Genomic DNA, 53,497 nt, shown 5'->3' on the forward strand with positions numbered 1-53,497 from the left:
CTGTACCGCCGATGTACAGCTCTCCGGTCATGCCCGCTGCGCAAGGCTGTAGGGCACCGCTCAGAATATGGATGCCGACGTTGGCGATAGGTGTGCCAATGGCGACGGTGTGGGCCTCGGCGGTTTCATTCAACTCATGGCAGGAGCTATCGATGGTGGCTTCGGTCGGGCCGTACAGGTTGTACAGGGCTCCCGGCCAGAGCTGTCGCAGCTGCCGGGCGAGTTTCTCTGGAAACGCCTCGCCTCCAAGCAGCACCGCTCTGAGCGAGGCCAGCTGAGACGCCCTTGCTCCGTGCATCAACGCCTGGAGAAGGGAAGGGGCCAGTTGAAGTATGGATATGCGCTGCCGGGCCACTTCATCCCAGAGTCGGTGCAGTTTCTGGCTCAGTTCCGGTGCGGCCAGCACCAGTTGGGCACCGTTGATAAGGGGGAGCCAGAACTCCCAGACACTGGCGTCGAAACTGAAGGCTGTCTTCTGTAGCACACGATCGTCCGGACCAAGGCAGAGCCTGTCCTGCATCCAGAACATATGGTTGCTCAGGGCCCGGTGACGGACGAGTACGCCTTTGGGGAGCCCTGTCGAGCCTGATGTGTAGATCAGGTAAGCCGGATTGTCGCCGTGCAGCGAGCGTTGTGGGTTGGTACTTTCGTAGGCCTGCAGCCAGGAGTCGTCCTGACCCAGTATCAGAGTATGTATGGAGCCCGAAGACGACAGACGCTCGCTTAGGTGAGACTGGCTCAGCAGCAAGGAAACGCCGCTGTCCTGCAGCATGTAGGCGAGACGCTCTTCGGGGTAGGCGGGATCCAGCGGCACATAGGCGCCGCCCGCCTTGAGAACTGCCAGCATCCCCACCACCAACTCGACGGAGCGTTCCATGGCGATGCCCACAAGGGATTCGGGGCCCACTCCGAGCTCGATCAGCCTGTGAGCCAGGCGATTGGCATGGTCATTGAGCTGGGAGTAGCTCAAGGTGAGTTCGCCGCAATGCAGGGCGGCGGCATCCGGGGTTCGTCCGGCCTGTTCCTCGACCAGTCGGTGCACATGGCATTCAAGCGGATAGTCGACCCGGGTGGCATTCCAGTCCCGGGTGATGCAGCTCAGCTCCGGTTCGCTCAGAAGTGGCAGCTCACCCAGTGGGCGAGATGGGTCTTCCGCCATTGCGTCGAGCAGATTCAGCCAATGGCCCGCAAGGTGTTCGATGGTTCCAGCGGTAAACAGCTCGCTGTTGTACTCGATAGAGGCATGAATGGTCTGCCGAGAGTATGCGACGTCCAAGGAGAGTTCGAATTTGGCTTCTCTCGACTGAGCCGACATCAGTTCCAGATGCAGGTCATCCAGATGCAGCGGGGTTTGCTCCGTGCTCTCGACGCGCCAGTTGAACAGTGTCTGGAACAGCTGATGGTTCAGGCCGCCCTGTTGTGGCAACAGCTGTTCGGCCAGAAGTTCGTAGGGATATTGCGAGTGCTCCAAGGCCGCGATGGATTGCAGGCGAAGTCTGTGCAGGAAGTCTTTGGTCGGCTCGGCCGGTTCCAGGTGGGCGCGGTAGACCTGGCTGCTGGCGAACAGCCCGACCAGCTCCTGGGTCTGCTCCTGATTGCGGGTGGCGTTGGGGACACCGATGGTGAAGTCGTTCTGGGTGCCATAGCGCCCAAGCAGTACCTGCCAGGCGCCCAGAAATACCACGAAGGGGAGAAGGCCGGTTCTCTGACAGAGTCCTTCCAGCTTATCGTGCAGATGGGCGGGCAGTGCGAAAGTGTGGGCTGCCGCCGTATTGGCCTGCTCGTCTGCACGCGGAAAGTCCGTTGGCAGCAGCAGAGGCGGAGGGAGCTGCCCCAGGTAATGTTTCCAATAGGTCTCGGCGTCTGCGTACTGGGGTGTCGCTGGATATTCGTGCCGCTGCCAGTGAGCGTAGTCGCCATATTGGATCGTGGGGGCTTCGAGTTCCGTAGCGCCTCCTTGACGTATTTGCCGATAGGCGCGGGCCAAATCCTGGAGCAGGATGGGGTTCGACCAGGCGTCGGAGACAATGTGATGCATATTCAGGATGAGCACATGTTCCTGCGCGGACAGCCTGAAGAGCCTGGCGCGTACAGCTGGAGACTCGCTCAGGTCGAATGGAGTGTTCGCTTCATGCTGCAGGTACTGCTCGATCAGCGCCTGCGATGCGCTTCGCTCCTGCAGTGATAAATCCTCCAGGGGCAGGGACAACTTGCTGCCGGCGTCCACCGACTGATAGGGAACGCCTTCCTTTTCCAGAAAACGGCTCTTGAGTATTTCATGCCTGTCTATGACGGCTTGCAGCGACTTCTCGAAGGATTCGTGATCCATTAGACCCGTAAGAACCATTCCCCTGGGAAGGTTGTAGGCCGAGCTCTCCGGGGCAAGCTGTTGCAGCAACCAAAGTCTTTGCTGGGCGAAGGAGAGCGGTGCATCCTTTTCATGTCGCGGCCTGACGGGGTGTTCCGTATCCGTATCGTCTGCTAGTAGCAAACTCAGCAGATCGTCCTCGAGTACTGGGTGCAGTTGATCCATGTAGGTATCGCCATCGGCAGATGAAGAGGTTCGTATGAGATACGAAGGCTGGAGGGCTGGATTTAGGCTTTCCTGCCTTCATCCATACCTGCCGGTACGCCGTGTCGAAAGAGTGATCGTCATGCTGATGACGATGGGGGCTTGCCCAGGTTGTTTCAGGTCTACGGCAGCTTCACTTGTAGAAATGACTTACCGTCCCGGGTATCCCTCGGACGGATAGTGGCCAGCGAAGGTGACCACTTCCGTCGATGATGAATACGATGTTCCCTTGTCCGAATTGGCTTCAGGCAAGAGCAGTGGCCCTGGATGTGTCGGGCTGAGCAGAATTGCGAACGTGATAGAGAGCCCTGCCGATCTCTTCAGCCCGCATGGGGAGTACCGAAAGCAAGGTGTCGCTCAGTCCATGGGAGGCTTCGCAGAAGCCTTGCAGGAAGATCGGAGCATGTAGTTCGTCCGAGGCCAGTACCCGATAGTTGCGGTCTACCTGATAGTCCTTCAAATACCCTTCCAGCGGGCCCAGAAGCTCCCGGTGCGAGCGGCGTTCGTAGCCGGTGGCGAGGATGACCGCGTCGTAGCGATGGGTGCGGGGTTGCCCGGTGGCCAGGTCTCGCAGGGTGAGCTCGATGCCATCAGCAGTGGCAAGGGCGTTCGTGATCTCTTGCCGGCAGTGGACCGCGTGGCGGAACTGGCGGGCGACTTTCTGGCGGTACAACACCCCATAGATACGGTCGATCAGCTCCGGGTCGACGACCGAGTAGTTGGTGTTGTGATATTCCCGGATCAGCTTCTCTCGGTCTGCGGGCGACTGCTGGAACACGAGGTCCGTATATTCCGGGGCGAATATTTCGTTGACGAAAGATGAGTCGTCCGCAGGTTTGAGAGCCGATCCGCGAAGGATCATTTCCACCTTCACCGAGGGGAAGCTGTCATTGAGATCGATGAAGGCTTCCGCAGCACTTTGTCCGGAGCCGATGACGGCTATACGCATCGGTAGGCCCTGACTGCAGGGCAACCCGCCTAGGCCGCTTAGATATCGGGAGTGGTGGAATACCCTGGGATCATCCCGGAGCGGGCCGAAGATCTCTGGAATTTTTGGCGATCCCCCGGTGCTAACCACGACCGATCGGGCTTTGCGGGTATGTTCCACGCCTTGCTGATTACGAGAGATCAGCCTGAGGTGATGAATGGCGCCATTGTCGAATTCAGGCTCGATGCGCAGAACTTCCTCGCCATAGGTGGTCTGGTCGGAGAATTGTTCGGCGACCCACCGCAGATAGTCGTTGAACTCCATCCGGCAGGGATAGAAGGTGCCCAGGTTGATGAAGTCGATCAGGCGACCATGCTGTTTCAGGTAGTTGACGAAGCTGTAGGGGCTGGTGGGATTGCGAAGGGACACCAGATCCTTGAGGAAGGAAATCTGCAGCTCGCTTTGACTGGCCAGAGTGTCGCCGTGCCATTGATAGTTCGACTGCTTGTCGAGAAAGAGCGTATCCAGGGGCTGGCCGCTGGTATGCGCTAGCTCTTCCAGGGCAATGGCCAGAGCGAGATTGGAAGGGCCGAAGCCTACGCCGATGACGTCGTGGATTCTGGATGGGGAGGCTGCGTTGCTCATGCTGTTGGCTCCTGGTGCCGCGAAGGCTCGAAAGTGATTCCCGCTTCTGCCAAGGGCTGGTAGAGGCGTTCGGAAAAGAAACGCTCGCGCCAGAGCATCACCAGCAGCGCACGTTTGTGGGGAAAGTCGAAGTGCTTGATCTTGGCGAAACCGCTGCGATCGAAGTTGGCGATCTGCCGCTGGTTGTCATGGCGTGGTTCGCAGACGATGCGCCGGGTACGAGGGTCGTCGATGAACATGTAATGGCAGATTGACGAGAACCAGGCGGTGTAGAAGGCCTTGCCACGAAAGGCTTCTTCGCCGACGAGCAGATGCAGCCCCCGATCGTAGTCATCCACGTCGTAGAACGGAGCGATGCGATCCTCCTTGGCCCAGTAGATTTCGAAGTAGCCGAAAGGAATGCCATCGAAGCGCCCAATGATCGGCAGGGTATGGGGATCGATCAGTTGCCTCTCGATATACGCCTGGTGCTGTTCAAGATCGCCTTGTTCCTCCCAGAAGTGGGCGACTCGCGGTGAATTCATCCAGCGATTGAACGCGAGCAGATCCTTGTCCGGGTCGATAATCTCGAGGGTCAATGTCTGGCCCAGCCATGGAATGAAACGCCGGTAGAGTTCTCCGCGGGGCTTCGGGGGCCTCAGTGGGTGGCGAATCCCATGGGTCATGACCTGTTTCAAGGGGTAGGCCCCATGGGATCTCTTGGTCAGCCAGAGCGGGGCGTATTGCCAGAGCTGCTCGGCCTCGCAAAGCAGCGCTCCATCATCGCTTCTTACGAACACACCCTCATCCAAGAGGTACTCGAGTCCATTCAGGTTCTCTTGTGCTATCAGCAGCCTTCTTGCCGATGGCATCTGGGTAAACAGGGCGTCACAGGCGGCAAGGACGGCTTCGCCCGCATGTCCTCGATTGACCGAGAGCAGCTCGCAATGGATCGTCGTCTGGCTCTCGTCGAGACAGATGGCCATTTCCAACCACGGCTGTTCGCCTCGTGCGATGGTGAGTGCGCCGTTCCTCAGGCGAGCCCGCAATTCGCTGTTCAGGTCACGACCCTCGAAGACCGGCATCTCTGTGTTCGGAGTGGACCCAGGCGGACATGTCATGTCTGTACCCTGCTATGGATGCGTCTGTTCGATAGAGGAGAGACGAAGGGCTGGCGGTGGGATTTATCAAGGGCAAGCGAACTATTACTGAGCCGATTCGCCTCAGAGATCCCGTGCCACCCTGAAGCCCAAGAAGTCGCCGCGTGAAGCTTTCAGACGGTCGTTTCTGTTGCCTGAGCGGGAGAAGACCGGCGCTTCGCCCCAGTCGTTGCCGCGCATATGGGCTGTGTCGCAATTCTCGTCGTCTATCCATGCGCTGCCATCGACTGGCGCGCCGACGTAGTCGGGGTGCCAGCAGTCGGCGACCCACTCGTAGACGTTGCCATGCATGTCGTAGACGCCGAACGCATTGGGTGGGTAGCTGCCGACCGGGGAGCTGTAGCTGTAGCCATCCTTGGGACCGTAGGTGTTGGCATGCTTGCTGATCTGGTAGTCACCTTCCTCGTCGAAGGGGAACGGGAAAGGTCCCGTGGAGCCGGCGCGGGCACCGTACTCGCGTTCGGCCTCGCTGATCATGCGATAGGGCTTGCCGGTCTTCTTCGTGAGCCACTCGGCGTAGGCCTGGACTTCGAACCAGTCGACGCATACCGCTGGCTGTCGGGGGAGCTGCGGGTAGCTCGGCTTGCTCGCTTCGCACCAGCGGCCAGGGCGCTCGTCTCCGCTCTTGATGATCACGCCGGTCTGCTTGATATAGGCGTTCAGCTCTTCCGCAGTGACATGGAAGCGGCTGATCGCAAAGGGCCTGGCAAAGGTCACTTCGTGCTGCGGGCCCTCGTCGGGTTGTTTGCCCAGTTCGTCGTCCGGGGTACCCATGATGAAGCTGCCAGCGGGTAGCACGACCATTTCCGGGCATTCAGGGCAGTCTTTGAATACGGTGCCGGAGGGGGGGATGTCTGCCGCCTGGGCTGCGCCAACTATCGAGAGAGTCAGGACAGCACTGCTGCGAATGAGGAATTGGATTCTTTGCATCGTTTTTCCGCCGAGTGAAGTTAGGGGGGGCAGGGCTAGTCGGTTAGATCCCGGGCTACCCTTAAACCGATCCAATCACCTCGAGCGCTGGCTTCGCGGGCATTGCGATTGCCCGATCTGGAGAAGATGGATGGTGATAGCCAGTCGTTTCCCCGGATGTGATGGTAATTGCACTCTCCCTCCATCCAGGCGCTGCCGTCGGCTGGGGCCCCGACGTAGTCGGGATGCCAGCAGTCGGCAACCCATTCGTAGACATTGCCATGCATGTCGTAGACGCCAAATGCATTTGGGGGGAAGGCATCGACAGGGGAGGTGTGTTCGTAACCGTCCGCTGCTCCAAGCGTGTTGGCGTGGGCCGTGAGGTCGAAGGTGCCTTTGTCATCGAATGGAAAAGGGCCTTCGCTGCCTGCCCGGGCGGCATACTCGCGCTCGGCTTCGCTGATCATTCGATATGGCTTGCCGGTTTTTTGAGCCAGCCAAGCGATGTATTCGCCTACATCGTTGTAGTCCACGCATACGGCGGGTTGGCGTGGGCCTTGCGGATAGCGGGGCTTGCCATTGATGCACTCCCGGCCGGGACGAGTGTCTCCATTCTTGAGAATGACGCCGGTTTCCCGGGCATAAGCCTCCCACTCCTCTGCAGTGACGTAGAAGCGACTGATGGCGAATGGCCTGGCGAAGGTTACAGGATGCAGGGGCTCTTCATCCGTGTGCTTACCCGCTTCCATACGGGGCGAGCCCATGGTGAAGGTCCCGGCGGGTAGCACGACCATTTCCGGGCAGTGTTCGCAGTCCTTGAAGACCGAGCCTGCGGTATGGGGCTCGGGCGCGGCATGGAGTTGAATGGAGAGCAGACAGAGCAGTAGTACTGGCATATGGCGCATGGTGGTCTCCTCTTTGGAGCTAGCGGGTTGCGGCCTCTTGCGGGGATCGCTGGACTTCTTCCCATACCCTCAGGAAATTACCGCCCCACAGCTTGGCGATGTCCTCGTCCGAGTACCCGCGCTGGATGAGTTCGGCGGTGACGTTGCGAGCGTCGCCGACGTTCTCCCAGCCGGCCACGCCGCCGCCGTCGTTGAAGTCGGAGCTGATGCCGACGTGGTCGATGCCGATCTTCTTCACCGCATAGTCGATGGCGTCGCCGAACTCCTTCAGGCTCGCTCGCGGATCGGTTTCGAGGATGCCGTAGAGCTGGCTGGCGTATTCGCCGAATCTCTTCTCCGGCCAGATCGAGAACGCCGGATCGGCCGGCATGCTGGCCTGGGCCAGGTTGGCCACGTCCGGCAGGCCGAAGCCGGCGCGCATGGTGTTGACCTTCGCGAGTGTCTCCTTGGAGAAGGGGCGAAGCATCGAGGAGAAACCGACGATATGGACGACCCCGCCGGTCTTCTGGATCAGGCGCAGTTCCCGGTCGGTAAGGTTGCGGGGCAGGTCCACCAGGCCGCGCACGCTCGAGTGCGAGGCGATGATCGGCGCCTGGGAGAGTTCGGCGACCTGTTCCAGGGCTCTGCTGGACATCTGCGAGACGTCGATGACCACGCCCAGATCGTTAAGTCGCTTCACGGCCTGGCGGCCAAGATCGGAGAGGCCGCCATGCTCGTCGGGCGAGTCACCGAAGAAGGGCATGGGGCGAGAGGAGTCCGCCCAGGCATTGTTGCCCACGTAGCTGAAGCCGAAGATACGCATGCCGCGCGCGGCCCAGTCGTCCAGGCGCGAGACATCGTCATCCAGCGGGTAGGCATTGAGCATGCTGATGACGATGGCGAACTTGCCTTCGTGGGCTAGCCGCCGGAAGTCGGCCGGCGTATAGGCGATGCCGGCCCGTTCGGGGAAGTCGCGGGCGATGCCGGTGATGATCCGGTAGCGCGCTTCCTGCTCGTTGCGTGCGGCTTCGACGAAACCTGGCGTCGGCCGGTGCGGGCCATTGGCGCCGACCCAGAATTCCGGCCAGGCGAATATGGCCAGCGCCGCACCGCTCAGGCGACCGCGTTCGGCCTTGACCAGGTCGAACTGCGTGGAGCCGTCCTGGTCTGCCTCGCGGCCTTCGCTGCCGAAGCTGGGCGAGATATCGAGGTGGGCGTCGAACGACAGGATTCGCTCCTGCAGGTCGTTGGCCCTGCGCATGACGTCGAGTGGATAGAGCGGGAGGCTAGGTGAGAAAAGCCACCAGACCAACAGGGCGACCGCCGCCACGGCGATCAATGACGGAACGATCAGGAATAGCCATTTCCAGGTGGCGCGACGAGTGCTCATGGGGCTCCCAGCGTTGATGGTTTCGCCGGCCGGTGAGGGCCGATTTCGTTGGGAGAACGAGCCGGCGGGGAGGGAATTTAGCGCCGAGGCCATTCAGTCATAAATCCGCTGTCCCGAGGTTCGTTTTCGCTGGATGTGGCTGGATAGCGAGCGAAGCATGAAGTTTTCTCGAAGGGGGTTCGTGGCGGGGCTGGCGGTGGCGGTGGCCTTGCCAGCGGGCATCTACTACGCCCATCGCGAATGGGAAGATGCAGAGGCTGCCGAGCTTTCGTCAGACGAGCCGGGCACGCCCGTGCCGGTGCTGCAGGATGCCCTGCTGGCCAGCCGGCTGGTCGGCGTATGGGATGTTCGTTTCATCGCGGGGCGCGACGGCTTTCCCGAGATTCCGCCTGGTGAGCTACAACTGCTGCTGGACGTCGGCCCTGGCGGTCGGGCGCTGCGTGGTTATCTGGGGAAGCCGCCCTATGGCGCTGAGGGGCTTCAGGTGTTTGGCCAGCTGGCCGGCGACAAGGCACCGGAATTGCGCTTGACGATGGTGGATGGTCAGGGGTGCTCGCTGGAGTGTACGGCGATCTTCGATGAAATCTGGGGTGAGTGGAGCACCGGCGGAGGCGCTGCGACGTTGAGTGGACATATGCGCCGCTCGGGTGTCCAGGCTGGGCTGTCGACCTCGCAAAGTGATTTCGTCGCGGTCCGCCGGCCGTTCGTTTCGTCTCGCGAGAGGCTGCCCTACGCACCGGAGCTGGAGGCCTGGCTGGTCTCGCCCGGTCATCGTCTGTTCCACCAGCTCTGGCATGCCAGCCGCGATCGCTGGCACCGGTTGGACGAGACACGTCGCCAAGGGCTGCGCGCGCTCGGCTGGCAGGCCGGTCCGCTGGGTGAGGAGCGTGATGCGCGGGGCAAGCATCGGCACCGTAACGGCTCCGGGGAAGATTTCCTGTTCATGCATCGAAAGATGCTGATGCGTGCGAGGTCCCTGCAGGACCTCCCTTCCTGGCCTAGCCTGCCTCCGCCCAGGCCCTATATCGGTCATGGAATTCAGGCGTTCGTGGATTATCTGGCCAACCTCGATGGTTTTTCCGTTCCGCCCGCTTGGGAGGCAGAAGGCGACGACGAATTCAATCAGTGGCTCTACTACATCAAGAGCAGCGAAGGTTACTACGGTGATTTCCAGGCCTGGGAGGCCCAGTACCGAGACCCGGAATACCTCAGCACCCTGTGCCTGAGCGAACTGGGGGCTCGCATCGAGCTGGGCATCCACGACTGGCTGCATATGCGCTGGGCCTCGATACCGCGCGATCCCAACAGCGGCTTTCCGGCGCTCTATGGTCGAGATTCGGCCGACTTCGCCGAGCGTTGGTTCCGCCCCGGCAACGACTACCTGGGTGATCCGTTCTCTTCCCATGTCGATCCGGTGTTCTGGTCGTTCCATGGCTGGATCGACGACCGTATCGAGGACTGGTTCCTGGCTCACGAACAGGCGCATCCCGGCCAGGTGGTGCGCAAGGTGGTCGATGGCGTGCATTGGTTCGCCCCCGGTCTCTGGGTGCGTGTTGCCGAACCCTGGCTGGGACCGATAAACGCCGGCTGTGGTGCATGGGGCCGCGGCAACCGGAACGACGACGGCGAGCTGGACATCGAGACCATGAAGCTTGCGCTGCGCATCGTGTTCACCGATGAGGAAGAGGCGGAGCGCCTGGAGGGGCGGGTGCCGCGCCGGCCCTGGTATGGACGCCACCTGGCACGCGGCGCCTCGCGCGCCTGACGTCAGATAATTCAGGTTCGCCACCATTCGTTCCTGAGAAAAGCATGCTGCTCTGCAGGAGAGCCGATCATGGATCTATCCGCTGTATTGTCCACTCTGTTCGCTGGTGCGCAGGCGGTGGGGGCCCGTGGGGTCTTCCAGTTCGTCTTTTCGGCGGACAATGCCGTCTGGTCGGAGGTCGGCGACCAGGTGACCATCCGCCCTGGTCGCCATCCCGCTGCCGATGTCACCATCGAGCTTGGCGAGCAGGACTTCGCTGGGATTCTGCAGGGGCAGCAGGACGTCGAGGAACTATTCGCCAGCGGTCGCCTCAGGATCGGTGGGCAGATGGGGCTCGCCACGTTGCTGCCGCAGATCATCAACGCGGCTCGCCGGGGTGGTTCCGCACCGCCTGAGCAGACGCGCGACATGAACCAGCGTTATGCCGCTCCGGAGCGCACCGCCGACAGGGTCTCGGCGGCCCAGGCTCCGCTGCTGGCGGTAGAGCGGCGACCGCGTGATGGTCTGCTGGTGGAGGAGTTCCGCCGCCGTTATCTGCCACAGGGGCTGCCAGTCATCATCAGCAATGCACTGGCCGACTGGCCGCTGTTCAACATGAGTCGCGAGGAATCGCTGACGTATTTCGCCGAGCTGCAAGGCATCACCCGGCACGGCGACTATGTGGAGAAGACCTTCTCCACCGAACGCGATTTCCGCTCGACCTCGATGGCAGACTTCATCGCGGCGCTCGACGGGGAGCAGGAGGAGGGTGTTCCGCCGCCCTACATGGGCAACAACGTCCTCCCGACCCAATTGCTTGAGCTGATCCGCTTTCCCGATTACTTCGAGCACTCGCTGTACATCAAACCGCGCATCTGGATCGGCCCCAAGGGTACGCTCACGCCATTGCACCGGGATGATACGGACAACCTCTTCGCCCAGGTCTGGGGGCGCAAGTCCTTCATTCTGGCAGCCCCCCACCATCGCGAGGCACTGGGTACCTGGTCGACGTCGCCCGAAGGTGGGTTGGAGGGCTGCGAGGTGAACCCGGACGCTCCCGACTACGAGCGCTTCCCGGGTGCCAGAGAGGTGGTCTTCCTGCGCATCGAGTTGGAGGCGGGCGACCTGCTGTTCCTGCCGGATGGCTGGTTCCACCAGGTCGAGTCGGTGTCCACTTCGCTATCCGTCAATTTCTGGGTCAACTCGGGACGTGGCTGGTGAAGCGGATCGGGGCGTCACACGCCCCGATCTTTTGATCGAGGCAGGTCAGGCCGGGCAGGTCGTGGATTCGTTCACGACATGCCCGGCATGCATGTGCACCAGTTGGTCGGCAATATCGAAATAGCGGTCGTCGTGGGAGATGACGATGATCGTCTTACCCTGGCGTTTCAGTTCGGGCAGCAGCTCGGTGTAGAACACCCGCCGGAAGGCCGGGTCCTGGTCGGCGGCCCACTCGTCGAACACCAGCACAGGGCGGTCATCGAGCCAGGCGTTGACCAGGGCCAGGCGCTTGCGCTGGCCTGTGGACAGGTCGGTGGTGGTGAAGGCGCCGTCGCGGATGCCGACCTTGTGGGCGATGTCCAGGCGCTCCAGATACTTGAGCGCCTCCTGCGGCAGCTCGGAGCGCCCTTGAAGCAGTTCGTCGAACAGGTAGTAATCGGTAAACACGGTGGTGAACAGTTGCCGGTAGTCGTCACGATGCTCGGCGTGAACCGCCTGCCCGTTTAGGCGTATCTCGCCGTGTTGGGGGGCGTAGAGACCCAGTAGCAGCTTGATCAGGGTGGTCTTGCCGCAGCCGTTCTCGCCGACGATGAAGACTATCTCGCCACGACGGATGCTCAGGTCGATCGGCCCCAGGTGGAAGGGCTGGCTGCCGGCGGTCTGGGGATAGTCATAGCGCACCTGGCGCAGCTCGATGCGCTCCAGCTCGAGGACGGTTGGCGCGGTTTTGTCACCCAGCAGATCGGGTTCGGCCGTGGAAAAGCGCTGGGCCAGTTCGTTGATGCGGCGGAAAGCGACCTTGGCGCGGCTGAGGTTGGGAATGTTGTCGACCAGCTGCTCCAGCGGGCTCTTCATGTACAGCATGACCAGCACGAAGCCACCCAATACCGTTCTTTCGCCTGTGGGCCAGATGGCGAGGAAGGCGATGGCCATGCCGATCACCGCGAAGAACAGCATCGAGCCGAAGGTCTCCGCACTGATGAAGATGCCGGCGGCGCGGATGTTGGCCCGGCAGATCCGCTCGGTGGTGCCGTGGATCTGTCGGTCCAGCAGGTCCTGGCGGCGGCTTCTCTGGATGCGCAGCTCCTTGGCGCCGGCGGAGATGGCCTGGTAGTGCTTCTGCAATTCGTCCTCGCCGTCGCGGGCCGCCTGGATGCTATGGGTGCCCTTGCGGTGCGCCAGGTATTGCGCGCCGCTGCCGAGGATCACGGTGAGCACCGTGATCAGCAGGATTGGCCAGGACAGCAGGGCCAGGTAGGTCAGGCAGCCGAGGGTCACGGTCAGGGCGATCAGCATGGGCGCCACGCTCAGGGCGAAGATGCTGAGGGCGCCGATGTCGTTCAGCAGCACCGGAATCAGGCGGTGCGCCCGATAGCGCTCCAGTTGCTCGATGGGGGCGCAGAGGATGCGCGATGCCAAGTCCCGACGCAGGTTGGCCACCACCCGCTGGCCCACGTAGTTGGTCAGCAGCTTGGACAGGGTGGAGCAGGCCACGGTGGCGACGCAGAGCAGGGCGAACAGCGACGCCAGGCCCAGGTCGGGGCCGGCCTCTGTGTTCATGGCGCGGTTGATGGTGGCCAGCAGGGCGGTAATGCTCAGCCCTCCGGCGATGCCAAGAAGGGCCGAGAGCAGCACCTGCGGCCAGAAGGGTTTGAGGATACTCAGGGTTTCGCGGGTGAGGCTGTCTGCGGTGGGCGTCATGGAGGCCTTCTCGGATGCCGACGGGGGAATGCCGAGGGCTCGGCTTGAGTCGTTGAGACGAGAAGGCGGGGGGGATATTTAGTCAGCGGCTGTGGATGACGGTCTCACCGTCGGCGTTCTGGCTCAGGTAGACCGGCAGCACCTTGGGCAGGGTCTGTACCAGCTGGGCGACGTTGCGGGTGTCGTAGATGCCGCCGATGCGTACCCGTGCGGTCTTCTGGTCGGCCAGGCGAACCGGTTTATCCAGATAGCGGTTGATCACCGGCAGGGCCTCGGCGAGCGTCAGGTCGTCTAGCACCAGCTTGCCGGCGCGCCAGGAGAGCGCGTTGGTATTCGCGCTCGACACATGTGGCAGCTCGTCGCCGTCGTCGAAGCGGGCTTGCAGGCCCGGCGACAGGTAGGCCACCTGGCTGGGTTCGCTCAGATCGCTCTGTACCTTGACCGAGCCTTCGGTCAGCGTGACCACCACTTGGTCACCATAGGTCCAGACATTGAAGCGGGTGCCGGTGACGGTGATGCTGCCGTTGCCGGCATACACCACGAAGGGATGCTCGGCGTCGTGCCGGACCTCGAAATAGGCCTCGCCTTCGCGGAGTGCCACGCTGCGGCCGTCGCGGAAATTGCCGAACCAGAGCGTGGTGCCCAGGTTGAGCTCGGCGCGCGAACCGTCGGGCAGGGTGGCGATACGCATGTTCTCGCCGGCGTGATAGCGCTGGATGTTGTTCGGCAGCAGCCCCTGATGCCAACCCAGCCACCCTCCCAGCCCCAGGACCAGCGCAGCCGCGGTCGCTACGAAGCGCTTGCTCCGGCGTCTGCGCGGGCTCGCCGGGGGAGCCTGCTCGAGGGTAGTGCGGGATCGAGGCTGCGTGGCTTGGCTGGGCAGATGCTCACTGACCAGCCAGATCTCCATCATGCCCTGGTACTCGCGGGCATGGGCCGGATCGCTGCTCAGCCAGCGGTCGAATGCCGCCCGTTCCTCATCCGTGCAGTCATCCGCGTGCAGACGCATGCACCAGCGGGCCGCTTCCTCGGCGAGGCTGTCGTCTACCGCATGGGATGAAGTGTGGAGAGTCATCGGGCTACCGGTTCGGCTGGGGAGCAATCAAGCAATACAATGGGATTTCTATTAAATATGAGAATTATTATGATTTGGCACTGTGCCAGTATAGAATGCGACCGATAGTGGCTCAAGGCAGCTGGTCGGGCAAGCATGGCGGCCTTTTGTCACGCATTCCTGGGGCGCAAGGGCGCTGCGTTTCTGCCTGGGGAGGAGCATGGAGAAGTATTACCGGCAACTGGTTCATTACCTGACCGTACGACTGCGTGATCAGCATCTGGCTGCGGATGTCGCCCACGACGCCTACGTGCGCGTGCTCGAAGGCGGGCGCGGCAGCGCGGCCGAATATCCGCAGGCCTACCTGTATCGTACGGCGCTGAACATCGTCGTGGACGTTCATCGCCGCAGCGTCGTGCGGCAGAGCGAATCGCTGGACGATATCGAACCACAGGCGCAGGCCGCAAACCAATTCCTCTCCCCGCAGGACTCGCTGTACCTGCGGCAGCGCGCCGAGCTGGTCGAGCGTGCATTGGGCGAGTTACCCTCCAACTGTCGCGAAGCCTTCCTGCTGCGCAAGCTGGACGGGATGGCCCACCATGAGATCGCCTCGCGGATGGGCATCTCCAAGGACATGGTGGAGAAGCATATCGTCAATGCGATGAAGCATTGCCGCATCCGGGTCAAGGAAATGGAGTATTCCAAGGCCGACCCCGATGACGCCGCTCGCCGGGTTTCCCGCTTGCGCTACCGCTAAATTTCCTCGTCTTCGCTGCGTCTCTCCCTGATCGCGCGCCGAGCCCCGGCGCGTATTTCATGACGGGAGATGGGTGTGCGCAGGATTCTTATCGCACTACCGGCAGGGTGCTTCATGGCCACGGCAATGGCCGATGCGCCGATGACCTACAAAGCCGAAATCCGCTGGACCTCCTTCGGCATTCCGCACATCCGTGCGGCCGACGAACACGGCCTGGGCTATGGGATCGGCTACGCCTACGCGCGGGACAACCTGTGCCTGCTGGCCGACGAGGTCCTCACCGTGCGGGGCGAACGAGCACGCTTCCTCGGTCCGGAGGGGCGCTCCTCCGCCGGGATGGAGAATGTCCAGTCGGATTTCTTCTTCCGCTGGTTGAATACCGACGAGGCCATCGCCGCGTTCCGCGACAGCCAGACGCCTGCGATCCGCCAGCTGTTGTCGGGCTACGTGCAGGGATTCAATCGCTACCTGGCCGATGACCGCCAGCCTGCCACCTGCCGCGGTGCCGCCTGGCTGCGCCCGCTGGAGGAGGATGACATGGTGCGGCTGGTGCGGCGCCTGCTGGTCGAGGGTGGCATCGGCCAGTTCGCCGATGCCATGCTGGCCGCCACGCCGCCTCGGGAAGCGGTTGCCGTGTCCAGGCCTCGTGCCATGCCCGATCTGGCGGCGCGCTTGTCGGACTTCCGCCTGGAGCGCGGCAGCAACGCTATCGCCGTAGGCGGGCAGCGCACCGAGAACGGCAAGGGACGCCTGCTGGCCAATCCACACTTTCCGTGGAGCGGAGGGCTGCGCTTCTACCAGATGCACCTGACCCTGCCGGGCAAGCTGGACGTCATGGGCGCCGCGCTACCCGGCCTGCCGGTGGTGAATATCGGCTTCAACCAGCACCTGGCCTGGACCCATACCGTGGATACCTCCAGTCACTTCACCCTGCACAGGTTGGCGCTGGACCCGAACGATTCCACGCGCTACCTGCTGGACGGGAAGAGCCTGCCGCTGCGCCGGACCTCGTTGAGCATCGATGTGCTCGGAGCGGACGGGCGCCTGTCGAAACAGACCCGGGACATCTATGAGTCCACCTTTGGCCCGGTGCTGAACTGGCCCGGCCTGCTCGACTGGAACCGGCAGCACGCCTACGCTCTGCAGGACGTCAACCTGGGCAACACCCGCGTCCTGCAGCAGTGGCTGGAGATGAACCAGGCCAGCGATCTGCAGACCTTCCGCGCGGCGATCCAGGGCATCCAGGGGATTCCGTGGGTCAACACCCTGGCGGTGGATGATCGTGGCAGCGCGTTGTACATGAACGGCTCGCTGGTGCCGAAGCTTTCCCCTGAGCAACTGGGGACGTGCGTCGATCAGGCCCTGCTGGCCCACGGACTGCCCGGCCTGGACGGCAGCCGCAGCGATTGCAACTGGCAGACGGACCCGGGAGCGGCGCAGGCCGGCGTCGTGGCGGGCCGTGACCTGCCGCTGCTGCAGCGCGACGATTTCGTGCAGAACTCTAACGACAGCGCCTGGCTGAGCAACCCCGCCGCACCGCTGACGGGCTTTTCTCCTCTGGTCAGCCGCGAAGGCCGGCCGCTCAGCGCGCGTACCCGCTATGCCCTGAAGTCTCTCGAAAGCCGTCGGAAAAAGCCGTTGAGCGAGGCGTTTCTCGAACAGCTGGTGACCGACAACCGGGTCTACCTGGCTGATCTGGTTCTCGATGATCTCCTGGCATTCTGCGCGTCCCGCACAGCGGAACGCGGGCTGGTGGAAAGCTGCAAGGCGCTGGCCGGGTGGGACAGGCGTGCAACGCTGGAGAGCGGGCTGGGGATGCTGTACTTCCAGCTCTTCATGAGGGCGCTCGCCGAGCCCGATGCGGTCTGGCGTCATCCCTTCGATCCGCAGGACCCGCTGCACACGCCGCGCGGTCTGGCCTGGCAGGACCCGCAAGTGGCTGCGCAGCTCGAACAGGCGCTGAGCGAGGCGGCGCGTCAGATCGCTGAAACGCATCTGCCGGCCGGCACCAGTTGGGGCCAGATCCAGCTGGCCAAGCGGGGCACTGTACGAATCCCGATTCCCGGCGGTGACGGACACCTGGGCATCTACAACGCGATCCAGAGCCAGCCCGGAGAGGGCGGGCATCTGGAGGTGGTGGGCGGCAGCAGCTACATCCAGTTGGTTAGTTTCGACGAGCAGGGGCCGGTGGCGAAGGGGCTGCTGGCCTTCTCGCAGTCCAGCGATCCGAAATCGCCGCATTTCGCGGACCAGACCGAGCTCTTTTCGCGCCAGGCATGGCAACCGATCCCGTTCACGCGCGAGCAGATAGATGCCGATCCCAACCTCCTGATCCTCAGGCTCAGCCCGCTGGAGGTGATGGTGAAAAACTAGGTGGGCGCAGGGGGAAGGGGAGCAGCGGCTTGCCCCATTCGGGGCAGGAAAAAAGTCGACACTGGACTTGCTTGGCTCTGCAAACAAGGCCATAATGCGTCCGCTGCTCACGTAGTGAGTGCGGAAATCTTTGTTAAATCAAAGAGTTAGAGGCTAAGAATCGCCTCGTTCCCCACTCCGATTTATTGACGCAGGCGCTGCCAAAAGCGGCGTTTTCGTTTGAGGCCGGGTGGCAGAGTGGTCATGCAGCGGATTGCAAATCCGTGTACGCCGGTTCGATTCCGACCTCGGCCTCCACTATGGAAAGCCCCGCAGATTCAGGTCTGCGGGGCTTTTTTCATTGATTCGCATGCTTCTACAATCGCAAGCCCAGCCTTCGACTCCTCAGTATGAGCATCTGCCGCGTCCACTCCCTCCCTTACCGGACCGATCCTGCCGCGTACTTTTCCAGGGTGCGCCGCGAGCCGGGCGCCGTGCTGCTGGACGCTGGCCGGCCGCAGGCGGAGCGGGGGCGTTTCGATCTGCTCAGCGCCTGGCCGCTGGCGACCTATGTGCCGCAGGCCGATGAAGCGGCGTGGCCGTTCTTTCAGCGCCTGCGCGAAGGCCTGGCCCGCCTGGGGCGGGCCGAGGCGCCGGATGGTTTCGAACTGCCTTTCACAGGTGGGCTGATCGGTTATCTGGCCTATGACTTTGGTCGGCGCCTAGAGCGGCTACCGGAGAATGCCGTCGATGATCTGGACCTGCCCGATGCCCGCTTCGGGCTCTATGGCTGGGCGCTGGTCAGCGATCATCTGCGCCAGACCAGTCAGCTGGTGTTTCACCCGCACCTGGCACAGGAAGAGTGTGAGCGCCTGGTGGCGCTGTTCGAGGCGGATGCAGGGCCGGCGCTCGAGCCTTTCTCGTTGCGCCAGCCATTCCGTGCCGATCTCGACGAGGACGGGTACCGCGATGCCATCGAGCGTATCCAGGCCTATATAGAGGCGGGGGATTGCTATCAGGTGAACTTCGCCCAGCGCTTCCAGGCGCCTTGCAAAGGTGATGCATGGAGCGCCTACCGCGCGCTTCGCACTGCCTGTCCGACGCCGTTCGCCGGCTTCCAGGCGCTGGAGGGCGGCGATGCCATTCTCAGCCTGTCGCCGGAACGGTTCCTGCAGGTCAACCAGGGGGGGGTGGAGACACGGCCGATCAAGGGCACCCGGCCTCGGGGTGCCACGCCCGCGGAGGATGCGGCCAATGCGGCCGAGTTGCTGGCCAGCGCCAAGGATCGCGCCGAGAACCTGATGATCGTCGACCTCTTGCGCAACGACCTGGGGCGCAGTTGCGGCACGGGATCGGTGCGGGTGCCTGAGCTGTTCGCGCTGGAGAGCTATCCCAATGTGCACCATCTGGTCAGTGCCGTGACCGGCGAGCTGAGCGCGGACAAGGATGCCCTGGACCTGGTCGCCGGCAGCTTCCCGGGCGGCTCCATCACTGGCGCGCCGAAGATCCGTGCGATGCAGATCATCGACGAGCTGGAGCCGACCCGTCGCGCGCTCTACTGCGGTTCATTGCTCTATCTGGATGTGCGCGGCGAGCTGGACAGTTCCATCGCCATCCGCAGTCTGCTGGTCAAGGACGGCGTCGTCAGCTGCTGGGGCGGTGGCGGCATCGTGGCCGATTCGGACTGGCGCTCGGAATACCAGGAGTCCATCACCAAGGTGAAGGTCCTGCTGCAGACCCTGGAAGCGCTTTGATGTTGAACCGACCGCCCAGCCGGCGCCATTGCGGCGACCGGCGTGAGCGGTGGTGAGGCGAGTCAGGCGCGGCGGCGGAACAGCGGCAGCGGCTGATCGGTGGAGGCCTGGTAGACCTCGGAGAAGTCCTCGAAGGCCTTGAGCGCGTCATGGGGGTCCTTGTCCGCGCGCAGGGCGAAGGCGTCGAAGCCGACCCGCTTGTAGGAGAACAGCTGGTCGCGCAGCACGTCGCCGATGGCCCGCACTTCGCCCTTGTAGCCGTAGCGGTTGCGCAGCAGGTAGGCGCTGGAGCAGTGGCGGCCGTCGGTGAAGGCGGGGAAGTTGAGGGCGATCACCTGGAAGTTGTCCAGCTGGTCGGCGATTTCCTCGATTTCCTCGCCGGCGTCCAGCCACACGCCCAGGCCGCCGTCGCGGGCCTTGAGGGCATGGGCGTGTTCGCGCCAGAGGGCCAGCGGCACGATCAGGTCGTCGCAGTTGCTGACGCTGTCGAGCGTGGCGTCCTGGGGCAGCAGGTGCCAGGTTTCGTCCAGCACCTGGCCGTTTTTAATGATTCGCTGCATAGACGCGCTCCTTGAACGGGTCGATCCCGATACGGCGGAAGGTATCGAGGAAGGTTTCTTCTTCGGTGCGTTGCTCGACGTAGACCTTGATCAGCTTGTCGATCACGTCGGCCATCTGCTCCTGGGCAAAGGACGGGCCAAGGATCTGCGCCAGGCTGGATTCGCGGCCGGCGCTGCCGCCGAGGGAGACCTGGTAGAACTCCTGGCCCTTCTTGTCCACGCCGAGGATGCCGATGTGGCCGACATGGTGGTGACCGCAGGCGTTCATGCAGCCGGAGATGTTCAGGTCTAGGTCGCCGATATCGAACAGATAGTCCAGATCGTCGAAGCGGCGCTGGATGGCTTCGGCCACCGGGATCGACTTGGCGTTGGCCAGGGAGCAGAAGTCGCCGCCCGGGCAGCAGATGATGTCGGTCAGCAGGCCCACGTTCGGCGTGGCGAAGCCCAGTTCGCGCAGCTCGCCCCACAGGGTGAACAGCTGCTGCTGCTCGACGTCGGCGAGGATGATGTTTTGGTTGTGGCTGTTGCGCACCTCGCCGAAGCTGTAGCGGTCGGCCAGGTCGGCGATGGCTTCCAACTGCTTGTCGGTGACGTCCCCGGGAGCGACGCCGGTGGGTTTCAGCGACAGGGTCACAGCGACGTAGCCCGGCTTCTTGTGGGCGAAGGCATTGCGCTGGCGCCAGCGGGCGAAGCCCGGGTGCTGGGCGTCGAGGGCGGCCAGTTCGGCATCCTGGTCGGCCAGCTCGCGGTAGGCCGGGTCGACGAAGTGGGCGGCGACGCGGGCGACTTCGGCCTCGGTGAGGGTGGTCGGACCATCCTTGAGGTGGGCGAACTCGGCTTCGACCTTCTCGGCGAAGACTTCCGGGGTCAGCGCCTTGACTAGGATCTTGATGCGCGCCTTGTACTTGTTGTCGCGACGGCCATAGCGGTTGTACACGCGCAGGATGGCGTCGAGGTAGCCGAGCAGGTGCTGCCACGGCAGGAATTCGTTGATGAAGCTGCCAACGATCGGGGTCCGGCCCAGGCCGCCGCCGACGGCGACGCGGAAGCCCAGCTCACCGGCCTCGTTCTGTACCGCCTCCAGGCCGATGTCATGCACTTCGACCGCGGCGCGGTCGCTCACGGCGCCGTTGACGGCGATCTTGAACTTGCGCGGCAGGTGGGTGAATTCGGGGTGGAAGGTAGACCACTGGCGGATGATCTCGCACCAGGGGCGCGGGTCGACGATCTCGTCCTTGGCCACGCCGGCGAACTGGTCGGTGGTGGTGTTGCGGATGCAGTTGCCGCTGGTCTGGATCGCGTGCATCTGCACGGTGGCCAGTTCCGCCAGGATCTCCGGCACGTCTTCCAGCTCCGGCCAGTTGAACTGCACGTTCTGGCGGGTGCTGATGTGGGCGTAGCCCTTGTCGTAGTCGCGAGCGATCTGCGCCAGCTTGCGCACCTGGGTGGAATTCAGCAGGCCGTACGGCACGGCGATGCGCAGCATCGGCGCGTAGCGCTGGATATAGAGGCCGTTCTGCAGGCGCAGCGGGCGGAACTCCTCGCCGGAAAGCTCACCGGCCAGGTAGCGGTGGGTCTGGTCGCGGAACTGCTTGACGCGGTCCTCGACGATCCGCTGATCGTAGTCGTCGTATACGTACATAGGTGTCCTGTGGAGGTCAGGCTACTGCTTCATCAGGCAGCGATGGTTTTTTCTCGCGCGCACGGTAAACGCGCTCTTTATTCAGGCTGGGGAAGATACCAGTTCGTAAATATGGGAAAAAGTGAAGTTTCCATATAAGTACATAGCTAAATTAGATAAGCGAATCGGCTTGAGGCGACGGCGAGCCTGGTCTTAACTGTGGTGACACCCAATAACCACAAGAAAGGTGTAGCCATGACCAAGCATTCAGTCTCTGATGACAAGGACAGCGTCGTCGACGCCTGGGCGATACTCGCGCTGATCGTGCTGGTGGTGAGTACCGCCGTGTTCTGGGTCAGCCACCAGTAAACCCTTTCGACAAGCCGGAGCCTGCGTCGAGAGCCCGGCGTTGCTTCCGGCTGCCTGTCCGCGCGGATCGACGAGACCCCTGATCGACAGTGGCGCTGTATACTCCGCCGCCTACTGCCGAATCCGGATTCACGAATTGTCGTTCCGTATTTTCCTGTGCCTCTGTTTCAGCGCCTTCTGCGCCCCGGTGCAGGCCACCTCCGTGGTCTTCTTCAACCCCGGCTATTCCAGCGAAAGCTTCTGGGTCGACTACAGCCGCTACATGCAGGATGCGGCCGGCGACCTGGGCATGGAGCTGGAGGTGCTCTACGGCGAGCGCGACAACGAGACGGTTCTGCGCAACGCCCGTGCCCTGCTCGAACGCCAGCGCAAGCCCGATTACCTGCTGTTTTCCAACGAGCAGTATCTCGGCCCGGAGATCCTCCGCCTGCTGGCTGACAGCGGCATCCGCCTGTTCACCCTGCACAGCACGCTCACCGTGGAGCAGCAGCGGCTGGCCGGCGGTAGCCGGGAGAAGTACGCCAACTGGATCGGCAGCCTGGTCGCCAACGACGAGGAGGCCGGCTACCTGATGGCACGTGATCTGCTCAAGGGCGCGAGCGAGGGAAGCGAGCTGGTGGCTTTCTCCGGGGTGAAGAACACGCCTTCCGCCACCCTGCGGGAAGAAGGATTGCACCGCGCCCTGGCGGAGCGGCCCCAGGTGCGCCTGCGCCAGCTGCTCTACGGCGAGTGGAGCCGGCAGCGCGCCTACGAGCAGGCCGGGGCCCTGTTGCCCCGCTATCCGAATGTGGCCCTAGTCTGGTCGGCCAATGACGAGATGGCCTTCGGCGCCATGCAGGCGGCGGAAGAGCAGGGCAGGCGCCTCGCCTACACGGCGCTGAACAATTCCGAACGCGCGCTGCGGGCGCGCATGGACGGCAGGATCGGCACGCTCGCCACCGGCCATTTCATTCTCGGTGGCTGCGCGCTGGTGATGCTGCACGACCACGCCGCCGGGATGGACTTCGCCGAGCGCGGTGGCAAGGACCAGATGGCCCGCCTGCTGCGCCTGGTCGATGCGGGACAGGCGAAGAAACTCCTGAAGCGGATCGGCAGCGCCGACCTGGGCCTGGACTTCCGCCGTTTCAGCGCCACCCGCAATCGGGCCATGAAGGCCTATTCCTGCTCGATCGACAGCCTGTTGCGCTGAGCCTCAGACCCCGGCCAGGTGCAGCACCAGCCTGACCAGCGCAAACAGCAGCAGCACGAACACCGAAGTGAACAGCACGCCGAGCAGGATGAAGTGGATCGGCTTGCCGCGCTCGAAGTCGCGCGCCCGGTTCTTGCCGCTCTGTACGCCAATGGCGGCGGCCAGCACGCTCTGCAGCATCTCGCGGAAGGTCAGCGGCTTGTTGTTGTCGTCGTTCTGTTGGTCCATCGGACACCTCCTGGGCTCAGCTTAGCCCAGGCGGTGGGATTTACAGCTCCGCGTCCAGTGCCTCTACCCGTTTGCGCTCCAGCGCGTCGAAACGGCTCGCCTGCAGCTCGGCGACGGCCGCCTGCAGGTCGGTGTCGCTGAGCCCCGTGGCGCGCAGGCGGTTGCGCTCGGCGGCGTAGTCGACCAGGCGCTGCCGCCAGGCGGCCTGCTGGCGGTCCAGTTCGGCCAGGGCGTCTGCGGCCTCGCTGCCCAGTTCCTGTTCGCGCAGCTGGCGGATTTCCTCGGCGCTGGCGCCTCGCGCCTGCATGGCCTGGGTCGCGGCATAGAGGTCGCCATGGCGGGTGCTGGCCGTCCGGGTCTCGCGAACCTCATTAGGCAATTGCTGTTCCAGTTCGGCGATGGCCTGCAGGCGCTGCTCCTCGCTGAGGTCCTTCTGCTGGCCTAGCGCCAGACGCTGCACCGCGTATTCGTCCTCGGCGTTTTCGCGAGCGAAGAACACGGCGTATTCCTCGGCGCTGAAATACTGCTGGCGCGTGGCGTTGAGCGCGTCCAGGCGCTGGCGCAGGGCGTCGGCATCCAGGGCGATGCCGGCCTCGGGCAGGTTCTGCAGGGCGATGCGGTAATCCACGTAGCGGCTCAGCAGGTCGCGCGCCTGGTTCAGGGCGTTGCCTTTCAGCTGGGCGGCCAGGTCCCGGTGGATGCGGGTCAGTACCTTGTCCAGGCCTTCTTCCTCGCGGCCGGCCAGGTAGAAGTCGAACAGGTGCAGCAGGTCGGACTGCAGTACCAGGTTGCCCTGCGCATCCATGCCGAGGATCACGCCATGGCTGGCGCCTTGTAGGGAGGGTGGCAGCGGGCCCGGATCGGCCAGGGCGGCAGTCTGAGTCTTGCGCAACTGGTGGTTGAGGGCGCTGGCCTGGCGGCTGCGCTCGTCGTTCGCGGGTACGGCGGCCGGCGAAGGGGATTCGGCTTGGAGGGGGGTAGCGGGCTGCGGGCGATACAGCAGCAAGGTGCTGCCGACCACTGTCGCGCCGACGGCCAGGGCGGCCAGGATGATTCTGCTGGACATCGAGCACTCCTCGCGGCGGGCATGGCGCAGTGCCTGGCCATGCCCGCGCGGCTTACAGACCGAGGTTCTTCAGGCGGTTGGCCTGGTTCTGGTAGAGGGTCTTCGGATTGGTTTCGAACAGCGACACCAGGCCCAGCACCTGGTTGTTGATGTCCAGGTGGTTCATCGTGTAGTTGTCCTTGAGCACCTTGCCGAAGTGGCTGGAGCAGCGGCCGGTGACGCCGTCGTTGGCTTCGCTGAAGGCCAGCGAGGTGACGGCGAACAGCGGGTCGGAGAGGTCGAACACGTTGGTCAGGGGGGCGGTGCCGCTCAGCGAGTACAGGCGGATGCTGTTGCCGTTGAGGGTGACCGTCTCCGGGCCTTCGCCGCAGGCGCTGGTCGGTACGCCAACCGGGTAGCGCTGGTTGTTGGCGGTGGCGCCGGGCTTGTTGAACTCGGCGAGCATGGCGCGCACGTCCGACGGGCTCTTGCGGTTGTTGGACAGCAGGTTGACCAGGTTGCCCACGGCGTTGGTGAAGACGTCGAAGGCGACGCCCTTCAGGCTGCCGGGCGGTGCGACGCCGGTGACCAGGTCGGCCAGCGGCGAGCCCTTGTGCGGCGAGTTCAGGGTGGTCACCGAGGCCACCAGGTCGGGGCGGGTGTTCATCACATAGCGTGCGGTGATGCCGCCCTGGCTATGGCCGATCAGGTTGAACTTCTTGACGCTGCCGCCCGAGCTGGCGCGGATCTGCTCGAGCTGGGCGATCAGCGATTCGCCGCGCTTGGCCGAGCTGTCGAAGGCGTTGATCTTCGGCACGTGGACCTTGGCACCCTGGCTCTGCAGGGCGCTGGGGATCTGGTGCCAATAGTCGACGCTGGCGATGGTGTCGAAGGCGAAGATGCCTGGGACGAGGACGATGGGGTTCTTGGTCTGCGACTGGGTGTTGGCCTGCGCAGGGAGGGTGGCGCACAGGCCGAGAGTGGCCAGCGCCGGGATCAGCAGCTTCTTCATGGGGGTACCTGTGTGTTCGTTTTTGTTTTTGTGGCTCCGCACACAGCAGCGGAGGTGGCGGCCATGAAAACACTCGCGCACAGGGTCGGCTTGTAAGAACTGATGAAATCGCCCGGGCGGCACGCGAATTATTGCGACGCCGTTGGCAGATGGACTTTCATCGTCGGCGCGCCTGTGGTAACCCTGCCGCCCACAAAAACAAGAACAGGGCGAGAGACGTCCATGCCTCCGAGCGATGCCCCGGTCCTGCTCTACCTGTGGGACAAGCGCACCTTCTACCTCAGTGCCTTCGACGAGCCGCTGCGCCTGTCGCAGGCCGCCGCCATGCTGCTGGTCGCCCTCGACGGCGAGCTGGCGATCCATTGCCGCGACGACGAGCTGGCCTGCCGTAGCGCCCTGCTGCCCGCCGGCCTGGACCTGGTTGTGGACAGCCGTGGCTCGCGGGTGGCGATCATCTACCTGGATGTGTTCGGCGAGGACCACGCCTTGCTGCTGCCACGCATGGAGAACCGCCACGGGCCGGTGCACTTCGCCCTGGGCGACGAGGCGGCCTGCATCGCCGACTTCGACGACCTGCACCGGCGTATCGCGTCGCCCCCGGAGGCCTACGACTGGCTGGAGCGGCTGATCAATCCACAGCAGCGGCCGCCGCCTGGCTTCGCCTGCGACCCGCGCATCGTCCGGGCCGTGCAGTTGATCAAGGCCGACGTGGCGTGCAACCAGTCCATCGAGTTCCTCGCCGAGCAGGTGGGGCTGTCGGTGCCGCGCCTGACCCAGCTGTTCCGGCAGAAGATCGGCATTCCCATCCGCCGCTACCGCCAGTGGCACCGGCTGTTCGTCACCAGCGTCGGTGTGGCCCGCGGCATGAACCTGACCGACGCGGCGATGGCCGCCGGCTTCACCGACTCGGCGCATTTCAGCCACACCTTCCGCAGCATCATCGGCATGAGCCCTTCGGCGGCGCTGGCCCAGCCGCGCGGTATCCGCCTGTTCGCCGGCTGAGGAATCGGGCAAGCTGCGCGGGTCCCTAGCCCGCCGAACCGCCATGCACGACAGCGACTTTCCCGACGACGCCGCGCAGACCGAGCGCACCCGCGAGACCATCCTGCGCTACCACCTGAGCTGGAAGCACCGCGACCTGGAGGCGGTGCTGGCGCTGTACCACCCGGACATCGAGTACAACGACTTCTTCCAGCAGCGCACCATGCGCCTGGGCGACCTGCGCGAGTACGTCGGCAACAACCTGCCGCGGCGCCCTGGCGAGCTGCTGGAGCACCTCGACCGCATCCGCATCGACGGCCACACCGCCTTCATCCAGTACCGCACCCGCGTGCTGGGCGGCGAGGGGCTGGTGTCGTTCCGCACCGGCGAGGCGATCACCGTGCGCGACGGGCTGATCTGGCGGATCAACGAGTACGCCACCCTGGTGCGCGAGGCCCGCTGCGGCGGCGAAGGCGCCCTGGCGCGTCCGGCGACCAGCCGCCTGGGCCTGTCCGCGCGTCAGCTTGGCCTGCTGGCCCAGGACCTGCAGGACTACTTCCAGCGCCACAAGCCGTTCCTCGACCCCGAGCTGGACCTGCAGCAGGTCGCCGCCGCCACCGGCTACAGCCGCAACCAGATTTCCCACCTGCTCAACCAGGTGCTGGGCCAGAGCTTCTACCGCTACGTCAACCAGGCCCGTCTGCAGCACCTGCTCGACGGCCTGGAGGTGGGCAGCGACCCGGGGCGGGTGGACGACCTGGCCTTCGCCGCCGGCTTCAACTCGTTGTCGGCCTTCTACAAATGCTTCCGCGAGCGCCTGGGCATGACGCCCCGGGCCTACCTCCGGCAAATTTCCTCGCGGGCACGCACGCAAGACAAGTCCTGAGCCGGCTGACTAGTCTCTGTCGATCAACCGACGATGGAGACCCCGATGAGCCCGTGGCGCGATATCAGCCTGTGGATGGACCAGCTCGACGAGCCCCAGGCGGCGCGGCCGAGCCTGCAGGCCGACCTGCGCGCCGACGTGGTGATCGTCGGCGCCGGCTACACCGGCCTGTGGACGGCCTACTACCTCAAGCGCCAGGCGCCGCAGTTGCGCATCGTCGTGCTCGAGGCTGAGATCGCCGGCTTCGGCGCCTCCGGGCGCAACGGCGGCTGGCTGATGGGCAACATCCTCGGCGAGGCCCGCCTGCTGGCCGGCCTGTCCACTGAGGCGCGGCGGGCGGCCTTCGACCTGCTGCACGGCATTCCCGACGAGGTGGCGGACGTCACCGCGCGCGAAGGCATCGCCTGCGACCTGCGCAAGGGTGGCGTGCTCTACTGCGCCGCGCGTTATCCCGAGCAACTGAGCGGCTTGCAGGAGCACCTGCGGCATCTGCGCGACCTGGGGCTGGGCGAGGACGACTACCGCTGGCTGGCGCCCGCGGAGCTGGCTGAGCAACTGCGTGTCGCCAGGCCCTACGGGGCGCTGTACAGCCCGCACTGCGCCACGCTCCAGCCGGCCAGGCTGGCCCGCGGGCTGGCCCGCTGCGTGGAGGCCATGGGCGTCGAGCTGTACGAGCAGAGCCGGGTGACCGACTGGCAGCGCGGCCTGGTGCGCACCGCCAGCGGCAGCGTGCAGGCCGACTGGGTGGTGCCGGCCGTGGAGGGCTACGCCGCCAGTCTGCCGCCACTGGGCCGGCACCAGTTGCCGGTGCAGAGCCTGATCGTCGCCACCGAGCCGCTGTCGGCCTCCGTCTGGGCCGAGATCGGCCTGGAGCGCGGCCAGGCCTTCAGTGAGGCCAGCCGTCAGGTCACTTACGGCCAGCGCAGCGCCGACGACCGCCTGGTGTTCGGCGCTCGCGGCGGCTATCGCTTCGGCGGCCGCCTGCGCAGCGATTTCAATCTGACCGAGGACGAGCGCGAGCTGCGCCGCTACCTGCTGGGCGAGCTGTTCCCACAGTTGCGCGACGTGCGCCTGACCCACGCCTGGGGCGGCAACCTGGGCATGGCCAGGCGCTTCCAGCCGCACATGTTGCGCGATCCGCGCAACGGCATCGCCCTGTCCGGCGGCTACGGCGGCGAGGGCGTGGGCGCCAGCAACCTGGGCGGCCGCACCCTGGCCGCGCTGATCCTCGGCCAGGACAACGAGCTGACCCGCCAGCCCTGGGTCCACGCCGATTCCGGCCTGGAGCGCCTGCCCGGCTGGGAGCCGGAGCCGTGCCGCTGGCTGGGCTACAACGCCATCATCCGCAGCTTCGTCCACGAGGACCGGGTGCTGGCCGATCCCCACAGCGCCCCCTGGCGCCGCCGCCTGGCCCAGGGCGTGGCGGGCTTGATGGAGGGCTTCATGAAATGACCACGGAGAAACCGATGAACATCGACCACTTCAAGAACACCGCCGAAATGGCCCTGGAAGACGTCAACCCGGTGGCCGTGCCGCTGGGCGAGCCCCATGCCGTGACCCGCAGCCACGGCGTCGAGCGCGCCGACGGCGTCGAGGCCGGCGTGTGGGAGTGCAGCCCCGGCCGCTGGCGCCGGCAGATCGTGCAGCAGGAGTTCTGCCACTTCATCGCCGGCCGCTGCACCTTCACCCCGGACGGCGGCGAGCCGATCGAGATCCGCGCCGGCGACGCGCTGATGATGCCGGCCAACACCACCGGCGTGTGGGACATCCAGGAAACCGTCAGGAAGACCTTCGTGCTGATCTATTGATCGGCGCAGCCCCGAGTCACTGCCTAACAAGAACAATCGACGAGGTAACCCCCATGCTGAAGAAACTCCTCCCGCTGATGCTCGTGGCGTCGGCCAGCCAAGCCGCCGAGAGCGTGCGCATCTACAACTGGACCGACTACATCGCCCCGGACACCCTGAAGAACTTCCAGAAGGCGAGCGGCGTGGCCGCCCACTACGACGTCTACGACAGCAACGAGACCCTCGACGCCAAGCTGATGGCGGGGCGCTCCGGCTACGACGTGGTGTTCCCGTCCAACCACTTCATGGCCCGGCAGATCCAGGGCGGCGCGCTGAAGAAGCTCGACCGCAGCAAGCTGCCCGGCTGGAGCAACCTCAACCCGGTACTGCTCAAGGCGCTGGAGACCAACGACCCGGGCAACCAGCACGGCTTCCCGTACCTGTGGGGCACCACCGGCATCGGCTACAACGTGGACAAGGTCAGGGCCGTGCTCGGCGACGGCGTGGCGGTGGACTCCTGGGATCTGATCCTCAAGCCCGAACAGCTGGCCAAGCTGGCCCAGTGCGGCGTGGCGATCCTCGACAACGGCCCGGAGATGCTGCCCATCGCTCTGCACCAACTGGGCCTGCCGCACCACAGCCAGAACCCCGACGACTACAAGAAGGCTGAGGCGCTGCTGATGGAGATGCGCAAGAACGTGCGCTACTTCCATTCCTCCAAGTACGTCGGTGACCTGGCCAACGGCGACATCTGCGTGGCCGTGGGCTTCTCCGGCGACATCATGCAGGCCGCCAGCCGCGCCGCCGAGGCGGGCAACGGGGTGAAGATCGAGTACGTGATTCCCAAGGAAGGCGCGCCCATGTGGTTCGACATGGCGTCCATGCCGGTCGACGCGCCCAACGAGGAGGCCGGCTACGCCTTCCTCAACTACCTGCTGCAGCCGGAGGTGGCCGCGTCCATCAGCAACCACGTGCACTACGCCAACGGCAACCAGAAGGCCGATGCCCTGGTCGACCCGGCGCTGCGGGCCGACAACAAGGTCTATCCGCCGGAAGAGGTGATGACCAAGCTGTACGCGCTGGAGGCCATGCCGCTGAAGATCGACCGGGTGCGCACGCGCATCTGGACCAAGGTCAAGAGCGGCACCTGACGGTGTTCCCACCCGGTGATCGTCACCGGGTGGGTGGCATCACTGGCTGTAGGTCTTGAGGAAGTTGCCGATGCGCCCGATGGCCTGTTCCAGGTCGTCGACGCGGGGCAGGGTGACCACCCGGAAGTGGTCCGGCCACGGCCAGTTGAAGGCGGTGCCCTGGACGATCAGCAGCTTCTCGGACAGCAGCAGGTCGAGGACGAACTTCTCGTCGTTGTGGATCGGGCAGACCTTAGGGTCGATCTTCGGGAAGGCGTACAGCGCGCCCATCGGCTTGACGCAGCTGACCCCGGGAATGTCGTTGAGCAGTTCCCAGGCGCGGTTGCGTTGCTCGAACAGCCGGCCCTGGGGCAGCACCAGGTCGTTGATGCTCTGGTAGCCGCCCAGCGCCGTCTGGATCGCATGCTGGCTGGGCACGTTGGCGCACAGGCGCATGTTGGCGAGGATGTCGAGGCCCTCGATGTAGCTCTGCGCGCGGTGCTTCGGGCCGGAGATGATCAGCCAGCCGGAGCGGAAGCCGGCCACCCGGTAGGACTTGGACAGGCCGTTGAAGGTCAGGCACAGCACATCTGGCGCCAGCGACGCGGTGGAGATGTGCTGGGCCTCGTCGTAGAGGATCTTGTCGTAGATCTCGTCGGAGAACAGCACCAGGTTGTGCTGGCGCGCCAGTTCGACGATGCCTTCCAGCACTTCCTTGGAATACACCGCGCCGGTCGGGTTGTTCGGGTTGATCAGGACGATGGCCTTGGTGTTGCTGGTGATCTTGGCCTTCATGTCGGCCAGGTCGGGGAACCAGCCGGCCTGCTCGTCGCACAGGTAATGCACCGGCTTGCCGCCGGAGAGAGCCACGGCGGCGGTCCACAGCGGGTAGTCCGGCGCCGGGATCAGCACTTCGTCGCCGTTGTTGAGCAGGGCCTGCATGGCCATCACGATCAGCTCGGACACGCCGTTGCCGAGGTAGATGTCCTCGATGCCGACGCCCTCGATCTGCTTCTGCTGGCAGTACTGCATGACCGCCTTGCGAGCGCTGAACAGGCCCTTGGAGTCGCTGTAGCCCTGGGCGGTCGGCAGGTTGCGGATGACGTCCTGGAGGATTTCCTCGGGGGCCTCGAAACCGAACGGCGCCGGGTTGCCGATGTTCAGCTTGAGGATGCGGTGGCCTTCCTCTTCCAGGCGTTTGGCGTGCTTGAGCACCGGCCCGCGGATGTCGTAGCAGACGTTGGCGAGCTTGTTCGATTTGCTGACCTGCATGATGCTGTATCCCGAAATGAAGAAGATGTCGCTGGCGACGCGGGAAGGATCGATCCGTGCCCGCCGTAACGCGGCGGACGGACTGGCGTCCAAGGAGGGACGCATGATACGTGCGGCCCGATGCCCGGAAAAGGTACAGGCCGGGCTTTTTTCTGCCCCTGAGGTGTACTCCATGGAAAAGATCGAGAAACCCCTGGAAGCCTGGCGCGACGAGCTTTCCGACGCCCAGTTCCACGTCTGCCGGCTGGGTGGCACCGAGCGTGCCTTCACCGGCGAATACCACGACAGCAAGGTGCCCGGCATCTATCATTGCGCCTGTTGCGGCGAGGCGCTGTTCGACTCCGATGCCAAGTACGACTCCGGCAGCGGCTGGCCCAGTTACTTCCAGCCGGTCGGTGACAAGGTGATCGCCGAGAAGGAGGATTTCAGCCACGGCATGCATCGCATCGAGGTCAGGTGCGCCAAGTGCGATGCCCACCTGGGCCACGTCTTCCCCGACGGCCCCCGGCCGACCGGCCTGCGCTACTGCATCAACTCGGTGGCGCTCAAGCTGGAACCGAGGGACAGCTAGCGCCCTGGTACATCCCGCCGACGGCGGGATTCGAGCAATTGAATTGTGATCAATTCAATTGCTCGCTATATTCCACGCTTTTCCACCGCAGCGGAGCCGCAGGCCATGAGCGACAAGCTTTTCGATATCCCGGTCACCACCATCAAGGGCGAGCAGAAGACCCTCAAGGACTTCGGCGGCAAGGCCGTGCTGGTGGTCAACACCGCCAGCAAGTGCGGCTTCACCCCGCAGTACAAGGGCCTGGAGAGCGTCTGGCAGCAATACCGGGACAAGGGGCTGGTGGTGCTGGGCTTCCCCTGCAACCAGTTCGGCAAGCAGGAGCCGGGCGACGAGGGCGCCATCTCCGAGTTCTGCGAGCTGAACTTCGGCGTCAGCTTCCCCCTGTTCAAGAAGGTCGACGTCAACGGCAGCGACGCCCATCCGCTGTACGTCCAGCTGAAGAAACGCGCCCCGGGCCTGCTCGGCAGCCAGGGCATCAAGTGGAACTTCACCAAGTTCCTGATCAGCGGTGACGGTACCCAGGTCAAGCGCTTCGCCCCGACCACCAAGCCGGAAGAGCTGACCGCCGAGATCGAAGTCCTGCTGAAATGAATGCCCCGCAGGACATCGAAGCGCAGCTGCTGCTGGACAACCAGCTGTGCTTCAAGCTGTACGCCGCGTCTCGGGCAGTGATCCGCGCCTACAAGCCGATGCTCGACGAGCTGGGCCTGACCTACCCGCAGTACCTGGCGATGCTGGTGCTGTGGGAGTGGCAGGCGCGGCCGCCGGAGCAGGCCACGGTCAAGGCCCTGGGCGAGCGCCTGATGCTCGACTCCGGCACCCTGACGCCGCTGCTCAAGCGCCTGGAGCAGCTGGGCCTGGTCCAGCGCCGGCGCTCCAGCGTCGACGAGCGGGAGTTGTGCCTCGCGCTGACCGACTCGGGGTTGGCGCTGAAGGACAGGGTGCTGCCGCTGAAAAACCGCCTGCTGTGCGAGAGCGGGGTCGACATGGTCGAGCTGGAAGGTTTGCGCCAGGGGCTGGGGCAGCTGCTGAGCCTGGTCACTGCTCGGTCGTGAGCGGCAGCCAGGTGTCCAGCAGGGCGGCCAGGTCCTCGCGGCGGAAGGGCTTGGCGAGGTAGTCGTTCATGCCGGCGGCCTGGCAGTGCTCTCGCTCGTCCGGCAGGGCGTTGGCCGTCAGGGCGATGATCGGCAGTCCCGCCCACTGGCCGTGCTGGCGGATGCGCCGGGTCGCTTCGTAGCCGTCCATCACCGGCATGTTGCAGTCCATCAGCACCAGGTCCACGGGGTTCTGCTCCAGGTAGGCGATGGCCTCGCCGCCGTGGCCGGTCACCGCCACCTCGCAGCCCAGTTTGGTCAGCATGCCCTTGGCGACCATCTGGTTGACATGATTGTCTTCCACCAGCAGCACCCGGGCCTGGCGCGGGCGGCTCGGCTGCCCGTCCGGCGGCGCGGCGCTGGCAGCCTGGTGCGGCAGCAGCAGGCGCTGCAGAGCGTGGTGCAGCTCCAGGCGGGACAGCGGGCGCGGCAGTTGCTCGAACGGCGCCAGGCTGGCGCTCTGCTCGCCGGGGATGAAGGTGCCGTAGGCCGACACCAGCAGCAGCGGGCTGGCGAAGCGCTGGCGCAGCGCGGGCAGGCGCTCGGGCTTGTCGCAGATCAGCAGGTCGACGGGCTGTTCGCCCGGCATGGCGTCGTCGTCCAGGCGCTGGTAGCCCAGGCCCCAGATCGGTAGCCAGCTGTCGAGCAGCTCCGCCAGGCCGCTGCCAGGCTTGCACAGGGCGACCACGCGCCCCGGCAGGGCCGGCCAGCGGATGACCGGGGCGTGGGCCGGCAGGGGCAGGGTGGTGCTGAACTGGCTGCCGAAGCCTTCTCGCGAATCCAGGGCGAGCTGCCCGTTCATGGCCTCGCACAGGCGCCGGGTCAGCGCCAGGCCCAGGCCGGTGCCGCCGAACTGGCGGGTTATGCCAGCCTCGGCCTGGATGAAGGGCTGGAAGATGCGTTTCTGCGCCTCCTCGGGGATGCCGATGCCAGTGTCGCTGACGAGGATGCGCACGCCGCCGGGCGTGGGCGAGACGCGCAGGTCGACGCGGCCGAAGCGGGTGAACTTGAGGGCGTTGGACAGCAGGTTGCTGACGATCTGCCGCACCCGGGTGGGGTCGCCGAGCACCAGGGCTGGCAGCCGTGGGTCGATCAGGCAGGTCAGCTCCACCTGTGGCGCGGTGTTCTGCGACAGCAGGCTGGCGGTTTCCTCCACCAGCGCGCCGAGGTCGAAGGGAATGCTCTCCAGCTCCAGCTGACCGGCCTCGAACTTGGACAGGTCGAGGATATCGTTGAGCAGGTCCACCAGGACCTTGCCAGAGTCGTGGGCGATGGACAGCTGCTGGCGCTGTTCGCTGCTGAGTGGTCCGTCCAGCGACAGCGCCAGCATGCCGAGCAGGCCGTTGAGCGGGGTGCGGATCTCGTGGCTCATGTTGGCCAGGAAGGCGGCGCGGGCCTGGGCCATTTCCAGGGCCGTGCTGCGCGCCCGCTCCAGTTCCTGGTTGGAATGGGTGAGGCGGGCGTTGGTCGCCTTCAGCTCGGCGGTGCGGGACGAGACGATGTTCTCCAGTTCGGACAGGTGCTGGGTCAGGCGGTCCTCGGCCTCACGGCGCTGGCTGATCTCCTGATGGGTGTTGGCCAGCTGCCGGTTGGTCACCGCCACCAGCGTGCCCACCTCGTCCAGCTCGTGGCCGGGCGGGCAGGGCACCGGCGAGAAGTCGCGCCGAGGGTCGCGGTCGCTCAGGGCGCGGATCACGCCCACCAGCGGCTTGGTCAGCATGGCGTAGAACAGCACCAGCAGGATCATCGACAGCAGCAGGCTGCGGGCGAAGCCGGTCATCATCGTGAGCAGGGCGCGGCGCAGGAAGTGGCTGCCGAAGGCGTAGGTGTCCACCTCCAGGCGCAGCACGCCGAGGGATTCGTCGGGCGCGTGGCTGACGAACAGCGGGTCCTCGAACAGGCGCCGCTCGCCGAACAGGAAGTCGCTGAACATCCGGTAGCGGCTCTCGACCGGCGGACGATCCACCGAGGCCAGCACCAGACCGCTGTTGTCGATGATCTCCGCGCGCATCACCGCGGGCGAGCGCAGTAGGCCAAGCACCAGTTCCTGGGCCAGTTCGGCATCGATGTTGTAGGAGATGCGTGCGGCCGGGTTATGGCTGATTTCCAGAAGAGACTGGATTTCCCGGTCGATGGAGGCGTCTTCGCTGGCATAATCCAGTCCCACCTGGATCAGGCTCAGCAGGGTACCCAGGATGAAGGCCACCAGCACCGTCAGTTTGGCCTGCTTGTAAGACAGGCGATGGGTCAGAGAAATATCCATCGGTGCGGCGGTTGAGTCCTTGATTACTGGCTTTCCATGGGGCCTGCTGAGGTTCGGCGGCGTACGCCGAAACGCCAACAGACCCTAGCATAGCCCATGGCGCCGGATCATCGGCAGGGGCGGATATTCAGGGCAATGGGGTGGAGTGGCTGTACCCCCTCGTCGTCCCCGCGAAGGCGGGGAACCAGGAATGCAGCGTCTTGGCCTGCGCGCGGATTCCCGCCTGCGCGGGAGTGGCCGGGTTGCCTATCGTATAGGGCTTTCACCCGAATGCCCTGGCGGATATTGAGGAGTAAGTCGTGGATTCTCGCTTGAACAGTTTTCTGCAACGTGCCGATGCCGTGCTGGAGCGTCTGGAACCCCTGTTGCCCGCCGTGCGCGTGGCGCTGGACTGGCACAGCGTCATCGCCGCCCGCTGGCAGCGCGAGGGGCACAGCGGATTCCTGCAGCCGCTGCGGGTGAGCCTGGACCTGAATCTATCCGATCTGGTCGGCGTGGACACCCAGCGCGAGCAGTTGGCGCGCAATACCCGCCAGTTCGTGCAGGGCCTGCCGGCCAACCACGCGCTGCTGTGGGGCGCGCGGGGCACCGGCAAGTCCTCGCTGGTGCGCGCGCTGCTGGCGGAGAACGCCGGCGTCGGCCTGCGCCTGATCGAGATCGAGCGCGACCACCTGGCCGACCTGCCGCGCGTGGTAGAGGCCCTGGCCGGCCTGCCACAGCGCTTCGTGCTGTTCTGCGATGACCTGTCGTTCGAGTCCGGCGAAGGCGACTACCGGGTGCTCAAGAGCGTGCTGGACGGCTCCCTGGAGCGGGCGCCGGACAACGTGCTGCTGTACGCCACCTCCAACCGCCGCCACCTAGTGCCGGAGAAGGAGAGCGACAACGACAACTGGCAGCACGTCGAGGGCGAGCTGCACCCGAGCGAGGCGGTGGAGGACAAGATCGCGCTGTCCGACCGCTTCGGCCTGTGGATTTCCTTCTATCCCTTCACCCAGGAGCACTTCCTCGCGGTGGTGCGCCACTGGATCGGCGTGCTGGCGGGCCAGGTCGGGCTGCGCTGGGAGTGGAACCACGACCTGGAAATCCTTGCCATCCGCTGGGCGCTGGGACGTGGCAATCGCAACGGCCGCTGCGCCTACCAGTTCGCCCGCAGCTGGGTCGGCCAGCAACTTCTGGGGGCGGGCCAGTGATCGATCTGCAGCAGATGGGGCAGGGCCGCGAGGGCTATGCGCTGCTGGCGGCGCAGCTGGAGGCGCTGCTGGCCGGCGAGCGCGACTTCATCGCCAATGCGGCACAGTTCGCCGCCTTCCTGTTCGGCGAGGTCGACGGGCTCAACTGGGCAGGCTTTTATCTGAACAGGAGCGAGGAACTGGTGCTCGGCCCGTTCCAGGGCAAGGTGGCCTGTGTACGCATCCCCTTCGGGCGCGGCGTGTGCGGCGCCGCGGCGAGCACCCGGCAGACCCAGCGGGTCGAGGATGTGCACGCCTTCCCCGGCCACATCGCCTGCGACAGCGCTTCCAACAGCGAGCTGGTGGTGCCTCTGGTGAAGGGCGGGCGGCTGATCGGCGTGCTCGATCTGGACAGCCCGCATCTCGGGCGATTCAGCGTCGAGGACCAGGCCGGCATCGAGCGGCTGGCAGAAATCTTCCTGCACCTCAGCGACTGCTGACGCACGTAGACGTAGGGTGCGCTGCGCGCACCAAGAAATGGGCTGAGAGTCTTTCAACGCCACCACAGCGGGATGGCAGGCCATAAAAGGCCATGTCCCTGCTACGCATTGGTGGCGCAATTCTGCTCTTGTGGGAGCGGCTGGGCGGCATTCCGATTGGCCGCGAAATTCGCGGATAAATCCGATTCCACAAGGTATGCAACATTTAACGGTGACATGGCCTTTTTCTTGGCTATGTACCCGTTACGTGTTGTAGCGCCCGGGCTCATCCTGGGTCCCCGCCTGCGCGGGGATGACGAGGTAGGGGGAATTTCTTCCGGAACCGTCATTCCCGCGCAGGCGGGACAGCAGCTGTATCGCTGAACAGCGCTTGCGCTGGCCCGAAGGGGAATAATCCAGGAGCAGGCAGCTGCAGCGTTCAGATAAAGGGGCTTGACCACGCATCGCGTAGGGTGGGTCAGCCGCTTGCTGGCGTAACCAACCGGCGGTGCCGCAATCGATTGCTCTGGTGGGTTACGGCCCGTGGCCTAACTCATCCTACGAATTCCTATTGATGTGGCAGGCAGGCCGTTTCCGCAGGCCAGCTGTAGAGTCTGCAACACGCAACGGGGACATAGTCATAAAAAAGGCACCCGGAGGCGCCTTTTTCGTGTGCTTGCGATCAGCCCAGATGTTTCTGGTCCAGCTCGATGGCCTTCTCCAGGGTCTCGAGCAGCGCCTTGCGCACCTTGAGCTTGGTGTTCTTGTGTGCGGTCATGTTGATCTTCTTCAACTGCTGGGCGGCGGCCAGGGCGGTAGCCTGCAGCTGCTCGGCCGGTACCACCTTGTCGAGGAAACCGGCGTCCACGGCGCCCTGCGGATCGAAGATCTCGCCGTTGATAACCGAACGATGGAAGGCGGCCTTGCGCAGGCGGTCACGGGCCAGCTCGATGCCGGCGTGGTGCATGGTCATGCCGATCTGCACTTCGTTCAGGCCGATGTTGAACGGGCCTTCCACGCCGATGCGGTAGTCGCTGGAAAGCAGGATGAAGGCGCCCTTGGCGATCGCGTGTCCCGGGCAGGCGACGATGATCGGGTAGGGGTGGCTAAGCATGCGGTGCGCCAGGGTGGAGCCGGCGGTCACCAGCGCCACGGCGTTCTGCGGGCCGGAGGTCATCACCTTGAGGTCGTAGCCGCCCGAAAGAATGCCCGGCTGACCGGTGATGATCACCACGGCGCGGTCCTGCACGGCCTGATCCAGCGCGGCATTGAAGGCGGCGATCACATCCGGGGAGATGGCATTCACCTTGCCGTTGTTGAGAGTCAGGGTGGCAATGCCGTCTTCGAGTTGATAGCTGATCAGGTCGCTCATGGCGGAAGTCCTAGTCCAGGTTGCGGAAAGTGGCGCTGACGTTACCCAGCACCGGGCCAAGGGTAAAGCGCTTTGGCTGACCGTGGGGTCATCCACCCGCCTGTCGATCGGCGCCATCGGCATTGTCGATTGGCTGCTATACCGAGCGTTGACTTAGGTTGGCCGCGAACCTGAGGAGCGCCCATGCCTCGTATCGTCCCCTTTCTATATGTCGCTGCTGCTGGTCAGCCTGACGGTCCTGGCCGCCACACCCTATAGCCACAGCCAGTCCGGCGTGCTGCAGCTGTTCCTGTTCAGCCTGTTCGTCTCCCTCGGCTTCCTGCTGTTCGGCGGCCATCGTTTCGACGCGAACCAGACGAAACCCCACCGCTCCGCATAAGCGTATGAATCGACTGAAAAAATATTTTGCATTCGGAAAACCGTTCGGCTACATTAGCGCGCCTCGACGGACCAGACTGGTTCGGCGAGATCCGGTGAAGTGTCCGAGCGGTTGAAGGAGCACGCCTGGAAAGTGTGTATACGGGAAACCGTATCGAGGGTTCGAATCCCTCCTTCACCGCCAGATGAGATATACGCTAAGCCCCTGATCTTCCTAGAGAAATCAGGGGCTTGGTCGTTTTGGGGGATGTGAAAATCGCCCAGATGGGAACGGTATGGGAACGCGCTCAGAGGTTGAGCGCGTGTTCGAGCATGCCGACGACGTCCGGGCCGTCTTCGTTGATCCACTTGCCGTAGTGCTGGCGGATCATGTTGCCGTTGGTGTGGCCCATCTGCTCGGCGATCCAGTCGATCGAGGCCACGCCCGTGGTCAGCAGCTGGCTGGCGTAGGTGTGCCGGCACTGGCCTGGCCCCCGGTAACGGACCTCGGCCGCATTTAGATGGGCCTTGAAGAAGCGGTCACGGACGCTGAAGTCGCTGACGTGTGGCTCTCCGGTGTTGGTGTTCAGGAACACGAAGTGCAGCCGCTCCTTGCGCCTGGTCTTGTTGTCCCGCTGCACGACTTCCACTTCCTGCCGCTTGCCGCCCTGCGTCAGGGCCTTGGTCTTCCTGAGCGCGTCCCAGGCCGGCGCCAGTAGACGAACCTTCCTAGTCGAGCGCCGAGTCTTCGTCACCCTATAGGCGCCGCGCACCTTCGAGCGGCGGAACGTGACCGTTCCGTTGACCAGGTCGACGTCCTCCCAGGCCAGGGCGATGGTTTCAGACACGCGCGGCCCCGCCCAGATCATGAACTGCACCATCAGCAGCTCTAGGGTCCGGTCGGTCGGGGTTTCCAGAATCTTCCTGATTTCCGCCCGGGTGAACGGGTCCGGGTCTTCCGGGTCGGGCAGGCGCACGATGATGCCCTCGGTGGGGTCGTGCGCCACCTTCTTGTTGGTGCGGTACAGGCGGAACACCTGGCGGGTGATGCTGACCACCTCGCGGATCGTCTTGTTCTTGAGGCTGCTGGCCAGCACGTCCTGGACCCACTCCTGCAGGTTCAGGTGGGTGATGCGGTCGATCTGCACGCGCGCCCAGCGCGGGCGGATATGGACCTCGGCCTTGCTCGAATAGCCCCGGTAAGTCGTTGCCGCCACGTTGTTCCGCTGGATGCTCAGCCAGAGGTCCAGGTAGTGCCCAAAGGTGTTCTCGGTCAGCCGGGTTGAGTTGGGAAAGTGCCGGGCATAGTCGAACGTGCCGGCGCGGATCTCGAATTCAATGATTTCCACCAGCCGGCGCGCATGGGCTTGGTTCTCAGGGGTGTTCCCACCGGGAATGCGCTCCCGGCACAACTCTCCGCCATAGCGGAAATACACGCGCACGGCGTTGCCGCGCACTTCAACTCCATCAGCCATTTGCGTCCCCACGCATAAAAACGGCGCCAGTGTAGGAGGCGCCGTGAAGGCTCGGCTCGCAGGGGGGCCGAGAATTACAGACTGTCGATTCTTGTAGATCGAGCCGGGCGGCTAGAGCAGCCACTCCCGCCGGCGCTGCCACTGCCGGCGCATTTCCTGGACCAGCCTTTCGGCCGCCGAGGTGCCGCGCTTTTTGGCGATTAGCTCCTGCAGCTCACTGACCTTTTCCTGGCTGGTATAGCCGAAGCGCAGCCAGGCCCGGGCCTCGCATTCCAGCCTGTGCTGGCTCATGTCCTGGTCAGCCATGGTAGATGGCCACCGCGTGAGGCAGCTCGACAACGACCATCCGGTCGGCCCTGGCGAGGGCGGCCAGGGCGTTGCGGAGTGATCGCCAGTCGCTGGGCGTGCTGCCGGTGTGGATGATGGGCCGCCCGGGCTTGGTGAAGCGCAGGTGCCCGTTCTTCGTAGCGCCTACCGTCCAGCCGTTGGCCTTGGCGTACTGCAGCAGCGGCTGGAGGTTCTTGCGAAGTGCGCGCCCGCACCGGCGGCCGCCGGTGCTGAACTGATCAGCCATCGAACACCTCCAGGCAATCCACATTGAAGAACCCCAGCTGCCCCTTGTAGGGCATGAAGAATGGCAGCGGACGGGCGGCCGTCAGCTCGAAGCCGAACTGGCCGAAGAACCAGGGCGAGGGGCTGTCATCGACACACCCGGTCACAGTGGCGATGCCCACGATGCCGCCGCGCTGCAGGTCATGAGGTGCAGGCAGGGTGACGCCAAGATGTTCCGCAAGGTCGCGGGCGATCTCGTATTCCTCGCGGGTCATGCCCTTGGCGGCATGGATCAGCACCGGCCCGCGAAAACGGGTCGGCCAGCTGCGGTTTTCGACGTCCTTGTGACCGTTGACGATCAGCCAGGCCCAGGGCTGGCGAATGCTTAGTGCCTTCATTCCTGCACCTCCCGGAACAGCAGCGGCTGCACGGAACCGTCCGCGAAGACCTTGTCCAGCGGGGTGGTGGCGACCGGCTCGTCGCCGTCCCAGCCATCCGGCCAGGTTTCGGCGGCGATCAGCTCGCGGATGCGGGCTTCTTCCTCGGGGTTGATCAGGTCGACGGGAGGGCGCCCCAGGCGCTGGGCGGCTTCGTTGACCTCGGCCTGGATGGCCAGCACTCGCTCCAGGCCCATCAGCCGAGAGCCCAGCAGGATCGGCCCCATTCGCTGCGGGTTGGCAGCGATGCTGCCGTCCTTCAGGCGCTCTATGCCGGCCTTGCGCAGGCGATGGCGTGGTTCCCGCAGCTCGCGCCACAGCGGCTTGAGGCGCTTGAGCGGCGCCAGATACTGCCAGTATGGGGTGAGCAGGATGGTGTCGAGCGCCATGTCTTCATCGGTCAGCGGGCAGCTGGTACAGCCGGTGCGGGCGTTGATTTCTTCTGCCTCGTCGCCGCCGTAAGCGTCGGCGATCATGGCGGTTGACCAGTCGCCGAACTCGACCTGGGGCGCCCAGTGCTTCAGCCATTCCCAGACGTGGCAGACGCGCCAGTGCAGCAGCGGCGCGAGTGTGGCCACGCGCCCTTTGAAGCCCTTCGCCTCGGGCAACATCTTCTGATACCAGCCCTGGCCGCACTCCGCGCCATCCTTGCCACAGCTCATTTCGATGCGCTGGTCGCGGATGGCGCTCTCGCCCTGGCGAACGCCGGTGATCATCAGGACGTTACCGTCCAGCTCGGCGAGGCGATGCTCCAGGGCGGCGTGCATAGGGTCGAGCTTGATCTGGCGGGTACACCACCGCAGGGTGTTGTTATTCGGCGGCGGTACACCCCGGCCCAGGATGTAGACCATGAAGCGTTTGTCCAGCGGGGCCATGACCACCTCGACGTGGACGCCGCGTTCCTCCAGCTCGTCCATGATCTGCCGCGCGGAGTTCGCCAGCGGCAGCAGCTCCAGCCGGGTGTCGGCATAGAACACGGTCAGGGTTTTCGGGGCTTTCACCTTGCCGGTGTCGATTAGGTACAGCACCAGGGTGACGGTGGTGGTGCTGTCCTTTCCGCCCGACCAGGCCATGGCCCAGTGATCGTGATCGGCGCCGTAGGCCTGCAGAGACTGAATCGTCAGCTCGATGCTCTCGGTCATCTGCAGGCGCGCCGCGCCGGCGGAGAAGATATCGCCCTGCCGTAGGGAACTCATGATTCACCCCCGGCGCTCTGCTGCTGTTCGCCAGGATGGACGAAGCGCGAGCAGCCATACGCCAGGTCGGCGTCCTGCTGTTCCTGGAGCACGCCGGGCGCGAGGCCCAGCTTGCGGGCGAGGGCTTCGGCGGCCTGGCGTGCGCCGGCGGTGCAGCTGGCCGAGGGCTTGAAGCCCTTGGCCTTGGCGATGTAGGTGAAAGAGTTCTGGCGCACGTTGATGGTGATGGGTGTAGTTTTTTCAGCGTGCATAGCGGCGCCCCCGTGCTTCGCGTGCGGCGGCTTTCTCGGCCTGCAGGGTTTCCCACTCGGCCTGTTTTGTCTTCTGACGGATACGGCTGCAGCGGGCGTGCTTGCGGGTCGACCGGGCTTTGCCGCAGATATCGCAGATGCTTGACAGGTCCAGGCGGTGGCTGGCCATGGTTGGGTGTTCACGCATGGGGCACCTCCCCACGGCGTGCGGCGTTAACGGCGTCGATGACTGCGCGCAGATCGGGGCCGGCGCCTTCGCTTTCTGCGGTGCGGCACAGAATGGCAATGGTTGACTGCAAGTGGGCGATCAGTTGGTTCTGCTGGGCGACCAGGTCGGTGGTGATGAACGAGCGCTCAAGCCTGCGGACGATTTCGGCGTTCATGCTGCGGTGGTTCGACTCGGCTAGCTCCTCGATCCGGCCACGCATGCCGTCCGGCATCCGCAGAACGAACTTGTCAGCTGTGCGGGATTGCCCGCGCATGGTGCTCATTGGGCACCTCCCTGCAGCGGGCCGAGCCATTCGAACTGGTCATTCAGTTGCGCGATGGAGAAGCCGTACTCGAAGTTGGGCTCGGTGGTTCTAATGTGCAGGTTGCACCACAGCCCGTCGTCGCAGAGCTTGACCTGTACCAGGGCGGGGGCTTCGAGGCTGTTACCGCGAATCCAGTACGCTCCCTGCTGGTCCGGTTTGTGATGTGTCCATTGCAGTTCGGCCGACAGATCGGCCTGCCGCGCCTTGATGCGATCTAGCTCCAGCAGGGCGCCGGTGACATTGCCGTAGCCCATGTCGCGGGCCTTCTGCCATACCTCGTCGTACAGCTCGGCGCGGGTCTTGTCGCTGCTGGAGCCATCTGGCGAGGGCTGCGCGGCACAGGCTTGCCAGCCGACCCAGGCACGTTGGACGTACTCGTCGACATACTCGCCGTAATGCAGATGACTTCCCGGGAGGGCGTCGCGGCGATGAAGCCGTGCCCCTGCCCACATGCTCAGCACCCAGACCTCGAAGGCCTCGCGCATGCCGGCAGGGATGTACGGGCGAGCGTAGGACTGCTGGATCAGGTCGCCCAGGATGTGCATTTCCAGGGTGAATTCGTCATAGCCGCGGTCGGTGAAGAACTGCGCGGCCAGCAGCAGGCCAGGCAGGTGGGCGGCGGTGATCACGGGTGTGGTAGCCTTCGGGTCGACTTCTTGGGGTTTCGCTTGCATGGTGTTTCTCCTTGGGGTTGAGGCCCTGCCGAGTTGCCGCTCGGTGGGGCTTTTTTTATGCGGCGACATAGCCGCCGGCGGTCTTGTGCAGCAGGCCCAGTTCTTCGGCCTGCTGCAGCAATCGGGTGGCCTTGGTGCTGCCCATCTGTAGTTCCCTCGCCACTTGCCTGACGGTCACCTTGGCGCCTCGCTCTGCTCCCGCTATGAGCTGCCGTAGTTCTGGCGGAAGGCCTTGCCCTGTGGCCGTTTCCGGCCCTGTTTCCGCCTGTTCCTGGGGGCGTTCCTCGGGCTGTTCCTGTGCAGCGGGAACCGCTACCGGGGCGCGTTCCTGGGCGGGTGCCGGGCGCAGCGCGGCGAGGATCAGGGCGGGCACGACCTCCAGCGCGGCGGCGAAGCCGAGGCACAGCAGGGTGGCCAGGTGCAGGGGTAGGCCGGCGGCCTTGGCCGGCTGGGCGAGCAGGGCGGTCAGCTCCCGCGAGGCGTTGTCCCGGCGCACCTGGGCGCGTTCGCGCTCGGTGTCGATGCGCGCCAGGGCGGTGGCTTCCAGCTCCAGGGCGCGGCTGACCATGCCGCGCTCCCGCAAGGCGTTGGCCTGTTGGTGGATAGCAGCCGCTTCGGCGTCGAGCTGCTGAGTGCGGACGGCATCGGCGTCGCGCTGTTCCACCAGGTCGACGCGGCGTTGTTCGTGGCGCGCCTGGTGCTCGGCGCGGCTGGTCACTATCGACGTCATGAGGCGGTCATACGTGGCCCAGCCCGAGACGCCGCCCAGGGCGAGCGCACAGGCCATCATCAGCGCTGCGCCCACGTTGCGGCGCACGGCCAGCAGGCCGAGGGCCAGCGGCCAGGCTATGTACTTGAACAGGTCCAGGACCACCGCGGCCGAGGCGAACAGCAGCGCAAGCAGGGTGTCCTCGATCAGCGCGGCGATGGCCAGCGCCACCGATATGGCGGTCACGCCTGCCAGGGCGGCGACCATGGCGAGCAGCGGCCAGCGGTAGCGCAGTTCCAGCGGGTGCATGGTGTTTCTCCTTGGGTTGGGGGCAGGCCCGCCGAGTTGCCGCTCGGCGGGGCCTTCCGCTGTCAGCGGGCGTTGATGGGCTTGCCGTCCAGGCGCATGGGCTTGCCGTCGACCAGGACGAAGAAGTGCACGTCGCGCAGCGCGTACACGCCGCCAGGCCCGCCGTGGACCACGTAGTCGTCATAGGGCGCCTTGCCGACCCGGACCGGGAACAGCTTGTCCGTCTGGTGGGCGTAGCGGCCGCCAGGCCTCATGCGGGCGTACAGCTGCTGGCCGACCGGCTTGCATCCGTCCTCGCCATGGGCGGCCAGGTAGCCCAGCCAGGCGCTGCGCGTTTCGAGGTTGAGGAAGGTGCCTTCGGCGTCGGTGGCCATGTCGTAGCCGCGCGGCTCCGCCCAGGTCTGGAAGCCCAGGGTGATGCCCAGCAGATCGAGCGAGGTCACAGGCGAGCCCCCGAACCGGCGTGCCGCCAGGCCATGTCGTTCACGAAGCAATGGCCCTGGTGCAGGGCCTCGTCGGGCACCTGGAACAGGTCGTCGAGTAGGTCGAGCAGGGCGCGGAGCTGGGCGTGGTTGCGGGCGCTGTCGGTGGGCAGGTCCGGCCCCATGTCCTCCTGCATGCTCTCGACGTAGGCGGCGACGTGGCCCAGGCGGTAGGCCACCTGCACGGTGTTGGCGCGGACGGTTTCCACGAACTCGGTGAAGTGGCCGACCTGCAGTTCGTTCAGCGCCTGGATGGCGTTGCGCTGGGCCTCGCTCGGGTGCAGCCGGGGCAGATGTACGTTGACGATGCGCCGGTTCAGTACCTCGCCTTCACCTCCGATGAATGCCAGGGCGCCCTGGAACCTCATTCCTTCGGCGGGAATGCCGGTCCCTCGGGTGGACATTGGCTTGCCGTCGTAGCACTCGCGCAGGGCGTTCCAGTCAAAATTTTCGTTGCTGTCGTAACCGCTCTCGTCGATCACTACCGGGCGGTTGACCGCGCGTGCCAGGAACGCCAGCAAGGCGCCCATGCTGCAGGTGTTCGCCGAGTAGCTGACTGGCTCGCTACCGCTCAGCCCCCAGAGGCTGGAGACGAGAGTGGTTTTGCCGGAGCCGGCCGGGCCGGTGATCTGCAGGATGGGGTAGGTGGCCTGCAGCTCGCGGATACGCTGGGCATGGAACGCGCCAGCCCACCAGGCGAGGGCGACCAGGCCGGGTGCGCCGAAGGCGATCAGGAACTGGGTCAGCCAGTTGGGGGTTTGCTTGTGCATGGTGTTTCTCCTTGGGGTAGTTGCCCAGGCGTTGCCGCGCCTGGGCGTTGGGGTTAGCGGGCCGCCAGGGCCAGCAGGGACGGGGCGTAGTAGCCGGCCAGGGTGATCAGGCCCAGGGTCAGGCCGGTGGTCGCCAGGGTGGCCAGGGCCTCCCGCCGGCTGGGGCGGTGGAGCGGTGTTTCGTCGTGCATGGTGTTTCTCCTTGGGGTGATGCCGGGCGTTGCCGCGCCCGGGTTAGGTGGCCTTGAACACCCAGCACTTCACGGTGGTGGCGCGCTGGTTGAACTCGGTATTTCGGGCGTTGAAGGCGGCGCGGACGGCGCTGTCCACGGCCAGGTTCTTGTCGATGAAGGGGCGGGACCGGCTGTTGACCAGCAGGGTGCGCAGGGTGGTGGCGTCGGCCAGCCGCTGTTTGTGCTCGGCGGCCCGCTCGCAGAACTCATTGAGGTTGATGGCGATCCGCTCGGGATTCTTGCTGTGGTTGACCATCGGGTGGTCGTGGAGCGATTCCAGGTAGTCGAACACTTCCCAGAACTCGGCCACTTCCTGCGGGTCGGCGTTGACGGCGTGCTGGCGGGCCACGGCCATGGCGCTCAGCTCGCGGATGACTGCATCCCGTTGCCGATCAGGAAGGGGCGCCACCAGGCACAGCGCGTCGACCAGGGCCATCAGCTGCGCGTGGTTCTTGATGATCCGCTCGATACGAATCTCGCGCAGGGCGCGCAGCTCCTGTTCGTAGACCCGGACCCGCTCGCGGAACACCTCCATGACCTTCTGTTCGATCTTCACCGCCATCAGCAGGAAGTGGCTGACGTCCTCGACCTGCAGCAGGTTGAGGTTGTCGGCCGCCGCGCGGCTGGCGCTGGTGACCTCGGGGCGGATGAAGTGCAGCCGCACGATGCGGGTCAGGATGGCTTCGGAGGCCACTACGGTGGCGTTCTGGCTGATCACCAGGGCCGCGCGGAAGGGCGGTTCGTGGGTTTCGTTGCCCGCCGTCTTCACGCCGGTTACGCCCAGGCTGCCGCCGTTGAACAGGGGTTTGAACTCGTCCCAGTCGAAGGCCTTGGCGGCGTTGCCTTTGTCGTCGCTGCGGTCCGCCTCCAGCATCACTACCGGCATGCCGGATATCTGGCTGAGCCAGCGGCGCAGGCCCGCCTTGGACATTTTCGAGGGGTCTTTGCCTTCCTCGTCCGGGCGGCCGAGCAGCTTCCACAGGAACATGAGCAGGGTGGACTTGCCGGCGCCGGCCTCGCCGGTCACCTCCAGGAAGGGGAAGGACTGGAACTCGGCGCGGATTTGCTCGCAGAACAGGGAGCCGAAGTAGTAGGCCAGGGCGATGACGCCCTGGGTGTTAAAGCACGTCCACAACCAGTCGAGCCATTCCGGCCTGTAGCCCTCGTCGGTACGGGCGATGGCCAGCTTGATCGACTTCTGCAGGGTCTTGAGGCGCAGGTCCTTGAACTCGAAGTAGTCCTCCGCGTTGGCCGGCACCACCACGCCGCCGCGCACGGCCAGGTCGCCGAACACGTAGCAGGCGTGTTCCTTGCTGTAGCCGATGTAGTCGATGGTCTTGACGGTTTTCAGGCCGAAAAGCTGTTCCTTCATGATCTTGTCGAGCTGGGCGCCGCTGCCGGTGAACACGGCGCCGGCGGCCATGCCGAGCAGGCGTTTTTTGAACTCGCTGGCGGCGGCGACCTGGCCGCCGGTGAAGGTGTTGCGGACGGTGGGCTCGTCGTGGGGGAAGTCGACGCGGAAGTAGTACCAGGACTCGTCGGTAATCTCGTTGCGCTGGAAGTACAGGGCCTGGGGGTAGCAGTTGGCGATTTCCACCACGCAGCCGGCTTGGCGTAGCGCCTTCTCGCGCATCTGCCTGGTGTTGAGCAGCTTTTCGTCGTGGTCGTCGCTGTCTTCCAGGCCGCGCATGGCTTGGTTGAATTTCTCCAGGTCGAGCTTGAACCAGTACAGGCGGTTGTCGAAGCCGAAGTGGAATTCGCCTTGCTCGCGCCAGTCGTACATGAGCAGGGCTTTCTCGCTGGCGTTCTCGGCCAGCAGCAGCGCGCCGTGGTAGCGGGCCGCCTTGAGGTCCTGGGCGCGCACGTCGGAGCGCTTGGGCTCGTCGATGAACATCCAGCGCTGGTGCAGGTCGTTCCAGTCGGCCTTCCGGTCGCGCTGCGGGATCTGCGCCGCCTCGCAGCGGTAGCCCAACTCGCTGGCCATGGCAGCGTGCTTGCGGGTGTAGTGGTGTGCCCCGGGTTCGTTATCCAGCGCCCAGACCAGCGTGGGCAGCTTCTTGTCCGCCTCGGTGCGGGCCTTGGCCAGGGCCTTCAACGACTCGAAGGGGAAGGCCACGGAACTCATGGCGGAAACGGCAGCGATGCCGTGGTGCAGCAGGGCGATGGCGTCGAAGATGCCCTCGACGATCCACAGTTCGTCCACCTCCAGCAGGTCGATGCTGGGCGGGCACCACCAGTAGCCCCTGGGCGATTTACCCGGGGCGAAGCGGGCCTTCAGTTTCCCGAAGCGGTGGGGCCGGTCAATCAGCCGTTCCCAGTAGCCGCCGTGCTCCAAGGGGAAGCGCACGGTGGCGCTGCCGAAGCCCAGGTCGCGGCTGTAGTAGTTCTCCTGGGTATACCAGCCCTTGACCAGGTTCAGGTCGAAGCCGCGCGCCCACTGCAAGTAGGCGTTGGCCGAGGCGGCAGGCTCCTTTTCTGTGGCGGGGTGCTGCTTGCTGTAGTCGTCGAACAGGTCGTCGAACAACTCTTTAACGTGCCACTGCTGGCCGCACTTGCTCGGGCGGCCGCACTTGATGAACCAGGGCTCGTCGCTGCGGGAGTACAGCTCCTTTTTCCCGCATGCCGGGCATTTGCCCTTGCGCATGTAGAGGGTGCCGTCGCGGTGCTTGAGGCCGTATTGGTCCTCCAGGCGGCGTAGCACCTCCTGGCGGATGTCGTTGGGCATGGACTTCATGGGGGCCTTACTGCTGGTTGGCCAGGGCGGCTTTCAGCGCGCCTATGGTGCGTTTGTGGCCGGCAAGTGCCGGGTAGTCGTCGAGGATTCGCGCGCTACGCAGGGGAGCCGGGACGGTGCGGTAGCGGTCGTCATACCAGTGCTCGGTGAGGCACTTCTGCAGGTCGGCTCGCAGGCAGGCGAGCCAGGCCTCGGCTACGGGCCGTGGCATGTTCAGCTGAAGGGCGATGGCGTTCTGCATGGGCGACCTCGGATCGCGGGTGTAACTCGCCCAAACCCACGCGAAGCGGGCAGGGCTGGGGTTCGGGTTCGGGTTAACGGGCGGCCGGAGTGGCCTGGAAGTGGTGCTGGACGGTGACGTCCGGGCCGGTGGCCATGTCGATGCCGAGCCACACGGGCGGTCGGTCGGTCATGGCCAGGTAGGCGATGCGGTCAGCCATGAACAGGGGCACGCCCAGGGTGGTGACCAGGTGCTGCACGGTGCGGTCGAACAGGGCGTCGTCGTGCAGGTGCTCGGCCTGGTGGCGCTCGATGAAGCCGGCGGCGGCCACCTGCATGCTGGCGCGGTAGTCGTCGGGGTGCTGGGCTGTGGTCATTCGGAGGTCTCCAGGGCGGCGAGCATGTCGAGCTGGTTGGTTTTCGGCTGGCTTTCGCGCAGGGCCTTCATGCGTTGCACAGAAGGGGCCACGGGCAGGGTGACGCGCGGTCGGTCAAGGCCGCTGGGGCTCAGGGCGTAGTCCCAGGACAAGGCGCCGGTATAGGTGCCGCCACACGCTAAGTTGGTGCATTGGCCGTACATGGTCTTGTACGTGGGTGTCTGGTCTTCCGAGTTGCGGATGCGCATCCGGCTACCACAGGCCGGGCACAGGCACCTGTAGCCCCCGCCGCTGTTCTTGCTCATGTTCTCCCCCGGCCGCCAGATGCGGCCCGGCCCGTGGGCCGTAAGTTGCGACGCTTCCCGCGCCTACTACTGATCCAGCCCGCCCGGTTTCCGGTGCAGGGTGATGACTGCGCCCACCTCGGCGTGCCGGGCGGCGATGTGTGCCCGGTGCGCCGCGATGATTTCGGCGATTTCGTGTTCTTCGATGCGGCCGTCTTCGAGGGCCTTGGCGATGATCTGGTCGACCTTGCCCTCGGCCACGTCGGTGACCAGGGAGCGCGCGTAGAGGTCGAGGTTGTCGAGCTGGGAACCGGCCGGCATTTCGGCGAACACGCCGTTGTAGAGGCCGCACAGGTAGTCCGGCAGGTAGCGGGTGCCGGATACCAGTTCGAGCTGGCGCACCTGGTCGTCGGTCAGCGGCCGGTGGCCGGGGTTCTCGTAGACCTTGTTGTCCAGCTGCTTGAGGTCCAGCCCCAGGTGCAGGGCGGCGAACTCGCGGCCGCCCGGGAAGGCGGCTACGGCGGCCATGACCGCCTTGCGGCGGCTATCAAGAATCGGGCGCTTCATCCTCTCGTTTCCCCCCATGACCGGCAGCACTACTGTGCGACCGTGCCTTCCTTGATGCCGAGCAAGACGGCGGCCTTGTGGGCGTCGCCGCGCAGGCATTTCTTCTGCCCGTTGAGCACGGCGTAAACGGTGGAAGCGTTGATCTTGTGCTGCTCGGCCCATTCCTTGGTGCTGAGACCTTGCTTGCTGATCTGGGCGCGGGCGTCGCTGAGCGCTTGCTCGCTGGGGTAGGCGTTCGGCATAGTGCAAATTCGTGCAATTTCGTGTGATGACGAACAAAGGATGATGCACGTTTCTGCACTTGTAAATAGCGGAGATGAAAAATATTGCATCTTTCAAAGGAAGCCATTGGTTGTCGCCTTCAGGAAGAGAGAAAGCGCATTGGCTTGAACCAAGATGTTTTTGCCCGCGAGGTCGGCCTAGGGAAGCGGACTTTGGCGGGCTATGAGGGCGGTACAGGAGAGATCGGTGCGGTTGCGCTGGCATTGGCCGCCGAACTGGGGGTGGATGTCCTGTACGTCGTGACGGGCGAGCGCAAGCCACAGGCTGCCGACAGCATCAACGCTGCCGAAGCGAAGGTGCTGGAGTGCTACCGAGCGCTGCCGGCTGCTGACCAGGGCGTGCTAGAGCGAACCGCAGCGGTATTGGCTGAGGCGGCAGGGCGGTCAAAAACAACGGAGTGATGCTGGCTCGGAATGAGTTGGTAGTTGGCCGACAGAGAATGTCGGTTATCAACGGAGATGAGGGTGCTATGTATAGGGAGCGATTACCTTTCTACGCCGCCATATTGGCGGTGTCTCTATCTTCCCCGGCGGTTGCTGATGAGTCCTCGATACAGGCTCATTGTTCGGACGAGTGGCCCGACGATTACGAAATGCGGACCTACTGTGTTACGGAGCAGCGTCAGGCCCTGAAAGGCCTGGCCAGTTTCGGGGGGGCTATTCGTGAGCACTGTGAGCGTGAGTGGGGCACCGACTATGTGATGACCCTGCACTGTATTAAGGAGCAGCGGGCGTCGGAGATTGCCATTTCTCACGCGCCAGATGATGAGATTGCTACGCGCTGTGCGAGGGAGTGGCCGAATGAATACAGCATGCAGGAGCATTGTGCTAAGGAGCGAAGGAGCGCGAAAGATAATATTGAGCGCAACTACTCCGGCCCGGTGCGCACCGCTTGCGAGCGCGAATGGGGAACGGAATATGAAATGGTTGAATACTGTATTGAAGAGCAAGGCGAATAGCTCAGGCTCCAATGCGTTTGGTAAACAATAATTAGACTGGTTGCCTGACAATTGAAAACGGTTAGCTCGTACAAAGCTGCTTGTTTTTATCTTGGAAAGATATTGGATGTGAGTGCTCCCATGTTGGCCACAATTTTTGGTGTGGTGGCTACATACCCTTTGGCTGATGGATTTGAGGAAAGGAGGCCTATTGTTCATCACTTTTATTTGCTGGTGCATAACAATTTGGCTGTTATTTTTGCTCTGCTGTTTGTTGCCTTTTTGTTTGGGAAATTGCTAAAGGGTTTAGGTGATCCGTGGGTGCTTAATAAATTGCAATTCATTCTTGATAGCTATCAAGAAAGGGCTTTTATGAAGAACGGTCAAGCTATTCCTAGGGACCACAATCGAATAACGCTTTTTAAGATGAAAAGAAGTGTCATTGGGCCATCTCGCCCGTGGATGAGGCGGAGGGGTAGACGATTTTTCTCTAACCACTTGGTGCCTATATTACGATCTGGCCACACATCGAAGAAAAGTAAGGTTGCTTTTCACGTACCGGATTCTGGTGATGAAGCGGAAGGCATTGCTGGGCTAGCCTGGGTCTCAGAGGAGGTAGCTGAAATGCATAACCTTCCGGCTATCGTGAGAGGCTGTGCGAAGCGTGACATTAAAGCGTATGCTGAGTCGACTAGATGCGCTGAAGAAATGATTGAACACTATGCGAAAGAAGGAAAACAACTACCCCGAGCGATAGTCGCAATTCCTGTTGAAAAGAATGGTAGGAATTGGGGCGTAATAGTTTTGGATAGCCGCTATCCAGAAGGTATATCCGCAGATGCGGCGGATAATTATCGGCTGACAATAGCTATTATTAGTCACTTATTGGAGAGATTATAATGTCTGCGCCCAGAGAAGAATGGACCGACGTTGACTACTCTGATGTGAATAGCGTCGCTGTAGAGCATAACGCGGCTGATAAAAATATCACGCTAACACTAAAGCTGTCACCGATGGATGTGCCTGTTGCGTGGAGATATTTTATCGAGGATGGAAAGGTTGTTATTGAGTTCAAGTATGTTACCTCTGGCGAGTCTCTTGCAGAGAGGGTAATGGATAGAATTGCTTTTCATGTTGGCAAGAAAAGTAAGAGAATATATAAGATATCTGTTGATGTGCCGGAGTTTGTTGCGTTGGGGCAGCGGTCTGGTAAGGTTTCTATAAAGCTGGTAGAGGAAACCGTAGGCGCTGCTACTTCTGCGCTTAACCACAAAGGTCAACTGAAAAAGCCAAACGCTAAAGCTATTATGAATGTTCTTAGCCCCGCGGCTGGATAGCGTTTTGCCGCTGGCTTATTCGACGCAGTTGCGTGCCCTGGTGGTAATTGGCCGCGCTAGCGCATCTATCTTTCTGACCCGCGGAGAATAGGGATTCCAGGGCGCGAAGTCCGAGGCTGTAAGCGCGGGCGCCCGTTACATCGAAATGGAGTCCCGATGATGGATAACCTTACCCAGTTGGAAGCCTATGTTCTTGATCTGATGCGCCGTCTTAGCGAGCAGCAGCGTGCGGATGTCATCAGAATCATGGAGGCGTTCCTGCAGTCTGCGGAGTAAGGCAGAAAAACCCCGGCGCAATGCCGGGGTTTTTGTTGATAGGGCGAGGTGGCCATCCTGTTCTACACTGTCGCGGCAGGAACGCATCCCACCCCGAAAAGGACATTCGACATGGGCTATCTGAGCCTTTCTCGCCGCGATGGCGAGCAAATCCGCCTGACCATCGACCCCGGCGTCGACGCCGACAAGCTGCTGCGGCAGCTGGTGCGCGATGGCATCACCATCCATGTGAGCACGCAAGGCCAGGGCGCTGTGCGCATTGGCATCGAGGCGCCGAAGCAGGTGGCCATCTACCGCGAGGAACTACTGGAGACCTAGCCCCGCGTCACTTCGCCGGTTCGCTCAGGATGCCGTGCTGCTGGCATGCCTCGGCCATGGCCGCCATCACTCGGCGGGACTCGGCCGGGCCGGTGATGGATTCCCCGCAG

Annotated in this window: 58 protein-coding genes and 2 tRNA genes (1 of these 60 cut by a window edge); 24 read left to right on the forward strand and 36 right to left on the reverse strand. The window is 64.2% G+C overall.

The genetic code is table 11. From position 1 onward, the window contains the following. From N5D30_RS10025 to N5D30_RS10050, 6 genes are all read right to left on the reverse strand, one after another. On the reverse strand, positions 1-2,533 hold a 2,533-nt coding region (locus N5D30_RS10025; RefSeq protein ID WP_279908837.1), incomplete at its 3' end, for an amino acid adenylation domain-containing protein. Between the two features lie 283 nt (positions 2,534-2,816). Then, complete coding sequence (locus N5D30_RS10030; RefSeq protein WP_279908838.1) at positions 2,817-4,145, reverse strand: SidA/IucD/PvdA family monooxygenase; 1,329 nt, start codon at positions 4,143-4,145, stop codon at positions 2,817-2,819. Beyond that, the gene (locus tag N5D30_RS10035; protein ID WP_279908839.1) at positions 4,142-5,209 is read right to left on the reverse strand and encodes a GNAT family N-acetyltransferase; all 1,068 of its coding nucleotides are present in this window, start codon (positions 5,207-5,209) and stop codon (positions 4,142-4,144) included. The genes N5D30_RS10030 and N5D30_RS10035 overlap by 4 nt, the downstream gene beginning before the upstream one ends. 138 nt (positions 5,210-5,347) lie before the next feature. Then, positions 5,348-6,214, reverse strand: coding sequence for a formylglycine-generating enzyme family protein (locus N5D30_RS10040; protein ID WP_279908841.1), 867 nt, complete (start codon positions 6,212-6,214; stop codon positions 5,348-5,350). A gap of 35 nt (positions 6,215-6,249) precedes the next feature. Next, positions 6,250-7,089, reverse strand: coding sequence for a formylglycine-generating enzyme family protein (locus N5D30_RS10045; RefSeq protein WP_279909019.1), 840 nt, complete (start codon positions 7,087-7,089; stop codon positions 6,250-6,252). Positions 7,090-7,117: 28 nt separating this feature from the next. Beyond that, positions 7,118-8,467 (reverse strand): dipeptidase, encoded by a 1,350-nt coding sequence (locus N5D30_RS10050; RefSeq protein ID WP_279908842.1) that lies wholly within the window; start codon positions 8,465-8,467, stop codon positions 7,118-7,120. Positions 8,468-8,624: 157 nt separating this feature from the next. Here N5D30_RS10050 and N5D30_RS10055 point away from each other — a divergent pair, with 157 nt between their 5' ends. Further along, entirely contained in the window at positions 8,625-10,232 is a 1,608-nt protein-coding gene (locus N5D30_RS10055) for a PvdJ/PvdD/PvdP-like protein (protein ID WP_279908845.1), read from the forward strand. Between the two features lie 69 nt (positions 10,233-10,301). After that, positions 10,302-11,432 carry a cupin-like domain-containing protein gene (locus N5D30_RS10060; RefSeq protein ID WP_279908846.1) on the forward strand — a complete coding sequence of 377 codons (1,131 nt, stop codon included), beginning with the start codon at positions 10,302-10,304 and terminating at the stop codon, positions 11,430-11,432. A 45-nt stretch (positions 11,433-11,477) separates the two neighbouring features. Here the strand turns inward: N5D30_RS10060 and N5D30_RS10065 are convergent, their stop codons facing one another. Both N5D30_RS10065 and N5D30_RS10070 read right to left on the reverse strand, forming a co-directional pair. Then, the gene (locus N5D30_RS10065; RefSeq protein WP_279908847.1) at positions 11,478-13,133 is read right to left on the reverse strand and encodes a cyclic peptide export ABC transporter; all 1,656 of its coding nucleotides are present in this window, start codon (positions 13,131-13,133) and stop codon (positions 11,478-11,480) included. Between the two features lie 82 nt (positions 13,134-13,215). Next, positions 13,216-14,208, reverse strand: a complete 993-nt coding sequence (locus N5D30_RS10070) for a FecR family protein (protein WP_279908848.1) — start codon at positions 14,206-14,208, stop codon at positions 13,216-13,218. A 199-nt stretch (positions 14,209-14,407) separates the two neighbouring features. Here N5D30_RS10070 and N5D30_RS10075 point away from each other — a divergent pair, with 199 nt between their 5' ends. From N5D30_RS10075 to pabB, 4 genes are all read left to right on the forward strand, one after another. Further along, positions 14,408-14,944 (forward strand): sigma-70 family RNA polymerase sigma factor, encoded by a 537-nt coding sequence (locus N5D30_RS10075; RefSeq protein ID WP_220814880.1) that lies wholly within the window; start codon positions 14,408-14,410, stop codon positions 14,942-14,944. A 126-nt stretch (positions 14,945-15,070) separates the two neighbouring features. Next, positions 15,071-17,317, forward strand: a complete 2,247-nt coding sequence (locus N5D30_RS10080) for an acylase (protein WP_279908849.1) — start codon at positions 15,071-15,073, stop codon at positions 17,315-17,317. A 223-nt stretch (positions 17,318-17,540) separates the two neighbouring features. After that, positions 17,541-17,614, forward strand: a tRNA-Cys gene (locus N5D30_RS10085). Positions 17,615-17,706: 92 nt separating this feature from the next. Continuing rightward, the gene (pabB, locus tag N5D30_RS10090; RefSeq protein WP_279908851.1) at positions 17,707-19,050 is read left to right on the forward strand and encodes an aminodeoxychorismate synthase component I; all 1,344 of its coding nucleotides are present in this window, start codon (positions 17,707-17,709) and stop codon (positions 19,048-19,050) included. Between the two features lie 62 nt (positions 19,051-19,112). Here the strand turns inward: pabB and N5D30_RS10095 are convergent, their stop codons facing one another. Together N5D30_RS10095 and N5D30_RS10100 are read right to left on the reverse strand one after the other, a co-directional pair. Further along, the gene (locus N5D30_RS10095) at positions 19,113-19,610 is read right to left on the reverse strand and encodes a DUF934 domain-containing protein (RefSeq protein WP_279908853.1); all 498 of its coding nucleotides are present in this window, start codon (positions 19,608-19,610) and stop codon (positions 19,113-19,115) included. Beyond that, positions 19,594-21,252: a nitrite/sulfite reductase gene (locus tag N5D30_RS10100; RefSeq protein WP_279908854.1), complete on the reverse strand. Its 1,659-nt coding sequence runs from the start codon at positions 21,250-21,252 to the stop codon at positions 19,594-19,596. Before N5D30_RS10100 ends, N5D30_RS10095 begins: the two co-directional genes overlap by 17 nt. 484 nt (positions 21,253-21,736) lie before the next feature. On the opposite strand from N5D30_RS10100, the gene N5D30_RS10105 reads away from it, so the two are divergent. Continuing rightward, positions 21,737-22,789 (forward strand): ABC transporter substrate-binding protein, encoded by a 1,053-nt coding sequence (locus N5D30_RS10105; RefSeq protein WP_279908855.1) that lies wholly within the window; start codon positions 21,737-21,739, stop codon positions 22,787-22,789. A 3-nt stretch (positions 22,790-22,792) separates the two neighbouring features. On the opposite strand, the gene N5D30_RS10110 is transcribed toward N5D30_RS10105, so the two are convergent. Genes N5D30_RS10110 through N5D30_RS10120 form a run of 3 tightly spaced genes read right to left on the reverse strand, consistent with a single transcriptional unit; the run spans position 22,793 to position 25,074 of the window. Further along, on the reverse strand, positions 22,793-23,017 hold the full coding sequence (locus N5D30_RS10110; RefSeq protein ID WP_220814869.1) for a DUF2970 domain-containing protein: 225 nt from the start codon (positions 23,015-23,017) through the stop codon (positions 22,793-22,795). 40 nt (positions 23,018-23,057) lie between these two features. Then, complete coding sequence (locus N5D30_RS10115; RefSeq protein ID WP_279908856.1) at positions 23,058-24,083, reverse strand: lipase secretion chaperone; 1,026 nt, start codon at positions 24,081-24,083, stop codon at positions 23,058-23,060. A gap of 52 nt (positions 24,084-24,135) precedes the next feature. Then, entirely contained in the window at positions 24,136-25,074 is a 939-nt protein-coding gene (locus tag N5D30_RS10120; protein ID WP_220814867.1) for a triacylglycerol lipase, read from the reverse strand. A 222-nt stretch (positions 25,075-25,296) separates the two neighbouring features. Between N5D30_RS10120 and N5D30_RS10125 the strand changes: the two genes are divergently transcribed. Genes N5D30_RS10125 through N5D30_RS10145 form a run of 5 tightly spaced genes read left to right on the forward strand, consistent with a single transcriptional unit; the run spans position 25,297 to position 29,879 of the window. Then, a complete protein-coding gene (locus tag N5D30_RS10125) occupies positions 25,297-26,076 on the forward strand; it encodes an AraC family transcriptional regulator (RefSeq protein WP_279908858.1) in 780 nt (259 codons plus the stop codon). Positions 26,077-26,119: 43 nt separating this feature from the next. Continuing rightward, positions 26,120-26,941 carry a helix-turn-helix domain-containing protein gene (locus N5D30_RS10130; protein ID WP_279908859.1) on the forward strand — a complete coding sequence of 274 codons (822 nt, stop codon included), beginning with the start codon at positions 26,120-26,122 and terminating at the stop codon, positions 26,939-26,941. Positions 26,942-26,986: 45 nt separating this feature from the next. Beyond that, positions 26,987-28,393, forward strand: coding sequence for an FAD-binding oxidoreductase (locus tag N5D30_RS10135; protein WP_279908860.1), 1,407 nt, complete (start codon positions 26,987-26,989; stop codon positions 28,391-28,393). A gap of 14 nt (positions 28,394-28,407) precedes the next feature. Next, positions 28,408-28,749: a cupin domain-containing protein gene (locus tag N5D30_RS10140; RefSeq protein WP_220814895.1), complete on the forward strand. Its 342-nt coding sequence runs from the start codon at positions 28,408-28,410 to the stop codon at positions 28,747-28,749. A 53-nt stretch (positions 28,750-28,802) separates the two neighbouring features. After that, positions 28,803-29,879, forward strand: coding sequence for a polyamine ABC transporter substrate-binding protein (locus N5D30_RS10145; protein ID WP_220814863.1), 1,077 nt, complete (start codon positions 28,803-28,805; stop codon positions 29,877-29,879). Between the two features lie 39 nt (positions 29,880-29,918). On the opposite strand, the gene N5D30_RS10150 is transcribed toward N5D30_RS10145, so the two are convergent. Beyond that, positions 29,919-31,130: a pyridoxal phosphate-dependent aminotransferase gene (locus N5D30_RS10150; RefSeq protein ID WP_220814862.1), complete on the reverse strand. Its 1,212-nt coding sequence runs from the start codon at positions 31,128-31,130 to the stop codon at positions 29,919-29,921. A 172-nt stretch (positions 31,131-31,302) separates the two neighbouring features. Between N5D30_RS10150 and msrB the strand changes: the two genes are divergently transcribed. From msrB to N5D30_RS10165, 3 genes are all read left to right on the forward strand, one after another. Next, positions 31,303-31,701 (forward strand): peptide-methionine (R)-S-oxide reductase MsrB, encoded by a 399-nt coding sequence (msrB, locus tag N5D30_RS10155; RefSeq protein WP_279905114.1) that lies wholly within the window; start codon positions 31,303-31,305, stop codon positions 31,699-31,701. 105 nt (positions 31,702-31,806) lie between these two features. Next, positions 31,807-32,292, forward strand: a complete 486-nt coding sequence (locus N5D30_RS10160) for a glutathione peroxidase (RefSeq protein ID WP_279908861.1) — start codon at positions 31,807-31,809, stop codon at positions 32,290-32,292. Beyond that, complete coding sequence (locus tag N5D30_RS10165; RefSeq protein WP_279908862.1) at positions 32,289-32,756, forward strand: MarR family transcriptional regulator; 468 nt, start codon at positions 32,289-32,291, stop codon at positions 32,754-32,756. The genes N5D30_RS10160 and N5D30_RS10165 overlap by 4 nt, the downstream gene beginning before the upstream one ends. Here N5D30_RS10165 and N5D30_RS10170 read toward each other — a convergent pair. Next, positions 32,740-35,058: a response regulator gene (locus N5D30_RS10170; RefSeq protein ID WP_279908863.1), complete on the reverse strand. Its 2,319-nt coding sequence runs from the start codon at positions 35,056-35,058 to the stop codon at positions 32,740-32,742. The two genes, N5D30_RS10165 and N5D30_RS10170, sit on opposite strands and share 17 nt — an antisense overlap. A 299-nt stretch (positions 35,059-35,357) precedes the next feature. On the opposite strand from N5D30_RS10170, the gene N5D30_RS10175 reads away from it, so the two are divergent. Both N5D30_RS10175 and N5D30_RS10180 read left to right on the forward strand, forming a co-directional pair. Continuing rightward, positions 35,358-36,248 (forward strand): ATP-binding protein, encoded by an 891-nt coding sequence (locus N5D30_RS10175; protein WP_279908864.1) that lies wholly within the window; start codon positions 35,358-35,360, stop codon positions 36,246-36,248. Next, positions 36,245-36,727: a GAF domain-containing protein gene (locus tag N5D30_RS10180; protein WP_279908865.1), complete on the forward strand. Its 483-nt coding sequence runs from the start codon at positions 36,245-36,247 to the stop codon at positions 36,725-36,727. The genes N5D30_RS10175 and N5D30_RS10180 overlap by 4 nt, the downstream gene beginning before the upstream one ends. Positions 36,728-37,388: 661 nt before the next feature. On the opposite strand, the gene N5D30_RS10185 is transcribed toward N5D30_RS10180, so the two are convergent. Beyond that, a complete protein-coding gene (locus N5D30_RS10185) occupies positions 37,389-38,078 on the reverse strand; it encodes a crotonase/enoyl-CoA hydratase family protein (protein ID WP_220814855.1) in 690 nt (229 codons plus the stop codon). Positions 38,079-38,286: 208 nt separating this feature from the next. On the opposite strand from N5D30_RS10185, the gene N5D30_RS10190 reads away from it, so the two are divergent. After that, positions 38,287-38,457: a hypothetical protein gene (locus N5D30_RS10190; RefSeq protein WP_279908866.1), complete on the forward strand. Its 171-nt coding sequence runs from the start codon at positions 38,287-38,289 to the stop codon at positions 38,455-38,457. Between the two features lie 93 nt (positions 38,458-38,550). Further along, positions 38,551-38,640: transfer RNA gene (locus N5D30_RS10195), tRNA-Ser, on the forward strand. 103 nt (positions 38,641-38,743) lie between these two features. Here the strand turns inward: N5D30_RS10195 and N5D30_RS10200 are convergent. The 19 genes from N5D30_RS10200 to N5D30_RS10290 all read right to left on the reverse strand — a co-directional run bounded on the left by N5D30_RS10200 (position 38,744) and on the right by N5D30_RS10290 (position 50,479). After that, positions 38,744-39,910 carry a DUF3596 domain-containing protein gene (locus N5D30_RS10200; protein ID WP_220816098.1) on the reverse strand — a complete coding sequence of 389 codons (1,167 nt, stop codon included), beginning with the start codon at positions 39,908-39,910 and terminating at the stop codon, positions 38,744-38,746. A gap of 111 nt (positions 39,911-40,021) precedes the next feature. Beyond that, positions 40,022-40,216 (reverse strand): hypothetical protein, encoded by a 195-nt coding sequence (locus N5D30_RS10205; protein ID WP_279908867.1) that lies wholly within the window; start codon positions 40,214-40,216, stop codon positions 40,022-40,024. Next, on the reverse strand, positions 40,209-40,484 hold the full coding sequence (locus tag N5D30_RS10210; protein ID WP_279908868.1) for a type II toxin-antitoxin system HicA family toxin: 276 nt from the start codon (positions 40,482-40,484) through the stop codon (positions 40,209-40,211). The genes N5D30_RS10205 and N5D30_RS10210 overlap by 8 nt, the downstream gene beginning before the upstream one ends. After that, positions 40,477-40,860 carry an ASCH domain-containing protein gene (locus N5D30_RS10215; protein ID WP_279908869.1) on the reverse strand — a complete coding sequence of 128 codons (384 nt, stop codon included), beginning with the start codon at positions 40,858-40,860 and terminating at the stop codon, positions 40,477-40,479. Before N5D30_RS10215 ends, N5D30_RS10210 begins: the two co-directional genes overlap by 8 nt. Next, positions 40,857-42,095, reverse strand: a complete 1,239-nt coding sequence (locus N5D30_RS10220; RefSeq protein WP_279908870.1) for a phosphoadenosine phosphosulfate reductase family protein — start codon at positions 42,093-42,095, stop codon at positions 40,857-40,859. Before N5D30_RS10220 ends, N5D30_RS10215 begins: the two co-directional genes overlap by 4 nt. Next, the gene (locus N5D30_RS10225; protein ID WP_279908871.1) at positions 42,092-42,346 is read right to left on the reverse strand and encodes a hypothetical protein; all 255 of its coding nucleotides are present in this window, start codon (positions 42,344-42,346) and stop codon (positions 42,092-42,094) included. Before N5D30_RS10225 ends, N5D30_RS10220 begins: the two co-directional genes overlap by 4 nt. Then, complete coding sequence (locus N5D30_RS10230) at positions 42,336-42,533, reverse strand: hypothetical protein (protein ID WP_279908872.1); 198 nt, start codon at positions 42,531-42,533, stop codon at positions 42,336-42,338. Before N5D30_RS10230 ends, N5D30_RS10225 begins: the two co-directional genes overlap by 11 nt. Further along, positions 42,526-42,837: an Arc family DNA-binding protein gene (locus N5D30_RS10235; protein WP_279908873.1), complete on the reverse strand. Its 312-nt coding sequence runs from the start codon at positions 42,835-42,837 to the stop codon at positions 42,526-42,528. Before N5D30_RS10235 ends, N5D30_RS10230 begins: the two co-directional genes overlap by 8 nt. Further along, a complete protein-coding gene (locus N5D30_RS10240) occupies positions 42,834-43,553 on the reverse strand; it encodes a hypothetical protein (RefSeq protein WP_279908874.1) in 720 nt (239 codons plus the stop codon). The genes N5D30_RS10235 and N5D30_RS10240 overlap by 4 nt, the downstream gene beginning before the upstream one ends. 55 nt (positions 43,554-43,608) lie before the next feature. Beyond that, the gene (locus N5D30_RS10245) at positions 43,609-44,571 is read right to left on the reverse strand and encodes a hypothetical protein (protein WP_279908875.1); all 963 of its coding nucleotides are present in this window, start codon (positions 44,569-44,571) and stop codon (positions 43,609-43,611) included. Between the two features lie 62 nt (positions 44,572-44,633). Beyond that, positions 44,634-45,014, reverse strand: a complete 381-nt coding sequence (locus tag N5D30_RS10250) for a hypothetical protein (RefSeq protein WP_279908876.1) — start codon at positions 45,012-45,014, stop codon at positions 44,634-44,636. Continuing rightward, complete coding sequence (locus N5D30_RS10255; protein ID WP_279908877.1) at positions 45,011-45,823, reverse strand: hypothetical protein; 813 nt, start codon at positions 45,821-45,823, stop codon at positions 45,011-45,013. Before N5D30_RS10255 ends, N5D30_RS10250 begins: the two co-directional genes overlap by 4 nt. A gap of 53 nt (positions 45,824-45,876) precedes the next feature. After that, on the reverse strand, positions 45,877-46,014 hold the full coding sequence (locus N5D30_RS10260; RefSeq protein WP_220816087.1) for a hypothetical protein: 138 nt from the start codon (positions 46,012-46,014) through the stop codon (positions 45,877-45,879). Between the two features lie 43 nt (positions 46,015-46,057). Beyond that, complete coding sequence (locus N5D30_RS10265) at positions 46,058-48,790, reverse strand: toprim domain-containing protein (protein WP_279908879.1); 2,733 nt, start codon at positions 48,788-48,790, stop codon at positions 46,058-46,060. Positions 48,791-48,797: 7 nt separating this feature from the next. Continuing rightward, a complete protein-coding gene (locus N5D30_RS10270; RefSeq protein WP_220816086.1) occupies positions 48,798-49,031 on the reverse strand; it encodes a hypothetical protein in 234 nt (77 codons plus the stop codon). 73 nt (positions 49,032-49,104) lie between these two features. Beyond that, the gene (locus N5D30_RS10275) at positions 49,105-49,386 is read right to left on the reverse strand and encodes a hypothetical protein (protein WP_279908881.1); all 282 of its coding nucleotides are present in this window, start codon (positions 49,384-49,386) and stop codon (positions 49,105-49,107) included. Continuing rightward, positions 49,383-49,691, reverse strand: coding sequence for an ogr/Delta-like zinc finger family protein (locus N5D30_RS10280; protein WP_279908882.1), 309 nt, complete (start codon positions 49,689-49,691; stop codon positions 49,383-49,385). The genes N5D30_RS10275 and N5D30_RS10280 overlap by 4 nt, the downstream gene beginning before the upstream one ends. 66 nt (positions 49,692-49,757) lie before the next feature. Continuing rightward, a complete protein-coding gene (locus N5D30_RS10285; RefSeq protein ID WP_279908883.1) occupies positions 49,758-50,237 on the reverse strand; it encodes a YmfL family putative regulatory protein in 480 nt (159 codons plus the stop codon). Between the two features lie 29 nt (positions 50,238-50,266). Then, on the reverse strand, positions 50,267-50,479 hold the full coding sequence (locus tag N5D30_RS10290; RefSeq protein ID WP_279908884.1) for a DNA-binding protein: 213 nt from the start codon (positions 50,477-50,479) through the stop codon (positions 50,267-50,269). 84 nt (positions 50,480-50,563) lie between these two features. Between N5D30_RS10290 and N5D30_RS10295 the strand changes: the two genes are divergently transcribed. The 5 genes from N5D30_RS10295 to N5D30_RS10315 all read left to right on the forward strand — a co-directional run bounded on the left by N5D30_RS10295 (position 50,564) and on the right by N5D30_RS10315 (position 53,387). Further along, positions 50,564-50,920 (forward strand): transcriptional regulator, encoded by a 357-nt coding sequence (locus N5D30_RS10295; RefSeq protein ID WP_279908885.1) that lies wholly within the window; start codon positions 50,564-50,566, stop codon positions 50,918-50,920. A gap of 38 nt (positions 50,921-50,958) precedes the next feature. Further along, positions 50,959-51,477 (forward strand): hypothetical protein, encoded by a 519-nt coding sequence (locus N5D30_RS10300; RefSeq protein WP_279908886.1) that lies wholly within the window; start codon positions 50,959-50,961, stop codon positions 51,475-51,477. Between the two features lie 120 nt (positions 51,478-51,597). Further along, positions 51,598-52,356, forward strand: coding sequence for a GAF domain-containing protein (locus tag N5D30_RS10305; RefSeq protein ID WP_279908887.1), 759 nt, complete (start codon positions 51,598-51,600; stop codon positions 52,354-52,356). Beyond that, on the forward strand, positions 52,356-52,793 hold the full coding sequence (locus N5D30_RS10310; RefSeq protein ID WP_279908888.1) for a hypothetical protein: 438 nt from the start codon (positions 52,356-52,358) through the stop codon (positions 52,791-52,793). The genes N5D30_RS10305 and N5D30_RS10310 overlap by 1 nt, the downstream gene beginning before the upstream one ends. A gap of 387 nt (positions 52,794-53,180) precedes the next feature. Beyond that, the gene (locus N5D30_RS10315; RefSeq protein WP_279908889.1) at positions 53,181-53,387 is read left to right on the forward strand and encodes a carbon storage regulator; all 207 of its coding nucleotides are present in this window, start codon (positions 53,181-53,183) and stop codon (positions 53,385-53,387) included. 7 nt (positions 53,388-53,394) lie between these two features. Here the strand turns inward: N5D30_RS10315 and N5D30_RS10320 are convergent, their stop codons facing one another. Beyond that, a protein-coding gene (locus N5D30_RS10320; protein ID WP_279909020.1) for a type II toxin-antitoxin system MqsA family antitoxin crosses the window boundary here: on the reverse strand, positions 53,395-53,497 show its 3' portion. 86 nt of this gene lie beyond the right edge of the window; 103 of the gene's 189 nt are visible here — the last part of the coding sequence; the start codon falls outside the window, past its right edge; the stop codon is at positions 53,395-53,397.

Source organism: Pseudomonas sp. GD03875, from assembly GCF_029840585.1.
Classification (GTDB): Bacteria; Pseudomonadota; Gammaproteobacteria; order Pseudomonadales; family Pseudomonadaceae; genus Aquipseudomonas; species Aquipseudomonas paralcaligenes.

Excerpts from the sequence above, each read along its gene's own strand:
- N5D30_RS10225 (WP_279908871.1), bottom strand. The coding sequence starts at position 42,346 with ATGCACGCTGAAAAAACTACACCCATCACCATCAACGTGCGCCAGAAC.
- N5D30_RS10160 (WP_279908861.1), top strand. The coding sequence starts at position 31,807 with ATGAGCGACAAGCTTTTCGATATCCCGGTCACCACCATCAAGGGCGAG.
- N5D30_RS10220 (WP_279908870.1), bottom strand. The coding sequence starts at position 42,095 with ATGAGTTCCCTACGGCAGGGCGATATCTTCTCCGCCGGCGCGGCGCGC.
- N5D30_RS10030 (WP_279908838.1), bottom strand. The coding sequence starts at position 4,145 with ATGAGCAACGCAGCCTCCCCATCCAGAATCCACGACGTCATCGGCGTA.
- N5D30_RS10210 (WP_279908868.1), bottom strand. The coding sequence starts at position 40,484 with ATGGCTGATCAGTTCAGCACCGGCGGCCGCCGGTGCGGGCGCGCACTT.
- N5D30_RS10305 (WP_279908887.1), top strand. The coding sequence starts at position 51,598 with ATGTTGGCCACAATTTTTGGTGTGGTGGCTACATACCCTTTGGCTGAT.
- N5D30_RS10070 (WP_279908848.1), bottom strand. The coding sequence starts at position 14,208 with ATGACTCTCCACACTTCATCCCATGCGGTAGACGACAGCCTCGCCGAG.
- N5D30_RS10040 (WP_279908841.1), bottom strand. The coding sequence starts at position 6,214 with ATGCAAAGAATCCAATTCCTCATTCGCAGCAGTGCTGTCCTGACTCTC.
- N5D30_RS10150 (WP_220814862.1), bottom strand. The coding sequence starts at position 31,130 with ATGCAGGTCAGCAAATCGAACAAGCTCGCCAACGTCTGCTACGACATC.
- N5D30_RS10270 (WP_220816086.1), bottom strand. The coding sequence starts at position 49,031 with ATGCAGAACGCCATCGCCCTTCAGCTGAACATGCCACGGCCCGTAGCC.
- N5D30_RS10230 (WP_279908872.1), bottom strand. The coding sequence starts at position 42,533 with ATGCGTGAACACCCAACCATGGCCAGCCACCGCCTGGACCTGTCAAGC.
- N5D30_RS10165 (WP_279908862.1), top strand. The coding sequence starts at position 32,289 with ATGAATGCCCCGCAGGACATCGAAGCGCAGCTGCTGCTGGACAACCAG.
- N5D30_RS10300 (WP_279908886.1), top strand. The coding sequence starts at position 50,959 with ATGTCGGTTATCAACGGAGATGAGGGTGCTATGTATAGGGAGCGATTA.
- N5D30_RS10075 (WP_220814880.1), top strand. The coding sequence starts at position 14,408 with ATGGAGAAGTATTACCGGCAACTGGTTCATTACCTGACCGTACGACTG.
- N5D30_RS10200 (WP_220816098.1), bottom strand. The coding sequence starts at position 39,910 with ATGGCTGATGGAGTTGAAGTGCGCGGCAACGCCGTGCGCGTGTATTTC.
- N5D30_RS10095 (WP_279908853.1), bottom strand. The coding sequence starts at position 19,610 with ATGCAGCGAATCATTAAAAACGGCCAGGTGCTGGACGAAACCTGGCAC.
- N5D30_RS10045 (WP_279909019.1), bottom strand. The coding sequence starts at position 7,089 with ATGCCAGTACTACTGCTCTGTCTGCTCTCCATTCAACTCCATGCCGCG.
- N5D30_RS10280 (WP_279908882.1), bottom strand. The coding sequence starts at position 49,691 with ATGAGCAAGAACAGCGGCGGGGGCTACAGGTGCCTGTGCCCGGCCTGT.
- N5D30_RS10140 (WP_220814895.1), top strand. The coding sequence starts at position 28,408 with ATGAACATCGACCACTTCAAGAACACCGCCGAAATGGCCCTGGAAGAC.
- N5D30_RS10110 (WP_220814869.1), bottom strand. The coding sequence starts at position 23,017 with ATGGACCAACAGAACGACGACAACAACAAGCCGCTGACCTTCCGCGAG.
- N5D30_RS10125 (WP_279908858.1), top strand. The coding sequence starts at position 25,297 with ATGCCTCCGAGCGATGCCCCGGTCCTGCTCTACCTGTGGGACAAGCGC.
- N5D30_RS10170 (WP_279908863.1), bottom strand. The coding sequence starts at position 35,058 with ATGGATATTTCTCTGACCCATCGCCTGTCTTACAAGCAGGCCAAACTG.
- N5D30_RS10275 (WP_279908881.1), bottom strand. The coding sequence starts at position 49,386 with ATGACCACAGCCCAGCACCCCGACGACTACCGCGCCAGCATGCAGGTG.
- N5D30_RS10050 (WP_279908842.1), bottom strand. The coding sequence starts at position 8,467 with ATGAGCACTCGTCGCGCCACCTGGAAATGGCTATTCCTGATCGTTCCG.
- N5D30_RS10285 (WP_279908883.1), bottom strand. The coding sequence starts at position 50,237 with ATGAAGCGCCCGATTCTTGATAGCCGCCGCAAGGCGGTCATGGCCGCC.
- N5D30_RS10065 (WP_279908847.1), bottom strand. The coding sequence starts at position 13,133 with ATGACGCCCACCGCAGACAGCCTCACCCGCGAAACCCTGAGTATCCTC.
- N5D30_RS10135 (WP_279908860.1), top strand. The coding sequence starts at position 26,987 with ATGAGCCCGTGGCGCGATATCAGCCTGTGGATGGACCAGCTCGACGAG.
- N5D30_RS10315 (WP_279908889.1), top strand. The coding sequence starts at position 53,181 with ATGGGCTATCTGAGCCTTTCTCGCCGCGATGGCGAGCAAATCCGCCTG.
- msrB (WP_279905114.1), top strand. The coding sequence starts at position 31,303 with ATGGAAAAGATCGAGAAACCCCTGGAAGCCTGGCGCGACGAGCTTTCC.
- N5D30_RS10260 (WP_220816087.1), bottom strand. The coding sequence starts at position 46,014 with ATGCACGACGAAACACCGCTCCACCGCCCCAGCCGGCGGGAGGCCCTG.
- N5D30_RS10290 (WP_279908884.1), bottom strand. The coding sequence starts at position 50,479 with ATGCCGAACGCCTACCCCAGCGAGCAAGCGCTCAGCGACGCCCGCGCC.
- N5D30_RS10035 (WP_279908839.1), bottom strand. The coding sequence starts at position 5,209 with ATGCCGGTCTTCGAGGGTCGTGACCTGAACAGCGAATTGCGGGCTCGC.
- N5D30_RS10255 (WP_279908877.1), bottom strand. The coding sequence starts at position 45,823 with ATGCACAAGCAAACCCCCAACTGGCTGACCCAGTTCCTGATCGCCTTC.
- N5D30_RS10060 (WP_279908846.1), top strand. The coding sequence starts at position 10,302 with ATGGATCTATCCGCTGTATTGTCCACTCTGTTCGCTGGTGCGCAGGCG.
- N5D30_RS10205 (WP_279908867.1), bottom strand. The coding sequence starts at position 40,216 with ATGGCTGACCAGGACATGAGCCAGCACAGGCTGGAATGCGAGGCCCGG.
- pabB (WP_279908851.1), top strand. The coding sequence starts at position 17,707 with ATGAGCATCTGCCGCGTCCACTCCCTCCCTTACCGGACCGATCCTGCC.
- N5D30_RS10145 (WP_220814863.1), top strand. The coding sequence starts at position 28,803 with ATGCTGAAGAAACTCCTCCCGCTGATGCTCGTGGCGTCGGCCAGCCAA.
- N5D30_RS10185 (WP_220814855.1), bottom strand. The coding sequence starts at position 38,078 with ATGAGCGACCTGATCAGCTATCAACTCGAAGACGGCATTGCCACCCTG.
- N5D30_RS10215 (WP_279908869.1), bottom strand. The coding sequence starts at position 40,860 with ATGAAGGCACTAAGCATTCGCCAGCCCTGGGCCTGGCTGATCGTCAAC.
- N5D30_RS10055 (WP_279908845.1), top strand. The coding sequence starts at position 8,625 with ATGAAGTTTTCTCGAAGGGGGTTCGTGGCGGGGCTGGCGGTGGCGGTG.
- N5D30_RS10120 (WP_220814867.1), bottom strand. The coding sequence starts at position 25,074 with ATGAAGAAGCTGCTGATCCCGGCGCTGGCCACTCTCGGCCTGTGCGCC.
- N5D30_RS10245 (WP_279908875.1), bottom strand. The coding sequence starts at position 44,571 with ATGCACCCGCTGGAACTGCGCTACCGCTGGCCGCTGCTCGCCATGGTC.
- N5D30_RS10130 (WP_279908859.1), top strand. The coding sequence starts at position 26,120 with ATGCACGACAGCGACTTTCCCGACGACGCCGCGCAGACCGAGCGCACC.
- N5D30_RS10235 (WP_279908873.1), bottom strand. The coding sequence starts at position 42,837 with ATGAGCACCATGCGCGGGCAATCCCGCACAGCTGACAAGTTCGTTCTG.
- N5D30_RS10265 (WP_279908879.1), bottom strand. The coding sequence starts at position 48,790 with ATGAAGTCCATGCCCAACGACATCCGCCAGGAGGTGCTACGCCGCCTG.
- N5D30_RS10115 (WP_279908856.1), bottom strand. The coding sequence starts at position 24,083 with ATGTCCAGCAGAATCATCCTGGCCGCCCTGGCCGTCGGCGCGACAGTG.
- N5D30_RS10190 (WP_279908866.1), top strand. The coding sequence starts at position 38,287 with ATGTCGCTGCTGCTGGTCAGCCTGACGGTCCTGGCCGCCACACCCTAT.
- N5D30_RS10100 (WP_279908854.1), bottom strand. The coding sequence starts at position 21,252 with ATGTACGTATACGACGACTACGATCAGCGGATCGTCGAGGACCGCGTC.
- N5D30_RS10240 (WP_279908874.1), bottom strand. The coding sequence starts at position 43,553 with ATGCAAGCGAAACCCCAAGAAGTCGACCCGAAGGCTACCACACCCGTG.
- N5D30_RS10080 (WP_279908849.1), top strand. The coding sequence starts at position 15,071 with ATGGCCGATGCGCCGATGACCTACAAAGCCGAAATCCGCTGGACCTCC.
- N5D30_RS10310 (WP_279908888.1), top strand. The coding sequence starts at position 52,356 with ATGTCTGCGCCCAGAGAAGAATGGACCGACGTTGACTACTCTGATGTG.